General features: G+C 43.4%; 61 protein-coding genes, 2 tRNA genes and 1 other annotated feature (1 of these 64 running past the window's edge). Of the genes, 61 read left to right on the top strand and 2 right to left on the bottom strand.

The features are described from left to right. From infC to HMPREF3182_RS00290, 14 genes are all read left to right on the top strand, one after another. Positions 1–49, top strand: partial view of a translation initiation factor IF-3 gene (gene infC, locus HMPREF3182_RS00355; RefSeq protein ID WP_062484859.1) — the end only. The gene continues 470 nt to the left of window position 1, outside the view; only the last 49 of its 519 coding nucleotides appear in the window; its start codon lies off the left edge, out of view; it ends in the stop codon at positions 47–49. 15 nt (positions 50–64) lie between these two features. Further along, on the top strand, positions 65–262 hold the full coding sequence (gene rpmI / locus HMPREF3182_RS00350; protein ID WP_007392914.1) for a 50S ribosomal protein L35: 198 nt from the start codon (positions 65–67) through the stop codon (positions 260–262). A 40-nt stretch (positions 263–302) separates the two neighbouring features. Continuing rightward, positions 303–653 (top strand): 50S ribosomal protein L20, encoded by a 351-nt coding sequence (gene rplT, locus HMPREF3182_RS00345; RefSeq protein WP_007392826.1) that lies wholly within the window; start codon positions 303–305, stop codon positions 651–653. Positions 654–798: 145 nt separating this feature from the next. After that, positions 799–883: transfer RNA gene (locus HMPREF3182_RS00340), tRNA-Leu, on the top strand. Between the two features lie 112 nt (positions 884–995). After that, on the top strand, positions 996–1493 hold the full coding sequence (locus tag HMPREF3182_RS00335) for a nitroreductase family protein (protein ID WP_007392841.1): 498 nt from the start codon (positions 996–998) through the stop codon (positions 1491–1493). 50 nt (positions 1494–1543) lie between these two features. After that, complete coding sequence (locus HMPREF3182_RS00330) at positions 1544–1792, top strand: Sec-independent protein translocase subunit TatA/TatB (protein ID WP_062484857.1); 249 nt, start codon at positions 1544–1546, stop codon at positions 1790–1792. Then, positions 1758–2489 carry a twin-arginine translocase subunit TatC gene (tatC, locus tag HMPREF3182_RS00325; protein ID WP_007392837.1) on the top strand — a complete coding sequence of 244 codons (732 nt, stop codon included), beginning with the start codon at positions 1758–1760 and terminating at the stop codon, positions 2487–2489. The genes HMPREF3182_RS00330 and tatC overlap by 35 nt, the downstream gene beginning before the upstream one ends. Positions 2490–2675: 186 nt before the next feature. Beyond that, a complete protein-coding gene (locus HMPREF3182_RS00320; protein ID WP_062484855.1) occupies positions 2676–6110 on the top strand; it encodes a pyruvate carboxylase in 3435 nt (1144 codons plus the stop codon). A 429-nt stretch (positions 6111–6539) separates the two neighbouring features. Continuing rightward, positions 6540–7877 (top strand): H2O-forming NADH oxidase, encoded by a 1338-nt coding sequence (nox, locus tag HMPREF3182_RS00315; protein ID WP_007392886.1) that lies wholly within the window; start codon positions 6540–6542, stop codon positions 7875–7877. A gap of 101 nt (positions 7878–7978) precedes the next feature. Beyond that, positions 7979–8181, top strand: a binding site (T-box leader). Between the two features lie 39 nt (positions 8182–8220). Beyond that, positions 8221–10881: a valine--tRNA ligase gene (locus tag HMPREF3182_RS00310; protein WP_062484853.1), complete on the top strand. Its 2661-nt coding sequence runs from the start codon at positions 8221–8223 to the stop codon at positions 10879–10881. 12 nt (positions 10882–10893) lie between these two features. Then, positions 10894–12198, top strand: coding sequence for a bifunctional folylpolyglutamate synthase/dihydrofolate synthase (locus HMPREF3182_RS00305; RefSeq protein WP_062484851.1), 1305 nt, complete (start codon positions 10894–10896; stop codon positions 12196–12198). Between the two features lie 193 nt (positions 12199–12391). Then, positions 12392–12670 (top strand): hypothetical protein, encoded by a 279-nt coding sequence (locus tag HMPREF3182_RS00300; RefSeq protein WP_062484849.1) that lies wholly within the window; start codon positions 12392–12394, stop codon positions 12668–12670. Between the two features lie 159 nt (positions 12671–12829). Further along, positions 12830–14068, top strand: a complete 1239-nt coding sequence (locus HMPREF3182_RS00295) for an O-antigen ligase family protein (RefSeq protein ID WP_062484847.1) — start codon at positions 12830–12832, stop codon at positions 14066–14068. Between the two features lie 92 nt (positions 14069–14160). After that, positions 14161–14811 (top strand): redox-sensing transcriptional repressor Rex, encoded by a 651-nt coding sequence (locus HMPREF3182_RS00290; protein WP_007392845.1) that lies wholly within the window; start codon positions 14161–14163, stop codon positions 14809–14811. A 68-nt stretch (positions 14812–14879) separates the two neighbouring features. On the opposite strand, the gene HMPREF3182_RS00285 is transcribed toward HMPREF3182_RS00290, so the two are convergent. Then, positions 14880–16283: an FAD-binding oxidoreductase gene (locus tag HMPREF3182_RS00285; protein ID WP_062484845.1), complete on the bottom strand. Its 1404-nt coding sequence runs from the start codon at positions 16281–16283 to the stop codon at positions 14880–14882. A gap of 183 nt (positions 16284–16466) precedes the next feature. Between HMPREF3182_RS00285 and HMPREF3182_RS00280 the strand changes: the two genes are divergently transcribed. The 43 genes from HMPREF3182_RS00280 to HMPREF3182_RS00065 all read left to right on the top strand — a co-directional run bounded on the left by HMPREF3182_RS00280 (position 16467) and on the right by HMPREF3182_RS00065 (position 52343). Beyond that, the gene (locus tag HMPREF3182_RS00280; protein WP_007392869.1) at positions 16467–16787 is read left to right on the top strand and encodes an FtsB family cell division protein; all 321 of its coding nucleotides are present in this window, start codon (positions 16467–16469) and stop codon (positions 16785–16787) included. Between the two features lie 107 nt (positions 16788–16894). Then, positions 16895–17320 carry a S1 domain-containing RNA-binding protein gene (locus tag HMPREF3182_RS00275; RefSeq protein WP_062484843.1) on the top strand — a complete coding sequence of 142 codons (426 nt, stop codon included), beginning with the start codon at positions 16895–16897 and terminating at the stop codon, positions 17318–17320. Between the two features lie 174 nt (positions 17321–17494). Next, the gene (locus HMPREF3182_RS00270; RefSeq protein WP_062484841.1) at positions 17495–18421 is read left to right on the top strand and encodes a Ppx/GppA phosphatase family protein; all 927 of its coding nucleotides are present in this window, start codon (positions 17495–17497) and stop codon (positions 18419–18421) included. Further along, complete coding sequence (tilS, locus tag HMPREF3182_RS00265; protein ID WP_082718164.1) at positions 18421–19794, top strand: tRNA lysidine(34) synthetase TilS; 1374 nt, start codon at positions 18421–18423, stop codon at positions 19792–19794. Before HMPREF3182_RS00270 ends, tilS begins: the two co-directional genes overlap by 1 nt. Further along, positions 19778–20317, top strand: a complete 540-nt coding sequence (gene hpt / locus HMPREF3182_RS00260; RefSeq protein WP_062484837.1) for a hypoxanthine phosphoribosyltransferase — start codon at positions 19778–19780, stop codon at positions 20315–20317. The genes tilS and hpt overlap by 17 nt, the downstream gene beginning before the upstream one ends. Positions 20318–20449: 132 nt before the next feature. Continuing rightward, a complete protein-coding gene (ftsH, locus tag HMPREF3182_RS00255) occupies positions 20450–22369 on the top strand; it encodes an ATP-dependent zinc metalloprotease FtsH (RefSeq protein WP_206445526.1) in 1920 nt (639 codons plus the stop codon). A gap of 181 nt (positions 22370–22550) precedes the next feature. Beyond that, the gene (locus HMPREF3182_RS00250) at positions 22551–23522 is read left to right on the top strand and encodes a biotin--[acetyl-CoA-carboxylase] ligase (protein ID WP_062484833.1); all 972 of its coding nucleotides are present in this window, start codon (positions 22551–22553) and stop codon (positions 23520–23522) included. Between the two features lie 147 nt (positions 23523–23669). After that, positions 23670–24434 carry a type III pantothenate kinase gene (locus HMPREF3182_RS00245; protein WP_062484831.1) on the top strand — a complete coding sequence of 255 codons (765 nt, stop codon included), beginning with the start codon at positions 23670–23672 and terminating at the stop codon, positions 24432–24434. Beyond that, on the top strand, positions 24418–25422 hold the full coding sequence (gene dusB, locus HMPREF3182_RS00240) for a tRNA dihydrouridine synthase DusB (protein WP_062484829.1): 1005 nt from the start codon (positions 24418–24420) through the stop codon (positions 25420–25422). Before HMPREF3182_RS00245 ends, dusB begins: the two co-directional genes overlap by 17 nt. 77 nt (positions 25423–25499) lie before the next feature. Further along, positions 25500–25985, top strand: coding sequence for a transcription elongation factor GreA (gene greA / locus HMPREF3182_RS00235; RefSeq protein WP_007392916.1), 486 nt, complete (start codon positions 25500–25502; stop codon positions 25983–25985). Positions 25986–26001: 16 nt separating this feature from the next. Beyond that, complete coding sequence (lysS, locus tag HMPREF3182_RS00230) at positions 26002–27510, top strand: lysine--tRNA ligase (protein ID WP_062484827.1); 1509 nt, start codon at positions 26002–26004, stop codon at positions 27508–27510. A 115-nt stretch (positions 27511–27625) separates the two neighbouring features. Continuing rightward, positions 27626–27702, top strand: a tRNA-Arg gene (locus tag HMPREF3182_RS00225). 559 nt (positions 27703–28261) lie between these two features. Continuing rightward, positions 28262–29143 carry a phage replisome organizer N-terminal domain-containing protein gene (locus HMPREF3182_RS00220; protein ID WP_062484825.1) on the top strand — a complete coding sequence of 294 codons (882 nt, stop codon included), beginning with the start codon at positions 28262–28264 and terminating at the stop codon, positions 29141–29143. Then, the gene (locus HMPREF3182_RS00215) at positions 29140–29373 is read left to right on the top strand and encodes a hypothetical protein (RefSeq protein WP_036257680.1); all 234 of its coding nucleotides are present in this window, start codon (positions 29140–29142) and stop codon (positions 29371–29373) included. Before HMPREF3182_RS00220 ends, HMPREF3182_RS00215 begins: the two co-directional genes overlap by 4 nt. After that, positions 29357–29896 carry an N-acetylmuramoyl-L-alanine amidase family protein gene (locus tag HMPREF3182_RS00210; RefSeq protein ID WP_062484823.1) on the top strand — a complete coding sequence of 180 codons (540 nt, stop codon included), beginning with the start codon at positions 29357–29359 and terminating at the stop codon, positions 29894–29896. Before HMPREF3182_RS00215 ends, HMPREF3182_RS00210 begins: the two co-directional genes overlap by 17 nt. A 14-nt stretch (positions 29897–29910) precedes the next feature. Further along, positions 29911–30111 (top strand): DUF1659 domain-containing protein, encoded by a 201-nt coding sequence (locus tag HMPREF3182_RS00205; protein WP_007392814.1) that lies wholly within the window; start codon positions 29911–29913, stop codon positions 30109–30111. 49 nt (positions 30112–30160) lie between these two features. Next, positions 30161–30382, top strand: a complete 222-nt coding sequence (locus tag HMPREF3182_RS00200) for a DUF2922 domain-containing protein (RefSeq protein WP_007392835.1) — start codon at positions 30161–30163, stop codon at positions 30380–30382. Between the two features lie 63 nt (positions 30383–30445). Continuing rightward, the gene (locus HMPREF3182_RS00195; protein ID WP_007392883.1) at positions 30446–30982 is read left to right on the top strand and encodes a sigma-70 RNA polymerase sigma factor region 4 domain-containing protein; all 537 of its coding nucleotides are present in this window, start codon (positions 30446–30448) and stop codon (positions 30980–30982) included. 291 nt (positions 30983–31273) lie between these two features. After that, the gene (locus HMPREF3182_RS00190; RefSeq protein ID WP_007392816.1) at positions 31274–32080 is read left to right on the top strand and encodes a pyridoxamine 5'-phosphate oxidase family protein; all 807 of its coding nucleotides are present in this window, start codon (positions 31274–31276) and stop codon (positions 32078–32080) included. A gap of 51 nt (positions 32081–32131) precedes the next feature. Beyond that, positions 32132–33103 carry a helix-turn-helix domain-containing protein gene (locus HMPREF3182_RS00185; protein ID WP_007392819.1) on the top strand — a complete coding sequence of 324 codons (972 nt, stop codon included), beginning with the start codon at positions 32132–32134 and terminating at the stop codon, positions 33101–33103. Positions 33104–33737: 634 nt separating this feature from the next. Then, on the top strand, positions 33738–35129 hold the full coding sequence (locus HMPREF3182_RS00175) for an S-layer homology domain-containing protein (RefSeq protein ID WP_062484907.1): 1392 nt from the start codon (positions 33738–33740) through the stop codon (positions 35127–35129). A gap of 363 nt (positions 35130–35492) precedes the next feature. Next, a complete protein-coding gene (locus HMPREF3182_RS00170; protein ID WP_007392926.1) occupies positions 35493–35981 on the top strand; it encodes a MogA/MoaB family molybdenum cofactor biosynthesis protein in 489 nt (162 codons plus the stop codon). A gap of 74 nt (positions 35982–36055) precedes the next feature. Further along, the gene (gene cobU, locus HMPREF3182_RS00165) at positions 36056–36619 is read left to right on the top strand and encodes a bifunctional adenosylcobinamide kinase/adenosylcobinamide-phosphate guanylyltransferase (RefSeq protein WP_062484821.1); all 564 of its coding nucleotides are present in this window, start codon (positions 36056–36058) and stop codon (positions 36617–36619) included. Next, the gene (gene cobS / locus HMPREF3182_RS00160) at positions 36616–37362 is read left to right on the top strand and encodes an adenosylcobinamide-GDP ribazoletransferase (RefSeq protein ID WP_007392907.1); all 747 of its coding nucleotides are present in this window, start codon (positions 36616–36618) and stop codon (positions 37360–37362) included. The genes cobU and cobS overlap by 4 nt, the downstream gene beginning before the upstream one ends. Positions 37363–37386: 24 nt before the next feature. Then, the gene (cobC, locus tag HMPREF3182_RS00155; RefSeq protein ID WP_007392866.1) at positions 37387–38040 is read left to right on the top strand and encodes an alpha-ribazole phosphatase; all 654 of its coding nucleotides are present in this window, start codon (positions 37387–37389) and stop codon (positions 38038–38040) included. 8 nt (positions 38041–38048) lie between these two features. Further along, entirely contained in the window at positions 38049–38765 is a 717-nt protein-coding gene (locus tag HMPREF3182_RS00150) for a pseudouridine synthase (RefSeq protein ID WP_062484819.1), read from the top strand. A gap of 63 nt (positions 38766–38828) precedes the next feature. Then, positions 38829–39896, top strand: coding sequence for a M24 family metallopeptidase (locus tag HMPREF3182_RS00145; protein WP_062484817.1), 1068 nt, complete (start codon positions 38829–38831; stop codon positions 39894–39896). Positions 39897–39910: 14 nt separating this feature from the next. Next, positions 39911–40468: an elongation factor P gene (gene efp, locus HMPREF3182_RS00140; RefSeq protein WP_007392844.1), complete on the top strand. Its 558-nt coding sequence runs from the start codon at positions 39911–39913 to the stop codon at positions 40466–40468. A 62-nt stretch (positions 40469–40530) separates the two neighbouring features. Next, positions 40531–40920 carry an Asp23/Gls24 family envelope stress response protein gene (locus tag HMPREF3182_RS00135; RefSeq protein ID WP_062484815.1) on the top strand — a complete coding sequence of 130 codons (390 nt, stop codon included), beginning with the start codon at positions 40531–40533 and terminating at the stop codon, positions 40918–40920. Between the two features lie 8 nt (positions 40921–40928). Next, a complete protein-coding gene (nusB, locus tag HMPREF3182_RS00130; protein WP_007392917.1) occupies positions 40929–41354 on the top strand; it encodes a transcription antitermination factor NusB in 426 nt (141 codons plus the stop codon). Beyond that, positions 41351–42298 (top strand): tRNA (adenosine(37)-N6)-threonylcarbamoyltransferase complex transferase subunit TsaD, encoded by a 948-nt coding sequence (locus HMPREF3182_RS00125; protein ID WP_062484813.1) that lies wholly within the window; start codon positions 41351–41353, stop codon positions 42296–42298. Before nusB ends, HMPREF3182_RS00125 begins: the two co-directional genes overlap by 4 nt. A gap of 1 nt (position 42299) precedes the next feature. Beyond that, positions 42300–43508 (top strand): exodeoxyribonuclease VII large subunit, encoded by a 1209-nt coding sequence (gene xseA / locus HMPREF3182_RS00120; RefSeq protein ID WP_007392891.1) that lies wholly within the window; start codon positions 42300–42302, stop codon positions 43506–43508. Beyond that, positions 43492–43731 (top strand): exodeoxyribonuclease VII small subunit, encoded by a 240-nt coding sequence (gene xseB, locus HMPREF3182_RS00115; RefSeq protein WP_007392903.1) that lies wholly within the window; start codon positions 43492–43494, stop codon positions 43729–43731. Before xseA ends, xseB begins: the two co-directional genes overlap by 17 nt. Then, complete coding sequence (locus HMPREF3182_RS00110) at positions 43718–44605, top strand: polyprenyl synthetase family protein (RefSeq protein ID WP_007392929.1); 888 nt, start codon at positions 43718–43720, stop codon at positions 44603–44605. Before xseB ends, HMPREF3182_RS00110 begins: the two co-directional genes overlap by 14 nt. Before the next feature lie 15 nt (positions 44606–44620). After that, complete coding sequence (locus tag HMPREF3182_RS00105; RefSeq protein WP_007392877.1) at positions 44621–45424, top strand: TlyA family RNA methyltransferase; 804 nt, start codon at positions 44621–44623, stop codon at positions 45422–45424. Between the two features lie 9 nt (positions 45425–45433). Next, the gene (locus tag HMPREF3182_RS00100; RefSeq protein WP_062484811.1) at positions 45434–46306 is read left to right on the top strand and encodes an NAD(+)/NADH kinase; all 873 of its coding nucleotides are present in this window, start codon (positions 45434–45436) and stop codon (positions 46304–46306) included. Positions 46307–46311: 5 nt separating this feature from the next. Further along, positions 46312–46893, top strand: a complete 582-nt coding sequence (locus HMPREF3182_RS00095; RefSeq protein ID WP_007392884.1) for a tRNA 5-(aminomethyl)-2-thiouridylate-methyltransferase MnmM — start codon at positions 46312–46314, stop codon at positions 46891–46893. Between the two features lie 30 nt (positions 46894–46923). Then, positions 46924–47379 (top strand): arginine repressor, encoded by a 456-nt coding sequence (gene argR / locus HMPREF3182_RS00090; protein WP_062484808.1) that lies wholly within the window; start codon positions 46924–46926, stop codon positions 47377–47379. A gap of 7 nt (positions 47380–47386) precedes the next feature. Next, the gene (recN, locus tag HMPREF3182_RS00085; protein WP_062484806.1) at positions 47387–49093 is read left to right on the top strand and encodes a DNA repair protein RecN; all 1707 of its coding nucleotides are present in this window, start codon (positions 47387–47389) and stop codon (positions 49091–49093) included. A gap of 59 nt (positions 49094–49152) precedes the next feature. Beyond that, on the top strand, positions 49153–49950 hold the full coding sequence (dapB, locus tag HMPREF3182_RS00080; protein ID WP_007392862.1) for a 4-hydroxy-tetrahydrodipicolinate reductase: 798 nt from the start codon (positions 49153–49155) through the stop codon (positions 49948–49950). 23 nt (positions 49951–49973) lie between these two features. Then, positions 49974–51008, top strand: a complete 1035-nt coding sequence (locus HMPREF3182_RS00075; protein ID WP_062484804.1) for an aspartate-semialdehyde dehydrogenase — start codon at positions 49974–49976, stop codon at positions 51006–51008. 14 nt (positions 51009–51022) lie between these two features. Further along, positions 51023–51916 (top strand): 4-hydroxy-tetrahydrodipicolinate synthase, encoded by an 894-nt coding sequence (gene dapA / locus HMPREF3182_RS00070; RefSeq protein ID WP_062484802.1) that lies wholly within the window; start codon positions 51023–51025, stop codon positions 51914–51916. 175 nt (positions 51917–52091) lie between these two features. Then, positions 52092–52343: a heavy-metal-associated domain-containing protein gene (locus tag HMPREF3182_RS00065; protein WP_007392901.1), complete on the top strand. Its 252-nt coding sequence runs from the start codon at positions 52092–52094 to the stop codon at positions 52341–52343. 42 nt (positions 52344–52385) lie between these two features. Here the strand turns inward: HMPREF3182_RS00065 and HMPREF3182_RS00060 are convergent, their stop codons facing one another. Then, complete coding sequence (locus HMPREF3182_RS00060; protein ID WP_062484800.1) at positions 52386–53240, bottom strand: LysR family transcriptional regulator; 855 nt, start codon at positions 53238–53240, stop codon at positions 52386–52388. A gap of 148 nt (positions 53241–53388) precedes the next feature. On the opposite strand from HMPREF3182_RS00060, the gene HMPREF3182_RS00055 reads away from it, so the two are divergent. From HMPREF3182_RS00055 to HMPREF3182_RS00040, 4 genes are all read left to right on the top strand, one after another. Continuing rightward, a complete protein-coding gene (locus tag HMPREF3182_RS00055; RefSeq protein WP_007392906.1) occupies positions 53389–54642 on the top strand; it encodes a diaminopimelate decarboxylase family protein in 1254 nt (417 codons plus the stop codon). Positions 54643–54981: 339 nt separating this feature from the next. Then, complete coding sequence (locus tag HMPREF3182_RS00050; protein ID WP_206445525.1) at positions 54982–55230, top strand: hypothetical protein; 249 nt, start codon at positions 54982–54984, stop codon at positions 55228–55230. Positions 55231–55474: 244 nt separating this feature from the next. Next, complete coding sequence (locus HMPREF3182_RS00045) at positions 55475–55990, top strand: transcription repressor NadR (protein WP_007392875.1); 516 nt, start codon at positions 55475–55477, stop codon at positions 55988–55990. A 102-nt stretch (positions 55991–56092) separates the two neighbouring features. Next, the gene (locus tag HMPREF3182_RS00040) at positions 56093–57406 is read left to right on the top strand and encodes an MFS transporter (protein ID WP_062484797.1); all 1314 of its coding nucleotides are present in this window, start codon (positions 56093–56095) and stop codon (positions 57404–57406) included. Positions 57407–57671: the final 265 nt, after the last annotated feature.

Genomic DNA, 57671 nt, shown 5'->3' with positions numbered 1-57671 from the left:
AGGCAGAAACATGACGATGGTCATGTCTGCGATTAAAGGAAAGCAATAGGAGGAAGTCGTTATTATGCCGAAATTAAAAACTCGCCGTGCTGCGGCAAAACGTTTTAAAGCAACAGGTACGGGAAAAATAAAACGTATGAAACCGTATAAGAGCCATTTATTGGAATCCAAATCACCAAAACGGAAACGCAATTTACGAAAAGCAGCACTCGTTTCTAAGACGATGACAGAAGCTGTGCGTAATATGTGCCCCTACATGTAAGAAAATAGAATTTAAATAGAGTAGTTGGAGGAATAAAATCATGGCTAGAATTAAAGTGGGTGTGACCGCACACGCTCGTCATAAAAAAATTGTAAAAATGGCAAAAGGATACCGTGGTACACGGAGCCGTTTATTTAAAAAAGCAAATGAAAGTGTAATGAAAGCCTTGTTCTATGCACGTCGTGACAGAAGAGCGAAAAAACGGGAATTCCGTAAATTATGGATTGCTCGTATCAACGCTGCTACTCGTGCACAAGGACTTAGCTATAGCCGTTTTATTTACGGTTTGCAAAAAGCAGGTGTTATGGTCAATCGGAAAATGCTTGCTGATTTAGCTGTTCATGATGCAGCTGCTTTTACGAAGTTAGTAGAATTAGCGAAAGCACAATAAGTAAGGAAAATACAAAACCGAAGTATTCGGTTTTGTATTTTTTTTGCTTGTAAAAAAGCATGTACAAAGGCGATAAAAAAAGCTTGACGAAATAAGATTATATGATATAATAGTTTTTGTCTTTAAAAGTATTTTCCATAGACATGCCGGAGTGGCGGAATTGGCAGACGCACCTGACTCAAAATCAGGCGGGTAACACCGTGGGGGTTCAAGTCCCTTCTCCGGCACCATCAAAACATCCTACGGGATGTTTTTTTTATGCCTCCATATAGGGCGATACCGTTTTCATCCTATGGTGCCTGTGGTATAATAAAGTATATTAAAAAACTGAGGGGGAAAATCATGGAAGCGATTTTTTCAAGACACAGTGTACGAAAATTTTTACCTAAGCCCGTAGAGAAAGAAAAATTAGAACGATTGCTACAAGCTGCCATGGCCGCACCTTCCGCAGGCAATCAACATCCATGGGAATTTTACGTGGTACAAGAGCCGGACGTATTGCAACGCCTTGCCACATGTAGTCCGTATGCAGGTTGCTGTGCTCAAGCACCGGCGGCGATTGTTGTCTGTAAGCGGGATAAACTAGTTCGTTTTCCCGGCTTTGCCAATCTGGATTTGAGTGCGTGTACCGAAAATATATTGATTGAAGCATCTTATTTAGGGCTGGGTGGCGTATGGTTAGCCTTAGCACCGTACAAAGCCCGTATGAAAGCGACCGCTCGTACCTTGCAGACGGCGGCAGATTCCATTCCTTTTGCCATAGTCCCTATTGGGTATGAGGCCGAACCAAAGGCAACGGTTGAATCCAGATATGACGAAACACGCATTCATTGGTTGTAAAAAAAGCAGGGACTCGTTAAGAGTCCCTTTTTTATAAGGGAGATGGTTATATGGGGTTTAGTGAAATGCTACTCGTGATGGTAGTTGCTTTTATTATACTAGGTCCACAAAAATTACTGGAAATAAGCCGTTCCTTAGGAAAGGCTGTGCGTGAATATAAAAAAGCGATGAACGAGATCGATGAAGATGTAGTAGAGGTAGAAATCACGCCGTCTTATAAGAAAGCGAAAACGACGCCTGCGGACAACCCGGAAGGGAGAGGGCATGAACACGGTACGGACACCCCAACATCCATATGATGAAAAAATAATGCCCGTAGAAGGGCATGTACAGGAACTACGAAAGCGAATTATTCGTGCTGTTCTTTGGTGGGGCATTGCATCAGGAGGAGCTTATTACTACATTGAAGACATCGTAAGATGGCTTACCAAGCCGGCGGGCAAAGTGTATTTTTTAACGCCGACAGAAGTTTTTTTTGCCTATCTCAAACTATCCCTTTGGCTTGGCTTTTTGATCGCCTTACCCGTTTTGGTCTATGAAGGGTGGGCATTTTTTGCCCCTGCCTTTGAACCGAATTTACGGAAAATAGGGCGGCGTTTAGTCCCGGGCGGTGTTGCACTCTTTTATATAGGCCTTGCCTTTGGCTATATCCTAGTGCTACCAACGGCGATGACCTTCTTTTTGAGCTTTTCTACGCCCCAATTAGCACCGTTATTTTCGTTTGGTGCGTATTTATCCTTTCTTATTATGTTTTTATTACCGTTTGGCATTGTTTTTGAATTGCCCCTTATCTTTTTTTTCTTATCTTGTTTAGGTATTGTTTCTGCGTCTACTTTACGCCATAAACGGAAATATTTTATCGTCTTTTCCTTTATTTTTGCTGGAATTATTTCGCCGACGACGGATATTTTTACGCAGACGATGATTGCTATTCCCATGCTCATCTTATATGAAGTTAGTATATGGTTATTAGCGTGGCAAAACAAGAAAACATAAGCAGATTACCAACGATGGAGAGAATATAAATGTGTATAAATATTTTTTGTATACAGTATATATTCGCTTATTATGCGTTCTATGCTTGTAATGTACGGACAGTTTGATATAATAAAAAGCATAGTGTACGATGCCATATTAGGCGTACCATTAATTGATTACATGACTTATCAGGAGGTTTTTTTCATGAAAAAAATTCGTTCGGTTTTAGTTGCAAACCGAGGTGAAATTGCAATTCGCGTATTTAGAGCCTGTAACGAAATGGGCATTCGGACGATTGCAATCTATTCTAAAGAAGATTCATTGTCATTACATCGCTTTAGAGCAGATGAATCTTATTTAGTAGGAAAAGGGAAAAAACCGGTTGATGCTTATTTAGATATTGAAGATATTGTTCGCATTGCTCATGAACATGATGTTGATGCGATCCATCCCGGCTATGGATTTTTATCGGAAAATGCTGATTTAGCAAAACGATGTGAAGAAGAGGGCATCATTTTTATCGGTCCACGCGTAGAACATTTAATCATGTTTGGCGATAAAATCAATGCTCGTATTCAAGCGAAAAAAGCGGGTATTCAGTATATCCCCGGCAGCGATGGTCCCGTGATGAACTATGCAGAAGTAGAACGCTTTGCTAAAGAAGTTGGGTTGCCAATTATGCTTAAAGCCGTAAATGGCGGTGGCGGTCGCGGGATGCGTATGGTTAATAACATGGTTGACTTGCGTGATGCGTATGATCGGGCAAAATCGGAAGCCCAATTGGCTTTTGGCAACGATGAAATTTATTTAGAAAAATGCATCATCAACCCAAAACACATAGAAGTACAAATTATGGGCGATGAACATGGTAATGTCATTCATTTATACGAACGGGACTGTTCCGTGCAACGGCGGCATCAAAAAGTCGTGGAAGTGGCACCGGCTTTTTCCCTGCCGGTTGAATTGCGGCAACGCATTTGTGCAGCTGCCATTAAACTAATGAAAAACGTGAATTATGTCAATGCAGGGACCGTAGAATTTCTCGTCACAGCCGATGGCAATTTCTATTTCATCGAAGTCAATCCGCGTGTGCAAGTAGAACATACGATTACTGAAATGATTACGGGAATTGACATCGTGCAGACGCAAATCAAGGTTGCCGAAGGATATGCCTTAGATAGCGACACCATCGGTATTCACAGTCAAGATGACATACGGTGCTTGGGTAATGCCATCCAATGTCGTATTACAACAGAAGACCCGATGAATAATTTTATGCCTGATTCGGGTAAAATTATGGTTTATCGTAGCGGTGGTGGCTTCGGCATTCGCTTGGATAGCGGTAACGCTTATACGGGAGCTATTATTACCCCTTATTATGACTCCTTGTTAGTAAAAACGGTTTCCTATGCCCTTACTCATGCTGGTGCTGTACAGAAAATGCTCCGTGCATTAAAAGAATTTCGTATTCGTGGCGTTAAGACAAATATCGGTTTTCTTATTAATGTACTAAGAGAACAATCCTTTGTCGATGGCTCGTACGATGTTAATTTTATTGACGACCATCCTGAATTATTTAACCTGCCGGTAGTACAGGATCGGGGAACAAAACTCTTAAAATATATTGGTGAAACGACCATCAATGGCTATGGTGGTGCTGGTCATACGGAAAAACCTGTGTTTGAACCATTACAACTGCCGACCGTTCCTGAAGGACCTTATCCGGACGGGACAAAGCAACGCTTTGACAGTCTTGGTGCAGAAGGCTTTTGCAAATGGGTATACGATCAAGAGCAAATATTCTTGATGGATACCACTATGCGTGATGCCCATCAATCGCTACTTGCCACGCGGGTTCGCTCCATTGATATGCTGCGTGTACTTGAAGCATCTTCCAAAAAATTATCGCAACTATTTTCTTATGAATGCTGGGGCGGTGCTACCTTTGACGTAGCCTATCGCTTTTTACAGGAAGACCCGTGGGAACGGTTGCGAGAAATGCGTGCAAAATCGCCGAATATCCTTTTACAAATGTTGATTCGCGGGGCCAATGGTGTTGGCTATACAAGCTATCCCGACAATGTGGTAAAACAGTTTGTCCAATTGGCTGCTAAAAATGGGGTTGACGTATTTCGTATCTTTGATTGCTTGAACAGTTTGGATAACATGTATGAAACCATTCAAGCCGTCCGTGAAACGGGGAAAATTGCTGAAGTCGCCCTTTGCTATACGGGTGATATACTCGATCCATCCCGTTCTAAATACGATCTGGCATACTATGTGAACATGGCCAAAGAAGTAGCCAAAGCAGGTGCTAACATTGTCGCTATAAAAGATATGGCCGGGTTACTTAAACCGGAAGCATCATATCGCTTGATTTCAGCGTTAAAAGACGTCCTTACCGTACCGGTACACTTGCATACCCATGATGGTGCAGGTAATGCGGTAGGTACGCTCTGCCGTGCCGTAGATGCAGGCGTAGACATTGTCGATGGCACGTTCTCTGCCTTTGCCGGTGGTACAAGTCAACCGAGCATGAGTACTTTTTATCATGCTATTCAAGGCAAAGCACGGAAACTTAACTTGGACGTTCAGGCGATGGAAGAAATGTCACGTTACTGGGCATCCGTTCGCCCCTACTATAAAGGCGTAGATAAAGCGGAAGCCTATCCGAGTACATCCGTTTACTTCCATGAAATGCCGGGTGGGCAATACTCGAATTTACATCAGCAAGCAAAATCCGTAGGCCTAGGCGAGCGGTGGCAAGAAATTCAAGCGATGTATCACCAAGTGAGCATGATGTTTGGTGACATCATCAAAGTTACGCCATCTTCTAAGGTTGTCGGCGATATGGCACTCTTTATGGTGCAAAATAATTTGACGGAACAAGCTATTTACGAAAAAGGCGATATTCTTGACTACCCCCAATCGGTCGTAGAATTTTTTGAAGGTCGCTTAGGTGTACCTTATGGCGGTTTTCCGGAAAAGTTGCAAAAAATTATACTCAAAGGTCAAAAGCCGTTAAGCGAACGTCCAGGGAAAATGTTAGTTCCCGTAGATTTTGAAGGTGTCCGCAAAAAATTAGCCGATGCAGGCTATAAACATGACGATGAAGACGTTAACGCTTTTTGCCAATACGACAAAGTATTCCGCGACTATAATGAAAAACTCAAAATATATGGCGATGTGAGCGTTCTTGATACCCCCACTTTTTTCTTTGGCATGAATAAAAACGAAGAAATACATGTCGAAATTGAAAAAGGGAAAGACCTCATTATCACCCTCATCAACATTAGCGATCCCGATGATAGCGGTACTCGTACGATTACGTTCCTCTTTAACGGGGTGGAACGGGAAATCCAAGTTGTCGATAAGAGTATCGACTTACAAACCGTATCAAAACGAAAAGCCGATCCAACCGTACCGGGCGACATCGGTGCTACCTTATCGGGATCTGTCGTGAAAATACTCGTCACGAAGGGACAAAAAGTGAAAAAAGGTGAACCTTTAGTCGTCACGGAAGCGATGAAGATGGAAACAACCATTACCGCACCCCTTAGCGGTACGGTCGGTGAAATTTATGCCACCAAGGGGCAACCTATCATTAGTGGTGATTGCCTTCTTGAGATTATTGAATAATATAAAGTTGGCCAGAAAACACATATTCTACATTCGTAGGATATGTGTTTTTTTTGTAGACGCATAAAACGGGAAAAGTAACAGGCGATCTCATATGCGTAAACACGTATAAGGAAGCGACCGGTCGTATATAAAGACATAAGCCATGCCGGTGCTTTCGGGAGAGGTGAACAAAGAAAGGACGTACCCAACATGATATGCTGCATACATGGAGGGGAGTAATGCGACCTGGCTCCGCCGTAGTTTATATAATGTAAGCCGCTGCTGGGGACGCTTGCATTTAGCTATGTTTTTTAGTCATATCATGTGTTAGCAATTCCGATATCTATTATTGACAAGCAAGGGGTGAAAGTTTATACTTGAGTAAAATAGTAGAAATAAAAACGTAAGGTTTTTATTTTGAGTGAAGCATATAAGGAGGAAGGTATTATGGCAAAAATTATTGTAGTAGGGTCAAACCACGCAGGGACAGCAGCAATTAACACGATTTTGGACAATTATAAGGGAAATGAAGTCGTCGTATACGATAAGAATACGAATATTAGCTTTTTAGGCTGTGGGATGGCTTTATGGATTGGACAACAAATTCATTCAGGCGATGGTCTCTTTTATGCATCACCCGAAGGCTTAGCAGCAAAAGGTGCTAAGATTCATATGAATGCGGAAGTAACGGCTATTAATCCAACAAAGAAAACGATTACCGTTACCGTTGATGGCGTAGAAAAAGAAGATTCTTATGATAAATTGATTTTAGCAACCGGTTCTAATCCCGTAGTGCTTCCTGTTCCGGGACATGATTTGGAAAATATCCAATTGGTAAAATTGTATCAAAACGCTAAAGAAGTTATTGAAAAATTACAAGCACAACCGGACATTAAAGATGTAGTTGTTATGGGTGCCGGTTATATTGGCGTAGAATTGGCGGAAGCCTTTGAACGCTTGGGCAAACATGTGGTTATGTTAGATATGGCTGATCGCATTATGCCACGTAATTTTGATGTGAAATTCACGGATATGATGATGGAAAACATGAAAGCACACAACATTGAAATTCGTTTGGGCGAAGGTGTGCAAAAATTTGAAGGTAAAGATGGTAAGGTTTGCGCTGTTGTTACGGATAAAGGCACGTATAAAGCAGATATGGTTATTTCCGCTGTTGGCTTTAAACCGAACTCCGCATTAGGTGGCGATTTGTTTGCTCGTTTTGCTAATAATGCCTACTTGACGAATAATAAATTTGAAACGAGTCAAAAAGATATTTATGCTATTGGCGATTGCACGACCGAATTTGATAATTCAACGGGAAAAGAATCATACATTGCTTTGGCTACGAATGCTGTACGTAGTGGCGTGGTGGCTGCTCATAACGCATGCGGTACGGCAATTGAATCCCTGGGAGTACAAGGAGCCAGCGGGATTTGCATTTATAACTTGAAAATGGTTACTGTCGGCTTGACGGTTGCCGCTGCTGCAAAAGCAGGCATTGAAGTAAGTTATACCGATTTTGAAGATACGCAAAAACCGGCGTTTATGGAAGTTGAAAATCCAAAGGTTTCTATCCGCATCGTGTATCGTAAAAACGACCGTGTTGTCGTAGGTGCCCAATTGGCTTCAACGTATGATATGTCTGCACAGATCAATATGTTCTCCTTAGCTATTCAAGAAAAAGTTACAATTGATCGTATTGCCTTGTTAGACTTGTTCTTTATGCCTCACTTCAATCAACCTTATAATTATGTGACAATGGCAGCTTTAACGGCTAAATAACAGGAAATTTATGCCTGATAAAAAAAGGATTATCGTTTGCATGCGATAATCCTTTTTTTGCATTGACAAAAAAAAATAAACTTGTTAAAATGATATACAATAAAAAAGCAATGAGCGGAAGAAAATAGTGCGTAGCGGTCAGAGAGGCAACGGTAGCTGAGAGGTTGCTCCGGTATAGCTATTGTGTCACCCGTGAGCTGACAAGAGGAAAGGCTTGTTCGGATACAGCCGTTATCTGTATTAAGTGGTCGCAAGGCGACAATATAGGTGGTACCGCGGAAGGCAGCATACTTTCGTCCTAGGGGATGAAGGTGTGCTTTTTTAATTGTAAGGAGGCGTTTAGATGAAGTGGAATAAAGAAAAGTTAGGAAGTTATACACCTGGTGAAATAGAAACATCGTGGTATGATCACTGGGAAAAAGCAGGTTATTTTCATCAAGAACCGGAAGCAGGGAAGGAAGCTTTCAGCATTGTTATGCCTCCGCCGAATGTTACTGGCCAGTTGCATATGGGGCATGCGTTGGATAATACGTTGCAGGACATTTTAATTCGTTTTAAGCGAATGCAAGGGTATAATACGAATTGGATTCCCGGTACGGATCATGCTGGTATTGCTACGCAGGTAAAGGTCGAAGAAGAGCTGGCAAAGGAAGGGAAAACACGCTATGACATTGGTAGAGATGCTTTTTTAGAACGCGTGTGGGACTGGAAAAACAAGTATGGTGAACGCATTGAAAAGCAAATTCGCCGCTTAGGGTCGTCTTGCGACTGGAGTCGGAAACGCTTTACTATGGATGAGCAATGTGCTCGGGCGGTGCGAGAAGTCTTTGTTTCGCTTTATGAAAAGGGACTTATTTACCAAGGCACGCGTATTACGAATTGGTGTCCGCAATGTCATACGGCTCTTAGTGATATTGAAGTGGATCATGTGGATGAACAAGGGCATTTATGGTACATTAAGTATCCCCTTGTCGGCGAAGATGCATATATTACGGTCGCTACGACGCGACCCGAAACCTTGATGGGTGATACCGCTGTGGCGGTTCATCCGGAAGATGAAAAACTACGTCAGTTTATCGGTAAAAAAGTGCGTATTCCCCTGGTTAATCGAGAAGTAGAGGTTATTGGGGATACGTACGTAGAACGAGAATTTGGTACAGGTGCGGTAAAGATTACCCCGGCACATGATCCGAACGATTTTGAAATGGGCGTACGCCATAACTTGCCTTCTATTATGGTGATGAATTTAGATGGCACGATGAATAGTGAAGCCGGGAGTGCCTATGAAGGGATGACCCGTGAAGCCTGCCGTAAAGCAGTCGTAGCAGATTTACAGAAGCTTGGTTTATTAGATCACCAAGAAGACTTATCTCATGCGGTAGGCCATTGTTCCCGTTGTCATACGACGATTGAACCGTTTGCGACAAAGCAATGGTTCGTTTCGATGAAACCGTTGACAACGGCGGCGTTAGAAGCGGTTTCCGCGGGGAAGACATCCTTCATTCCCGAACGGTTTGTGAAAACCTATAATCACTGGTTAGAAGACGTGCATGATTGGTGTATTTCTCGTCAATTGTGGTGGGGCCATCAAATCCCGGCCTGGTATTGTGAGGATTGTGGTAAAACCTCCGTCGCACGTGAAGATATTACCCATTGTATGCATTGCCAAAGCACCAACATACAGCGTGATCCGGATGTGTTAGATACATGGTTTAGCTCGGCCTTATGGCCGTTTTCCACGCAAGGTTGGCCGGATAAAACAGCAGATATCGAACAATTTTTCCCAACGAGCGTATTGGTTACGGGATATGATATCATCTTTTTCTGGGTAGCGCGGATGATGTTCATGACGTGTGAATTTATGAAAGACATTCCCTTTGAACACGTCTTTATTCATGGTTTGGTACGAGATAGTCAAGGGCGGAAGATGAGTAAATCTCTCGGTAATGGAGTAGACCCCTTAGGCGTATGTGAAGAATATGGAGCTGATGCCTTGCGGTTTACCTTGGTGACAGGCAATACGCCGGGTAATGATATGCGGTTTTATATGGAACGGGTGGAAGCCAATCGGAATTTTGCCAATAAAATTTGGAATGCCGCAAAATTTGTTATGATGAATGTGGAAGATTACGATCCGGCCTATGTTCCGCAACGTGATGCGTTGACGCTCGCCGATCGCTGGATTATGACGACTTTCCATGAACGGGTAGTACAGGTGACAGCTGATTTAGATCGCTTTGAATTAGGGGCTGCTGCCGATAAGGTGTATGATTTTATCTGGAATTATTTCTGCGATTGGTATATCGAATTGGCCAAACCACGTTTATATACATCCGATGATGCCGTTGATCGTCGTACCGTTCAATACGTATTGGTCTATGTATTGACGCATACGCTCGAATTATTGCATCCCTTTATGCCCTTTGTGACGGAACACATTTGGCAACATGTACCGCATGAAGGCGAAAGCATTATGCTTGCACCATGGCCAACGGCACAGGCAGAATGGCTATTTACAGAAGATGCCAAACAAATGCAAGTGCTCATGGAAGCGGTGAAAGGCATTCGTAATTTGCGGGCCGAATCACATGTGCCGATGGGGAAAAAAGCACCGGTCATCTTTGTACCGGCTAATGAAACAGCGGCGACATTGTTACAACAACATGAACAATATTTCCGTATTTTAGCTTTTGCCGATAAGGTAACGATTTTATCACCGCAAGCGGATAAACCGACGAATGCTGTCGTGGCAGTAGCCCCGGGCATGGAAATGTACGTGCAAGTGAAAGATTTGATTGATGTAGATAAAGAAATGGCACGTGTACTCAAAGAACAGGGAAAAGTACAAAAAGAAATTGAACGGCTTGAACACAAGCTGAACAATGCGGGCTTTTTAGCGAAGGCCCCTGCGGATGTAGTAGACAAAGAAAAGGAAAAATTAGGGTCTTATCAAGATAAATTAGAGATGCTCACACATCGCTTAGCAGAATTAAAGCAATTGTAAGAGGTGACAGGTATGACCTATGAAGAAGCGGTACAGTATATTGAACAGGCGAGTTCCTTTGGTATCCAACTGGGACTTTCGCGGATTACCGCCTTATTGGATATGTTGGGAAATCCCCAACGGCAGTATCAAACGATACACGTGACGGGGACGAATGGAAAAGGTTCCGTAACGGCGATGGTAACAGCGGCATTAGAAGCGGCCGGCTATCGGGTAGGTCGCTATACATCGCCCCATTTGGAAACGTATCGAGAACGAATTTATGTACATGGTCAACTCATTTCGGCACCTGATTTTGCCGATGCTATCGCTACGGTACAAGAAGGGGTCAACCAATTGACGGCATCCGGACAGGAAGCACCCACAACGTTTGAAATGCTTACAGCTGCCGCTTTTTGGTATTTTGCAGAAAAAAAGGTAGACTACGCCGTCATTGAAGTTGGCTTAGGGGGATTATTGGATTCAACGAATGTGATCACACCGGTTGTATCCATTATTACGAATGTCGATTTTGATCATATGAAATATTGTGGGCATACGATTGGCGAGATAGCTACGCAAAAAGCAGGGATTATTAAAGCGGGTGTACCCGTGGTGACAACGGCTACGGGCGAGGCCTTACAGGTCATAGCCAAAAGGGCGTATGCGAAACAAAGTCGCCTGTACGCATTGCATCATGGTTTTGACGTCATGCCGTTACCGCCGGGGGAAGATAAGACGACCCAAGCGATACGGGTGACGACAACCGCAGGCAAAACCATTGACGTGACCTTGCCTTTATTAGGACAGCATCAGCAGCAGAACGGTGCCGCCGCAGTGATGGCACTACTGGAACTGGCACGTACACGCAAGGCATTGACACGTACCGCTATTTGCCAAGGACTTGCCCACGTGCGTTGGCCCGGTCGTTTCCAAGTACTGACGGTACAAGGCAAGCAAGTGGTCATTGATGGTGCACATAACCCCGCAGGGATTACCTCCTTTTGTCAGACCTATGAACAGGTATTTGCACGTAGACCGCGGATATTCGTCTTTTCCGTACTAGCCGATAAGGATTACACGCACATGATACAAGAACTGTTTCGTTCAGATGATGAGGTCTATGTAGCTCCCGTACCCAATCCGCGTACGGCCGATCCAAAGGTGTTATGTCCGCAATTGCCTTGTCACGCTACGCCGTGTCAATCTTTGGAAGAGGCGGTTGATCGGGCGTTTACACACGCAACGGCTGAAGATGTTATTTGCCTTGTTGGTTCCCTTTATATGCAAGGTGTTGTACGAGCCTATCTGCGTGAACACTATCAGGCAAGTCTATGAGTAAGAACGTGTATACATTAATTTTGTTGTTAAATTGTAGTGCTTTTGTCATGAAAATGTGTTAAAAAAAGTTTACAAAAAACAAAAAAATGAGTATAATAAAAACATAATATTTAAGTATATACGGAATTTGTGCAAGGATGTATATTTTCGTGTATAAATATTGTGTAATATGAATGGGTGATGAATAAGGATGAACAAGCAGAGTGAAGCAGTAGAAATGGAACCGGTTCAACGAAAGACGAAGAAAAAAAATGACACGATCAAGTTAGAACGAAAACGCAAATTTATTAAAATGTGGAAAAATTGGTTGTTTGATATCAATAAGTCAGAAGTAGATATTGCTAGAGAAATAGGCTTATCACAGCAAGCCTTTAATGCTAAGATGCGTAATGCGACAATTCGCTATACCGAATTAGCCGATATTGTTGAACAGCATGGATACACGATTGAAATAACAAAAAAACACTAACGTTAATGTACAAATTACCAAAAACACCTATCCTACATTTGTAGGATAGGTGTTTTTGGTAGACCCGGAAAATAGAAAAAAATGGCGGCTTTCCGTCATTTTTTTTAGCTAGTCAGAAAGCGTCCGGTTTAGTATAATAACACGAGGAGGAAACGGACAATGGGTATTTTTACATCTCATGTACAAGACCAAAAAGAAAAAGCACGGCAGCATATTTTGTACGCGTTGGCAGGAACCATCTTCTTTATGCCCTTGCAGCTGATAGCGATGGAAGTGTGTTTTATCCTTACGTTGGGTTTAGCCATTTATTATATGGCACGGTATGGAAGACCACGGCAGAGCAGCCAACCCTTAAACTTACCGGCCATATGCTTTGGTATCGTTGCCCTACTATCCCTACATGCAACGGCGACACCCTTACGTAGCACGGCTTTTTACATTTATACGCTAGGGCAATATTTGGCACTATATTATGTGGTACAAACCTTTGTCCGTGGAGCCGGGGAACGAAAGCAACTGTGTTATGTTTTTTTACTTGCCGCTGCGGCGGTTACGGTTTGCGGCTTTGGGCAATACATCCTTTCGCCTGTCGAAACGAATATATGGGTGGATAAAGACGCCTTTCCCCTCTTGTCGCGGCGGATGTATGCACCCTTATATAACCCGAACTTATTGGCACAATTTTTAGTCATTGCCCTTTGCGTCAGTATTAGTGTGCCTTGCAAGCATCCCTATCTGGTATGGGGCAAACGCATCCTTACGTTGGCGTTGGTCGGTGCGGTGATCTTAACCTACTCTCGCGGTGCCTGGCTCGCCTTGGCCGCCTTGTGCTTGTATTTGGGATGGGTAGAAAATAAACGCTGGTGGCTGTGGTTTTTGTGTGTCCCCCTTCTCTTTGGTTGGTACCATGACACCCTCTATGCACGGTGGATATCTCTTTTTTCCGTGAGCCAAGAAGACACCTCCCTTGCTATGAGGTGGTCCATGTGGAAAGCAGCCCTTACCATGGCCGGCACGCATCCCATTTTGGGTATTGGCTGGGGCGAATTTAAAACGATTTATCCCCAGTACAATTGGTTCATTAAGCATGCCGGCATTTGCATCTATCATGCACATAACATGTTTTTAAATATCCTCGCCGAAACGGGCATGACCGGCTTTTTTTTCTTCCTGTGGTTTTATGGAGGAAACTGGTATTACGCACGGTGTTACGACATTCATAACCATCAAGAAAGCTACATCCCCTTACTCATGGGGGGCATTATCATCGGTACGACCGTTTGTGGCATAGGTGATTTTGACCTGTTTGCAACGCAACTATCCATGACCTTTTGGCTGTGGTGCGGTATATTTGCCAATTGGTTTAGCGAAAATAATTTGCGAAATAATTCACACTAATATATAATAATATCATAGAATAGAATAGGATGTACTATCGTATGTATACTCATAATATAGGGGGAATACGCTAGTTGGAGGAATGATACGTGATGAGACATAAAAAAGGAATATCGGATGCCGTAATTGAACGATTACCATTATACTATCGAGATTTATTGTTATTGCGAGATGCGGGTATTGATATTATTTCCTCAGAAAGATTGGGGGAACGGTTAGGCATTACACCTGAACAAATTCGGAAAGACTTAACCTGTTTTGGCGCGTTTGGCAAAAAAGGGGTAGGATATTATGTTAGTGAGCTGTGTCAACAAATTGTCGAAATTATCGGTTTGCAACAACATTGGAAAATAGGCATTGCGGGTATTGGCCATTTAGGTTGGGCCCTTGCTAACTATAAGACCTTTGAACGCTTAGGCTTTCGCACGATGGGGTTATTTGACGTGGATCATCGGATTATCGGACAAAACGTCGGTGGCATTACCGTAACATCAAGTGTTGATATGGGGAAGATTATTCGGGAACAACAAATTCAAATCGGCATTATTACGACTCCTGCATCGGTAGCCCAACAAGTGGCCGATGACATGGTCGCCGCTGGAATCAAGGGGATATTGACCTTTGCCCCGTTACGATTAAATGTACCTAATAACATTTTTGTCTTTCGGGAAGACCTCTCTATCGGGTTGAGTCGAATTTCTTATTACTTGACAAATTATTCAGATAAAACAGATACTTTTTAATAATACAGGTACAAGCATAACGTCAAAAAAAAAACCTTTTTCATATAGAAAAAGGTTTTTTTTTTGACCTATTTTGATATATCAAAGATTTTGCCCGGATTCAGTACATATTGTGGATCTAAGGCTTTTTTTATCGTTTTCATCAGTGCTAACGTGGCAGGATCGGTAAACCGCTCCATTAAATCACGCCGTTTGGCACCGATGCCGTGTTCGCCGGATAAACGCCCGCCTAGTTGATATAAGGCCGTGTACAGTGCCGTTTGATTTTCGGTGACTCGTTTTTGCCAGGTAAGATATGATTCTTCCGCTGGTTTTAAAATATTAAGATGAATATTGCCATCGCCAATATGACCGGCAATGCGCGTGATAAGGTTATACTTATGTGCCAGGTCGTTAATGATGTGGAAAAACTCGCCTTGCCTTTCTATGGGAACGACTACATCCTCTTTACTGACGAGTAAACTTTCTGCCCGTACGGCTTCAGCAAAGGCCTTACGGGCACGCCAAATCTTTTTATAATCGGCAACGAGAATATCCGTTGCTCCTTGGCGCTGACAAATCGTGTCGATGCTTTCCAGGGCCGGCTCCATTTCCTCTTCCGTACCGTCCATTTCGATGATGACATAATTGCGTTTGTCCTTTCCCGGTAAAGGTTCATGCAAATAGGCCTCAATAGAACGTAAGGTCGGTTCATCCATAAACTCTATACATGTCGGCAACAAGCCCGCTTGTAACAAACAAGCCGCCGTGTCGATCGCCTTCGTTGGCGTGGGAAAAATGGCGAGAATATCGACAATCTGTTTAGGCCTTGGCAAAAGCTTGAGCGTTGCTTGCGTGATGATACCCAGCGTGCCTTCCGAACCGGCTATGAGCTGTTCTAAACAATAGCCGGTCGATTGTTTTTTTAAGCGTGCTCCCGTCTGTATGATATCTCCTGTGGGTGTCACAACCGTAAGTGCATAAATCTGATGACGGGTTGTTCCGTATTTGACGGCTCGATTACCGCCCGCATTGGTCGCAATATTACCACCAATACAGCAAGAATCACTACTACATGGATCACCGGCATAAAATAATCCCTTAGCTGCGGCTGCGGCTTGTAAATCTGCCGTGCGTACACCCGGTTCGACAATGGCATATAGTCCCGCAGGATCAAGCGCGAGAATGCGATCCATTCGTTCCGTACTTAGGACGACACCACCATACAGGGGAACGGCACCACAGGCTAACCCCGTACCACCGCCCCGGGGTACTACGGGAAAATGGGCGACATTTGCCAATTTCATGATAGCGGCAATCTCTTCGGTCGATTGGGGAAAGACGACTGCCTCAGGTAAATGATGGTACGTCGTATCACTGACTTCATCATGGCTATACGTTTGCAACACGTCCGGCTGCGTACGGACAAACTCCTCGCCAACGATAGAGGCAAGCTTTTTTAAGGTTTTTTCTGTTAATTTTTGATACGTCATTCCGATCCCTCTTTAATTAGTTATTTTACTTCTATTATATAGAATTTTGCTAAATAAGATAGTCTTTTTAATGAACAAATCGAATTGAGCCAAAGCGAGAAATAGACTATTTTTCAGAATATGTGGTATACTAACTACATATATTGGAATTATCCTAGGCAAATTAAAGGAAGGGAATATGTCGTGGCACAAGAAAATAGACGCCGTCCCATACGGGCTATAAGACGAAGAAAAAGAGAAAAAGATAAAGTGGCCTACCTATATCATAAAATACTTCTTCTTATTATCATTATCGGCTGTCTTTTCTTAGGATATCGCTTTTTTTCACTGTGGCAGATTCATGAGAATATGCAAGTAACGGTACAACAAAAACAAGTTTTGCAAAAAGAAAATCAAAAACTTAAACAACGAAAAGAACAACTCAATGATACACAGGAAATTGAAAAAGAAGCAAGAGAACGATTTGGCCTTGCTAAACCGGGGGAAATTCCTTATAAGAAATAAATTAGAAGTTAGTATATTTTTTATTGAAATCTTTTAGCTTTTTGAGTATAATAACGATATACGCTTTAGCAATAATGCTGAGCATACAAGGAGGAATATAAATCAGCATGACAATCGAAGTGGGTAAGGTGTTTGAAGGAATCGTTACAGGCATTACAAAATTTGGCGCATTTGTAGAATTACCTGATAAAAAGGTAGGCTTAGTACATATTTCTGAAGTGGCCAATGAATATGTAAAAGATGTTCATGATTTCTTAAAAGTGCAAGACAAGGTACAAGTAAAAGTTTTAGCGATAGATGAAAAAGGAAAAATTGGATTATCTATCAAGCAGGCACAGTCAGCTCCGGAAAGAAAAGCAGTTCGTCCGCATCGTGAGTTTCACACCAATGGTGAGCATCGACATGTTTCTACCTCTTCATCTTTTGAAGATCGGTTGAGCAAATTCTTAAAAGAAAGCGATGAACGCCTTATGGATTTGAAACGAAATACGGAATCGAAACGAGGTGGCCGTGGCGCACGGCATGCTGATTAATTTCGAATGAGGAATTTAGGGGCAAAAGAGCATTCCTGCTTGGAATGCTCTTTTTGGTTTCTCGTTATCTCTTTGTTCTTGTTATTTCTTTGTTCTTGTTATCTCTTTGTGGTTTCTCATTATCTCTTTGAGGTTTTTCTTTTATTTTAATTATTATAGACTGGAGTGGTAATTATGAACGTGCAAGAGTATGCAGTAATTGATATGGGGTCTAATTCTATTCGCCTTATGATCGGTGTAAAGGCAGACGATGCTAAACCTTGGCGATTTACACCTAAGGATGTCATCATGACTCGGTTAGGTGAAGGCGTCGACAAAGGAGGGGCTCTTTCCGCAGAGAGTATGGAACGCACGTTTGAGGCCTTAGCCACATGGCGGAGTCGCTTGTTGTATGTTCCCGTCTGTGTCGTGGCAACGAGTGCCGTGCGAGACGCTAGCAATGGGAATGCTTTTTTAGCTGAAGTGCGTGCACGTTTTGGCTGGCATTGTCGTATTATTACGGGCAGCGAGGAAGCTTTATTGGGATTTTACGGTGCAACTGCCAACATGGACCCGAAGGCCTGTATATTGACCCTTGATATAGGCAGTGGTAGCACGGAAGTCGCTGTCGGTACAAGGAACAATGTCCATTGGTCACATAGTTATGACATGGGGGCAGTACGATTAAAAGAACGGTGGGAAACCGAATTGCAATCTTTTGAAAAGGCAGTCGCACATTGCAATGAAACTTGGGTGCCAATGGATGTGAAGCCCACGCATATCGTGGGGATAGGCGGCACCATTACCACCGCGGCGGCGATGGTACAAAAACTTGACGTCTACGATCCCCAAAAAATTAATAACTATTCTTTAGCACTTAAGGATGTAATTGAACTCATTCCGCGGCTTTCTGCCCTTTCGCAAGAAGAGCGTCTAGCCATACGGGGCTTACCGCCACAACGACGCGATATCATTATACCGGGGTTGCTTATTCTTTGGTCCTTTATGAGTCACTATAAGTATATGAATATTATCGTCAGTGACTGTGATTTGATGGAAGGTGTGTTTTATCGTCACGCCTTCCATGATGCAGCGTGGCGGAATGGACCTAACACGAAGTAATGATGAAAGAACGAATACTCGCTTATTGCCGGCAATTTCATTTACTTGAGCAGGGAGAGCGACTTATTGTCGCTTGTTCAGGTGGCCCCGATTCACTGGTGTTACTGGACATATTGGCCCAACTACGTGAAATATATGCATTGCAGTTGATGGTGGTTTATATCCATCATCATCTGCGTGCTGCGGCGGATGAAGAAGTGCGTTTTGTACAAGCAGAAGCAGCCAAACGGCAATGCCCTTTTATGACGTTAGGCGTGGATGTGCCGGCCTTGGTAAAAGCACGTAAACAATCGGTAGAAACGGTGGCACGGCAAGAACGGTATCGTCTCTTGCGAGAAGCTAAAGATAGGCAAGGTGCTACGGCCATTGCCGTAGCACATCATCAACACGATCAAGCGGAAACGGTGCTACACCATCTCTTGCGTGGTAGCGGCTTGACCGGCTTATGTGGCATGGCACCACGGACAGGCGACATCATTCGCCCCCTGCTTGGTGTATCTCGTACGGAAATTATGCAGTATGTACAAGAACAAGGCTTACAGCCACGGGAAGATGAAACGAATCGGGACACGACCTATTTACGCAATCGCTTACGGTGGGACGTGCTTCCCTTATTACAGCAGATCAATCCTGCATGCGTGACCGACATCAGTCACATGACAACCATACTTCAAGCGGAAGAAACGTGGATCCAAACGATGGTCCAAACGTCCGCTCGTCATATCGTACAACGTCAAGGCGAGGATATATACATTAAGCAACCCCCTTTTCTTGCATGCCCGGTAGCGTTACAACGGCGTCTTCTTCGGTACGCCTGTGAAACCCTTTGCGGTGAGCGACAAGGTCTTTCCTTTACACACGTTGAAACCTTGCGTGCTTTATTTCAGAAAGAAACGGGGAAACAATTTTTTACCCGTCAATGGCGAGCTGTACGCACGTACGATGCAGTCATCTTGACGAGGCAAAGCAACACGCCCTTACGTGACGATACAGCCAGCGTGCCTATTGACGGTGCGGGCGATTATGACTTAGGCATGGTAAGGATACACCTGGATATTGACCGCCTGTATGGCAACGCATGTACGGATGGGCAAATCGATTACGCACGGATACCGGACGGTGCGGTTTTTCGCTATCGTAAACCGGGGGATTACCTGTGTTATCACGGGTATACAAAAACGCTAAAAAAATGGTTACAAGAAAAAAAAATACCCGCTGCAAGACGGGGACAGTTGCCCCTTTTATGCAACGGTTCACAAGTACTATGGATATACGGCTTTCCGCCGTTTCCGGCAATAGCCATACAACATGACACGACACACATTGGCAGAATCACATTAGTAGGAGGCACGGTAGATGCATCAAGACATTAAAGAAATACTATTTACAGCAGAACAAATTCAAGCACGGGTAGATCAATTAGGTGCGGAAATTTCACGAGATTACGCTAATAGAGAAATTCTCTTATGCGGTATTTTAAAGGGGGCCGTTACCTTTTTTGTCGACTTGGCAAGACGGATTGACGGTGCTGTCCAATTTGACTTTATGAGCTGTTCCAGCTATGGCGATGGGGTTACCTCAACGGGAAATATTGTGATTCGCAAAGACTTGGACACAGACGTTGCGGGCAAAGACATTTTAATCGTTGAAGACATCATTGACACGGGTATTACCTTACATCATCTTGTCAAACACCTGCAAGAACGCGGCGCTCATTCGGTGAAATTGGCAACGCTGCTCAGTAAACCATCACGGCGGCAAGTAGACGTGCACGTTGACTATAATGGCTTTGACATTCCCGATGCCTTTGTCGTGGGGTATGGCCTCGATTACGCCGGCAATTATCGCAACTTACCGTATATTGGCATTCTAAAAGAAGCGGTTTATACAAAATGAAATATATATGAATGTTCCCGGATAAATGGGGATGTTTTATAAAATAGTTGTTGCTTCTTATGAATTGTGGTAAGATAAAACCATATAATTTGAATGGCGCGTATATAAATACGATGCGAAAGGAGCAGTATTTTGAGTAAATTTGCACGTAATGTACTTTTGAACTTATTAATTATTGTAGCAGCCGTTACTATTATTAACGCATTAATGGGGCGTCATGTTGATAAGACAGAAATATCGTACACTGATTTTTTAAATCAAATACAACAGAAAAAAGTGGATGCCGTACAAATTACGGCGGATCACCAAATTGAGGGGCAATTAAAAGACGGCACGGCTTTTACATCGTATGCACCAACGGATGCTGCCTTGCTACCGGCATTGCATGAAGCAAATGTGAACATTGTCGCTAAACCGCCAAAACAACCATCATGGTGGATGAGCTTACTCAGTTCGGCCTTGCCGATTATTATCCTCATCGGGGTATGGTTCTTCATTATGCAACAAACCCAAGGTGGGGGCGGCCGTATCATGAACTTTGGCAAAAGTCATGCTAAGCTGCATGGTGAAGGAAAAATTAAAGTATCCTTTGCGGACGTAGCCGGTGCGGATGAAGCGAAAGAAGAACTGGCTGAAATTGTAGGCTTTTTGCGAAATCCTAAAAAATATAATGACATTGGAGCGAAGATACCCAAAGGGGTTCTCTTATTTGGGCCTCCCGGGACAGGGAAAACTCTCTTGGCTCGTGCCGTTGCCGGCGAAGCTGGCGTGCCATTTTTTAGCATTAGCGGTTCCGATTTTGTGGAAATGTTTGTGGGTGTCGGGGCTTCACGTGTGCGTGACCTCTTTTCACAAGCCAAGAAAAATGCACCTTGTATTGTCTTTATTGATGAAATTGATGCGGTTGGACGGCAACGTGGTGCCGGTCTTGGCGGTGGGCATGATGAACGGGAACAAACGCTCAATCAATTACTCGTTGAAATGGATGGCTTTGGTGCGAACGAAGGTATTATCACCATTGCGGCCACGAACCGTCCGGACATCTTAGATCCGGCCTTGTTGCGTCCGGGTAGATTTGACCGTCAAATCACGGTCGATCGTCCTGACTTACGGGGACGGCAAGCTATTTTGGAAGTACATGCCAAGGGTAAACCCCTGGGTTCTGACGTAGATTTGCGGACGATTGCGAAAAAGACACCCGGTTTTACGGGTGCCGACTTGAGCAACCTGCTAAACGAAGCTGCCTTGCTGGCAGCTCGTGCCAACAAACGAATTATCAACATGCCGGAAATGGAAGAAGCAAGTGAAAAAGTTTGCTTTGGGCCTGAACGGCGGAGTCATATTATCAGTGAAAAAGAAAAACGGCTAACGGCTGTACACGAATCAGGCCACGCCTTAATTGCTTACTTACTGCCGGAAGCCGATCCGGTACATAAAGTAACGATTATTCCACGAGGACGTGCGGGTGGCTACACAATGATGTTACCTGAAGAAGAACGTTCATACGAAACAAAATCGTACTATCTTGCCCAAATTCGCGTTGCCTTGGGTGGCCGTGCGGCTGAAGAAGTATACTTCAACGAAATCAGTAGTGGTGCTTCCGGCGATTTACAAAACGTAACCAACATCGTTCGACAAATGATTACTCGCTTAGGCATGAGCGAAAAATTAGGACCTATGATTTTTGGAGAACAACAAGAACAAGTTTTCCTGGGCAAAAACTTAGGTCACGAACGAAATTACGGAGAAGGCGTAGCAGAACTTATCGACCAGGAAATGCATGACATTGTCAGCACCGAATATAAAGACGTATTACAAATGCTGCGTGACCATCGTGACACGCTGCAACGTATGTCGGATGCTTTGATCGAAGAAGAAACGATTAACAGTAAAGAAGTAGATAACTTAGTTCGCTATGGAACGTTGACGGAACCGACGGCTAAAACGGAAGAACCCGTTGCTCAAACAACAAGCGGTGCCGACGGTGAAGAAGAACCTTCCGATCGGAGTAAAGAAGTCGGCTTCGATAATCAAGACACTGCAGATAATTAAGAAATCATACATTCTCCTTACAGAGGCGTGAGGAGAATGTTTTTTTTGTAACATAATCGTCCCCTTTTGTAACAATGTTGACATAATTAATATCTATGCTAGAATTATGATAGGTTATTAACAACATGAACATAAATTGCGATAATAGAACGGATCTGCATGCACGAGTTGAGGTGAAACGATGAGACAAGATATCTTAGATTACTTATTAGCCCATCAAGGGGAATTTATATCAGGACAACATATTTCTGAAGCATTAGGTATATCGCGGACCGCCGTTTGGAAACATATACGGGTGTTGAAAGCACGTGGTTATAGCATTGAATCGTATACCAAACGCGGTTATTGTTTACGAGAAGCACCGGAATTAATCGTTCCGAAAGAAATCATGGAACAACCTGGTACGGCCGTCTTTGGTAAACGGGTTGAATACGTAGAACGGATCGATTCAACGAATAACTACGCTAAAAAATTGGCTGATGCAGGTGCTCCGGAAGGAACACTCGTTATCGCCGAAGAACAAACGGGAGGACGCGGTCGTCTAAACCGTTCCTTTTTATCCCCCTATGCCCAAGGGCTATGGTTTTCTCTCATTTTGCGACCGCACGTATCGCCGCTGGAAGTATCCAAACTGACGTTGCTTGCGGCCGTGGCAGTCACTCAAGTATTGCGTAAAGCCGGCCTTATTGATTGCGGTATCAAATGGCCGAATGATGTGTTAGTAAACGGTAAAAAAGTCGTGGGCATTTTAACCGAACTCAACGCATCGGTGGAACAGATTAATTACGTTGTCATGGGCATTGGCATCAATACGGGCATTCAGAAGAAAAAAATACCGCGTGACCTCAAAAAAATTGTCACCAGTTTTGCCATTGAAAATGTGGACGTCAAACGGAATGAACTCTTAAAAGAGATACTTGTTGCCTTTGAACGCCTTTATTTCACCGTTGCCGAACAAGGATTTACATCCGTTCTCGAAGAATGGAAACGCCTTTCTTGCATGCTCGGAAAAGAGGTAGAAGTATCCTCCATCGACCGCGTATTTAAGGGTAAAGCGGTTGATTTAGATGAATGTGGCAACCTTTTAGTCGAAACATCAGCGGGAATGGAACGCGTGTTAGCCGGCGATATTCACGTTCGCTCTGTCGAATAATCTAATTGTAAGCGTGACATAGACTTATTTTCTACGATAAATAAGTCTATGTTTTTTATTGTGAAATAATACACAAAAGCTATTCAAGAACAGAAAACTTTGTTATTATAGTAGACGTAGTTATTTTAGTATAGGGGAGTTTTCCATATGTTATTAGTTATAGATGTAGGTAACACCAATATCGTATTAGGTGTTTTTCAAGGTGAAGAATTATTAGATCATTGGCGTCTTTCGACAGAACGGTTGCGGACGACTGATGAATATGGTGTTTTGATACGCAATTTATTTTACTTAAACGGGGTCAATGCTGATGCGATTGATGCGATTATCATCTCTTCGGTGGTACCGCCGGTGATGCCCACGTTAGAACGGATGTGCCAACGGTATTTTGGACTGGTGCCACTTGTTATCGGGCCGGGAGTTAAAACGGGTATGGATATTAAATACGATAATCCGCGTGAAGTCGGTGCCGATCGCATTGTGAATGCTGTCGGTGCTTATCATAAATACGGTGGACCGGTGATCATCATTGACTTTGGCACGGCTACAACCTTCTGTGCTGTCGACAAAAAAGGCAATTACCTCGGTGGTGCCATTTGCCCCGGCATCGGCATATCTACCGAAGCCCTCGTGCAGCGTACGGCTAAATTGCCACGTATTGAAATAAAACGCACACCGCGCGTCATTTGCCGGAACACCGTAGAGAGCATGCAAGCAGGCGTCTTCTATGGCTTTGTCGGTCAAGTGGATGGGTTGATTTCGCGGATACGGGAAGAACTCGGTGCTAAGGCAAAAGTCGTTGCCACGGGCGGTCTTGCCGTTGTTATTGCCCCGGCAACCAAATCGATTGACGTTGTCGAACCGTTGCTTACCTTGGAAGGATTGAGAGTTATTTATGAACGAAATCGCTAAGCCCTTGCAGATTGGTGATGTTTGTCTTGATGCACGGGTGATCTTAGCCCCGATGGCAGGGGTATGCGATATACCATATCGCCTTATTGCACGTGCACATGGTGCGGCTCTTGTTTGTACCGAAATGGTGAGCGATAAGGGCCTTTTATATCACAATGAACGCACGCAGGAGATGCTCGCCCTCGATGCGGACGAACATCCTGTGTCCCTGCAAATCTTCGGCTCCGATCCCACGTCTATGGCCCATGCGGCCGAAGCGGTTGAGCGAGCCGGTGCGGACATTGTTGACATCAATATGGGGTGTCCGGTGAAAAAAGTAGTCAAAAACGGTAGTGGTGCTGCACTGCTACTTGACCTGCCACGGGCAGAAGCCATCATTAAAGCCGTTGTTGGGGCTGTACATATTCCCGTCACCGTCAAAATGCGTACCGGTTGGGATGACCGGCATATTGTCGCCCCCGAACTTGCCAAACGAGCAGAAGCCGCCGGTGCGGCTGCTGTGGCCGTCCATGGTCGCACGCGGGAAGCCTTATACAGCGGTACCGCCGATTGGTCGGTCATCAAAGATGTCGTTGCGGCAGTGACCATTCCCGTCATCGGGAATGGCGACATTCGTAGTGGCCCCACGGCTGTATCCTGCTTGGAGCAGACCGGCTGTGCCGCCGTTATGATTGCCCGTGCCGCTCAGGGAAATCCGTGGATTTTTTCCCAAGTAAATCACTATATCTCTACGGGCAAGGAAGAACCACCACCCACACCCGTAGAAAAATACAAGCAAATGCTTGCTCACTTTGAGGCGTTACTCGCCTATAAAGGTGAATATATCGGTATCCGTGAAATGCGTACCCATGCCTCTTGGTATACTCGTGGTCTACACGGAGCCGCGGCCTTACGCGAACGCATTAATCGCACTCGTTCGGCGGCAGCCTTTCGTTCCGTCGTCCAAGAAATGCTCGAAGAGGCAGAAAAGTTTGACATAGATACGTGATTTGCCTATAATTAAATTTACGATAAAAATATTATAGATAAGATAGCAAGGAATATATTGAATAAAGGAGTACCGTCATGAATTACGAAACATTGATTACGCAAGAAGGCTTACAAAAATTAAAAGATGAATTGAACGAATTAAAATCGGTTCGCCGTATTGCCGTATCCAAACGCATCCAAGAAGCGATTGCCTTAGGCGATCTTAGCGAAAACTCAGAATACGATGATGCGAAAAACGAACAAGCCTTCATTGAAGGGCGTATTGCCGAACTGGAAGGAAAAATTCGTACGGCGAAAATCATTCAAGAATCAAACGACAGCACTGCAAAAGTACGACTAGGTTCACGCCTCATCTTAGAAGACGTGGAAACGGGTGAACGCTTTGAGTACACTGTCGTAGGTACAGCCGAAGCCGACCCCTTTAACAATAAAATTTCCAACGAATCGCCCGTAGGCAAAGCCATTTTAGGTAAAGTTATCGATCGGGAACAACCTACCGTTGTGAGTGTAAAAGCACCAGCCGGCGAATTGTGCTATCGGATACTACCACCGGAAGAATAAGGGGAGAAGGAATACTATGGCAGATACAAAGCAGACAGAACAGACAACACAAGACATAGAAAAAGTAAATGACCAAATGCAAGTACGGCGGGATAAGATGCAACAATTTATTGACGCGGGTATGTATCCATTTGGTGAAAAATATGAATGGGATCACCATACACAAGACGTAAAACAAGCCGCGGAAGCACTCGAAAAAGAAGAAACGCCCGTACGCGTAGCGGGTCGCTTGATGGCTTTACGCCGTCACGGGAAAACAGCCTTTTGCGTACTGCGTGATATCAGCGGAGAAATACAACTCTATTTCCGTAAAGATATATTAGGCGAAGCATCGTATGATCTCTTTAAACTGCTGGACATTGGTGATATCATCGGCGTAGAAGGGACGGTCTTTACAACCCATACGGGGGAAACGACCATTCGTGTCTTAGGGTGGAACCTTTTGTCGAAAGCCTTACGTCCTTTGCCGGAAAAATTTCATGGCCTGACGGACAAAGAAACACGGTATCGCCAACGCTATGTCGACTTAATCGTCAATCCTGAAGTGAAAGACACCTTTATCAAACGGGCTAAGATTATCAAAGGCATACGCCATTACCTGGAAGAAAAACAATTTTTAGAAGTGGAAACGCCCATGCTCCATACCATTGCCGGTGGTGCGGCGGCCCGTCCCTTTAAAACCTATCATAACGCCTTAGACATGGAAATGTATTTGCGAATTGCTCCGGAACTCCACTTAAAACGCTTGATCGTGGGTGGCTTGGAACGGGTATACGAACTTAATCGTTGTTTCCGTAACGAAGGCATTGATACTCGTCACAATCCTGAATTTACGACGGTCGAACTATACCAAGCGTACGGCGATCTGGAAGACGTCATTGCCATTACGGAAAACCTCGTAGCTGAATTGGCACGCTCTCTTTATGGCACTACGAAGATCACCTACATGGACACCGAAATTGATTTGACTCCGTCATGGAATCGCATGACCATGGTCGAAGCGATTGCCCATTATACGGGTGAAGACTTTACGGGGATTACGGATGTCACTACGGCACGGGCAATCGCCGATAAATTACATGTACCCTATACGGACTTTGATGGCGTGGGTAAAATAATTAACGCTTGCTTTGAAGAATATGTAGAAGAAAAACTTATTCAACCGACAATCATTACGGGGCATCCCCTGGAAATTTCACCACTTACGAAACAACAACGGGATAATCCTTTGTTTACGTATCGCTTTGAAGCCTTTGTCTACGGTCGGGAATTGGCTAACGGCTTTTCCGAATTAAATGATCCCTTAGATCAACGGAATCGTTTTCTTGCACAGATGGAAGAACGCGAACGCGGCGATGATGAAGCCCATCAAATGGATGAAGACTATTGTCGTGCGTTAGAATACGGCTTGCCGCCTACGGGTGGGTTAGGCATCGGCATCGACCGACTGGTTATGCTCTTAACTAATAGTGCTTCCATCCGGGACGTCTTATTATTCCCCACCATGAAGCCAACGGAAAGATAAGAAACAAGGAACATCATTATATATCCATACAACAAAAGAGGCCTCTAGCCGGGGTCTTTTTTTGTTCCTTGACAAGGTATAATGATTTATGTATAATAAATAAGTCACTAAACGTGACTCGGTAGCTCAGCTGGATAGAGTGACTGACTACGAATCAGTAGGTCTAGGGTTCGAATCCCTACCGGGTCACCAGAGAAAAAGATGTTACAACCATTGGTTGTAACATCTTTTTTTTTATCTTTTTTTTTGCATATATAGTCATCTAAAACAAGGGGAGAACACGCCTTGTCCACATGTATATCTTATGTCCGCAGCGTGTTATGTGTGTGTCAGCGTCCCACAGTATGCTTGTTTGCTTAGGCATAAATCCCCTAGGTAAGCCATTTCTTTTTTTTATCTCTTATATAAGAAGAGATAAGAAGAGATAAGAAAAGAAGAAGAAAAGAGAAAAAGAAAAAATAAAATAAATTAATAAAAATTTGATCTTTTCAACCAATAAATTAAATTAACTAAGCATGATAAAAAAATACCCCTAAAGAAAGTAGAAACATAAAGCAGAAGGATAATATCTTTTGTTCTATGATAAATTATCATATAAAAATTAATATTTTATAGAAAATACCGTATAAAATTAAAGAGAAAAAGAAAATTTATGTAATTTCAAAAAAGTGTCCCTTTTTCCTCGCTCGATGGTAATAAATAGTAGAAGGGTAAATTTCCCAACCACGTAAACCCAAAGGAGCGAGCGAAAATGCAACGACTGCAATGGTTAAAAATCGATATCGGGATCATGGATGATCCACGCATGATGTATATGTTAGAACAAAAACGAGGTGCCGAGTTATTTACTTTTTGGATCTACTTACGGGCTCTCGCAGGTAAAGTAAATGATCACGGTAGAATCAGCGTGACGGGTAGTGTACCCGTAGCGATGAAAACCTTTGCCATGCGATTGCGTAAAAAAACGGCTTTTATCATGGAAGCATTAGCACTGTTTGAGTCGCTGGAATTGATTAGTCGTGATGAAAATGGGGTTATCACGTTGTTGGTTTGGGACGAAATTCAAGGCGTAACCGTGAGCAAACGGGATGTGTCGCGGTCACGTGCTGTGGGCAGTCCGCAGGCGACACCACCCGCAGCAGCGAAAACGTCGGTGACACCACCCGCAGCAGCTGCTACCAAAGCGGTAACCGGGGCTACTGCTGCTACCAAAGCGGCAGCACCGACAAAGACGGCCCTACGCAAGATGTCGCCGCGTGATACCTATCCCTTTACGCAAGCGAAAGGGGAAGTAAAAACGATGTTGGCGGCTTGTCGTCAAACCTTGGCAGAGAACTTTACCCTCGTACCGGAATCCATACCGACGCCGCAGCGTACGTCACCAAAACCGCGTATATACATGCCCTTTACGGAAGCAGATTACATCAAACGCTGTGTGGATGATATTACGGAGGAAGAGCGAAGTACGTATGGCATTGAAATTCATCATGCGTATCAAGCATACTGTAAGGAAGTGCAGAAAAAAAGCCGTTGGTTTACACGGATGCGGCGAGGTGACGAACGGTTAGAAACGTTTATTAGTGCTACCCCTTTATGGGCGGCATCAACGATAAAAAGAAAGGAGACAGGATGAACAAAATAATTCAATTCTTAAGGAGTCCCGTAGGAGAGATCATGGTGTATGTTATACGCTTTATCTTTGACCGCTATGCTATTTCTCCGCAGGCTCGACGGCAGACCGGCGAGGGAGATACATCCCTCGTAGGTATTGCCCTTGGTGGGCAAGAGGCAGCCGTACAAATGTCCGTCCAGCAAGACGGAACAACTACGCGAAAGGAGCAAAACGATGAAAGTATTTCTTAATCCGGGACACGATCGCAAGCTTGATTCAGGGGCCATCAATCGTACGCTTAAATTACGGGAATGCGATTGGGCATACGACTTGGGTACTCGTGTCAAACGCTATCTGGAAGAGCAACAAGTGACAGTCGAAATGGAACAACAAGACAATCTTTATGAGGTTTGTGAACACGCCAACAAAAGCGGGGCAGATCTCTTTGTATCCTTGCATTTTAATGCATTTAATACGCGTTCCAGTGGGACAGAGGTATTCGTGAGCAATACACCGCCGAGTGTACTTTTAGGTCATATCATTCTTTCCCATATACACGCTGTATTGCCCTTGCCTAATCGGGGGATTAAGGAACGAATGGAGCTGTTCGTTCTCCGACAAACGATCATGCCGGCCGTCTTAGTTGAACCGTGTTTTATTGATAATAATGCTGATGTGCGTATGTATACAGGGAAAGAAGATGCCTGTGCCAAAGCTATTGCCACAGGGATCATGCAATATCCGACCCTAACGAATCACGCACAAAAGGGCTAAAGGAGGTGAAATATATGTCAGAACAAAAAAGCGTAACTGCAAAAATGAAAGTGTGCATGGTAGCTAATGGTAAAAACCATTCGTTTACGATGGCGAAGCTGAAAAGCGATGCTAATCCACAGCAAATTTATGCCGTAGGCAAGGCTGTGGGTGCATGGCAAGAAGGTGATGTGACAGAAGTGCATGAAATCGTGGACACGAAAATTGAAGGCTAAGCTAATAACGTGTCAGCAGGTGGTGTCATGAAGAAAGGAGGTGGAGTAGATGAATAAAATTACTAGTACCCTACAAATTGCGTTGGCAACGGAAACAGGCAAATGCGTACGCTATTCGTTAAAAAAACCGAAAAATGATTTAACGAAACAAGCCGTAGAAGAAGGCGTAAAAACGCTGTTAGAAGCGAAGATTTTTGCCGTAGACGGGCATGACTTAATGACCTTAAAAGAGGCGATCATGGTACGTCGTACAGTAGAACCGATAGCCTAATAAAAGAATATGGCGGTGCCGTTATATCCTGGCGGCACCCCTCATTTTAAGGAGGTTAGATCAATGGACACAATAAGGCACTATATACGAGAAATGCAACAAGGTGATATGCGCAACGTGGGTACATTAATTGAGATGTTTCAACCTTTCATGTGGAAGCTAACCAGGCAACATCGTGATATTTTGGAACAAGATGAGATCCAAAGTATTTGTACTATCGCTGTTTTTGAGGGGGCGAAAGAATACGATTTAGCCAGTGACGTGAAAGCTGTTTATTATTTCTTTAGTAAAATGAGTAATGCCGTTCGCCGAGAGATACGGCGTACCCTCCTTATGCGGATGCAATTACGTAAAGGAGAGCAACAAGAAGTGCAATATTTCGTTTGTCCGGTTGATGATATTGCGTATGCTCAATTAGTATACTTTATTGAAGAAGTGATCAAAGATAAAACTCCTATGGAAAAAGACATTATTCGTGATTATCTACATAGATCTTATACATTTCGAGATTTAGGGAAAAAATATAACATCACTGCCAAAAAAGCTAGCCGTATTGTTCATCGGTTGCTGGAGGAACTGCGTAGGGAATGGAAAAAATAACACGTAGCGTTAAACTTGTCAATCTACGTTTCCCGGTGATGTGTGTATAAGGAAAAACGGTAGTATAAGAGGCCTCCTTTTTTAGGCGCGAGGAGGTCTTTTATGATGAAGCGGGGATCATGCTTTTGCACAAGGCCGCATAATGGGAAAGGGGGAGGTAGTTGTTTTGTCCGGGGGAAGGGAATGAGGGAAATATGTTTCGTGCTGATGTTTTTTTATTGACAATTTCTATCGATGTCTTCATAATAAATATGATACGTTTTATTATGTAACTAACATGGGGGCGATAATATGGCAAATTCATTATTTTTGTATAAAGGAGAAGATGCTAAGCGGGTGGCATGTATGATGAGCAGTATTGTATGCATGGGACGGTATGCACCCTTAGCAGCTACGGTGAATATGAAGTCGTACGGACGGTTGGTATTCGTGCTGGAAGAAAATGAAGTGGCTGCGTTAGCAACCTATGCGATGCCGGAAGATCATCCAAAATGGTTGGGTTTGGTAGTAGTAGGAAGTCATGCTGAATATATGATGAATATTCCTAATTTAGGCGATTTTTCCTTTACGGCCTTTGTTGATAAAACGGTGTTGGAACAGGAAGCGATTGTTGCTGCTGAAGGGATGACGAGAGCGATTAAGCTGCCGCATAAAAATGATCCCGATGTATTACAGGCAATGGAAACGTTTTTACAGGCCCATAATACGTGTGCGTTAGCGACGGGCTGGGGTGAAAATGTACATTCTACGCCTATTGAATATATTTATCATCAGGGTAAGTTGTATATGTTTAGTGAAGGCGGTAGAAAGTTTGCGTATTTGTATCGCAATCGTTATGCGAGTGTGTCCATATTTGATCCGTTTACGGATTTTCAAACGATTGGTGGTTTGCAAATAGACGGCACAGCACGGTTCATCGAACCGGATGATGAGGAATATGCCGGTATTGCGGCGGCACGTGGGCTTACGTTGGAAAAATTAAACAAGATGGCCGTCATGTTGCATGTTATTGAAATTACACCGCATAAAGCACGCTTTTTGTGGGGCGGCTTTATGAAAGAACATAAAGCACCTAGTCAGATATATGTGTTTGCTTAGTAGCAAGAGGAAAGAAGGTAGTAGCGGTAAAACCTAACGGGAGGGGCCAATATGACAGATTGCGAAAAAAAAATGCATGTAAATGGTATGGGGGACATGAAAGTTATTGAATCGACTAAGGAACGAACGATTGTTTCTTTTAAAAATAAGGAAGGCGAAGTGACGCTTACGCGTTGTCCCGTATTTCCCGGGGTAGATGTGATGTATATTGACGCACATATTGAGTCGTTTTCGTTTGGGGGACCGCCATTACCCAATGTTTTTGCTATTAATCATTGCGAGGACGGGCGGGTCGAGTGCCAATTCAATAATGGCGAGTATTTGTATATGAGTCGTGGGGATATGTCGATTAGTTGGCGTGATCATGGCGAGTATTGCCATACATCGTATTTTCCCTCTTCTTTTTATCGCGGGTTATCGTTAAAGATAGATGTGGGAAAAGCAGAAGCGACGATTCGTCAATTATTGGATGATCCCGCGTTGGAGTTGAGCGCGTTGTGCAATCGCTTTTGTGGGCATTCATCGTTTGGCCTGTTGTTGGACGAAAATCCGAATATGAAACACTTGTTTTATGAATTGTATCATGTGCCTGAGTCGATTCGCTTTCGCTATACGCGGTTAAAGGTGCTAGAAATCTTGCTCTTTTTGGGTACGCTTAAACCGGAACAGGAAACACAACGCACGTATTTGACAAAACGTCAGGTTGATGTAGTAAAAGCCGTGCATGAGGAATTAACTTCGCGGATGAAAGAACGCGTGACGATTGAACGGTTATCGGAAAAATATGGTATTGCACCTACAACGCTAAAACGGTGTTTTAAAAGTGTGTATGGTAGTACGATTGGGCAATATATTAAGGATTTTCGTATTGCCGTAGCCAAGCGGAAGTTACAATTAAGTGATGAGAGCATTTTGGCTATTGCCAATCATGTGGGATATGAAAATAGCAGTAAATTTGCTGTGGCCTTTAAAAAAGGAACGGGCATGTTGCCGAAAGAGTATAGAAAAAAATTTCAGGAATAAGACAAAAGAAATAAAATAAAAATAAATGTCTAAATGGATTATTTTGTGACTGTTTGGAGTAGAATTGGTAATAGGGATGGGATATACTATATCTGTAATTATCATTATCCCCGTAATGATAATAGTGTTTCGTAATGATGAAATGGCACTACCCCATAGGACCCCTCTCCTTTACCATTTCGATTGCGAAACCTACAAAAAGAGCACAGCAGGCAATCTTTTGTCGGCTGTGCTTTTTTTGTGTAAAGAAAATGATAAAAGGGCTATTTATAATAAAAGTATAGTATTTATACAGCATGTTTGGGAATTACTAACGAGCAATAGGGTAATATAAATGAATTTTTTTTCTATTTTGTAAGACCTTTTTTTAGGAAGGGATACGAGAAAGCAGTGATTTACCGTAACCTAAACGTAATGAGAAAACAGAAAAGGACGCATATTAATGAAAATAACATTCAAAAAGTTTGACAATATAGTAAAGTGTGTTATAATGACTGTATCACTAAAGTGATACAGTATGATGTTGTCGGTAGACCATGAATAGTAAAAGAGAGGAAACAAGGAATACTCGCCAATGAACTTCATGGGAAAGCAAGGACAACATCAACTATTTTATGAAAAGAGGTTGATTGTCATGAAGAAAAACAAAGTATTAGCTGCGTTAGTAGCTACGATGGCTGTTGGTGCTACATGTGCTTTTGCAGCTAACCCGTTTGTTGATGTTCCTGCTGATAGCTGGGCTTATCAGTCTGTTGTTTCTATTGCTAACTCCGGTATTATCCAGGGTGTAGATGGCAAACATTTTGAAGGTAATCGTAACATTACTCGTTATGAAGCAGCTGAAATCACGGCTAAAGCGTTGGCACATGCGAATCGTGCAAATGCACAACAACGTGCTGTTATCAATCGTTTAGCACAAGAATTTGCAAGCGAATTGAATAATTTGGGCGTACGTGTTTCCGATTTGGAATCTCGTGTAGGCACGGTAAAACTTTCGGGTGATGCACGGGTTCGTTTCCGTCATCAAGCCGGAGAAGAAAGTGTAGCACAGAAATGGAAAGCGGGAGAAAAGGCTAACGAATTTGTTGCTGATGGTGCTGCTACCAAGACAAAAAAAGACGCTCAAATATCTGGTGATGCAGCGTGGGATTACAATGTACATTTAAATGCAGATGCCGTAGTCAATGATAAAACAACCGTGCATTTCGGTGTATTTACGGATGATCAGGGATTTGCCAGCGATGCTAAAGCAGATGAATTGCATGCCTTTGTTAACAATGCAAATATCGAATATGCACCTACGGATAGCTTGAATTTACAAATTGGTCGTATTGATGGATACACCATGGGTAATGCTTATGGCTATCAATATGGTGACGTTTTAGACGGTGCTATCGTTAAACAGCAAAATGATCAGTTCGCTATTACGGCAGGTTATGGTAAATTAGTTACTTCGAACCCGAAAGTAAAAACTGGTTTTGGTGAAGTAGAAGGATTCTTCGGTGATGGTGCCGCAGCCGGCGTATATTATAATAGCTTCAATAAACTTGATGACTTAAAAGCCGAATCTTTATGGGGTGCTTATGCTACAGCTAAAGTAGGCGGCAATGTAAGTGCTATGGTTAATTACGAACAGGTTAACCAGACCAAAACGGCTAAAGATGCAGCTAAAAAAGCTGGTCAAAAAGAATCCCCGGCTGTATGGGTTGGTCAACTCAAATTTAATGATGTAGATCAAGAAAAAGCTGGTAGCTGGGATGCATGGGTAGAATATCTCCACGCTGAAGATGGTGCAATGGTAGGAAACTCTTCCGCATCATGGCGTGCAGATACGGAAAATGTTAAATCTTGGGGCATTGGGGTAGATTACACCCTTTCTAAGAATGTTGTTTTAAAAGCAGCTCAAACATTAGGCTCGAAGTACATCAATAAAAAGGTTTCGGGCGAAAAGAAAGATGGCGGTACAACGACGACGGTTGAATCACCGGCAGAATATACGACAGTTTCGTTGAACTTCTCGTTCTAATAAGGACTGGAAAGCACATTTGTAAGTGCTTTTATATAGGAATATAATTTCACCCGATATACGGCGTAATTAGTAATGATACTGATTACGCCGTATTTTTTATGGCTTATCCCTTGTGTATTTTATATGGCTTATCCCTTGCATGGAGGACATAGGGTTACCCTTTTTTTCGGTTCAGGTACATGCATACCGTAAGAATATAGCGTAGGGACCATGCTTTTGTGGGGGTATTGTGCAGGAATAAGGACGGGGATATTTTTTTGATAAATGTATCTTGCCATAAAAAAGACATTTTCTTTACGCCGTATCAATGGTATAATAAAAAAAGACACTTAGTTGCAACGGAATAAAGGAGGGAGTGAATTGCTGGAACGGAAGGGAGAACGACCGTTACGTACGGCCATATTGACGATTAGTAATAGTCGTACGTTTTCTGATGATACCAATGGTTTAATGATTCAGTCAGCCCTTACGAATTATGGGCATCATGTCGTGGATTATGCTATTGTTAAGGATGATCGTGATGCCATTACACGACATATTCATGAATGGGTATGCAGTGTAGATATGGTTATTACTAGTGGTGGAACAGGCTTAGCTGAACGGGATGTGACCTTGGAAACGCTTACGCCGATGATGGAAAAGACGATTCCCGGCTTTGCAGAGATGTTGCTTTTCTTTGCGTATCGCCGCTCGTGCGGAGTGGAGGCCTTAGCGTATCGTTCGGTAGCAGGGTTAATTCATCAATGTTTGGTATTTGCCTTACCGGGGTTGCCCAGTTTAATTAAAATAGGCATGGAACAGATTATTTTACCGGAAGCCAATCATTTGTATGGAGAAATAAAGAAATAAGTGGTATGTAAGCGTTTCCTCTTTTTTATCGAAGAGGAAACGTTTTTTGACGGTAGAAGAGAGAAAGGAGTCGTATGAAATCATCTTTTTTTTTATGTACGGGCGGTACGAGGAGCGGTAAAAGCGAGTTTGCCGAACGCTTGGCGATGACCCTGCCAGGCAGGCATGTATATGTAGCAACGGCACGCGTAGATGATGAGGAAATGCAACAACGAGTGGCCTTGCATGTTAAGCGGCGATCGGCTGCCTGGCAGACCGTGGAGACGACATCGTGGTTAGCACCGACGGTACGGCTATTATGGCAAACGGCTGATGTCGTGTTGGTGGATTGTATTACCTTGTATTTGGCAAATGTTTGGGGGACGCATCCTGATGATGAGCTTGAAACGTATATTTTAGCAGATATAAAACAGTTGCTAGCTGATTTTTTTTCGTATGATTATAAGTCGCTGATTATGGTGACCAATGAATTAGGGAGCGGGATTGTACCGGCTGATGCGATGACGCGGTTATATCGAGATATAGCCGGGAAGGTAAATCAGTATTTGGCACAGCAGGCACAGTCGGTGTACTTTTCGGTTAGTGGTATTACCATGGAAATTAAGCAGCAGCAAGTGGTTCTTAAGGAGTCTTTATGATAGCATTTTTAGTAGCATTGCAATTTTTAACGCGGATTCCCGTTACGAAGGGCGTCATATGGACGAATGAACGCTTTGGGCGTTGTCTTGTCTTTTTTCCGCTTGTCGGGATGGTTCTCGGCTTGCTGTTGTGGGGCTGGTATGCCGTATGGATACAGTGGCTGGATTCGTTTTACGTAGCTATTATCGTGACGGGAACGTGGCTTTTTCTTACGGGGGGCATTCATGCGGATGGCTATATGGATACGGCGGACGGCATCTTCTCAGGACGGGATAGGCAGACGATGCTTGCTATTTTAAAAGATAGTCATGTCGGGGCAAATAGCGTGATGGCCTTTGTTTTTCTCGTATTGTTGAAGGTGTGCTTTTTGGCGAATGTGTCACCGCGGCTTATGAGTAGCGTCTTGGTGGGGGTTCCCGCAGCCGCACGGCTGGCCACGGTTACGGGCGTTTCTTGTTTTCCCTATGCACGTAAAACGGGGTTGGGGCAGATTTTTAAAACCTATGCACCGGCATATACGTTAGGGGGGGCTATTGTGTTGGCACTTCTTCCCTGTGTGGTGGGGGGCATGTTTTATTTGGTTTTACTTGGGTTTTCTATATGTATTTCCTTAGTGGTGAATCGATATATTACGTCGCTCTTAGGTGGCCTTACGGGCGATACGTATGGTGCCGTGGTGGAGTTAATAGAAATGCTTTTGTTGGGGTTGGCTGTAGTCTTACCACAAGTAGGCATAGGGTAATCATATATATGGGAGGAATGTAGGATGATTAGGTTATATTTAGTTCGTCATGGTGAGACGGATGGCAATGTGAATAGATGGTATCAAGGAACAACGGATATCCCCTTAAATGAGCGAGGGCGAGCACAAGCAAAGGCCTTGAGTCATTATTTTGCGTCGATTCCCTTTACGGCGATTTATAGTAGTACCCTTTCGCGGGCCAAAGAAACGGCGGAGATTGTTGCGGCACCGCATGGTCTTAAGGTACAACCGTATGCGGAATTAAGCGAAATTAATTTTGGTGCATGGGAAGGGCATACATACGAAGAAATTCAGCAGTTGTGGCCCGGTGAAATTGATGCCTTTTATCGCTCTCATGGTACGCAGCGTGCCACGGGCGGCGAATCTTTTTGTGATGTCAAGGAACGGACGGTAGCGAAAATTCATGAGCTTATGCAGCAACATCATGATGGCGATCAGGTGATGATTGCTTCGCATGGAGCTTCTATTCGGTGTATGTTGTTTGGCTTACTTGATTTGGAAATGTCACGTATTTGGCGGTTTCAACAGTATAATACGGCGTATAATATCATTGAGTATTATGGTCAGCGGAATGTGGCGACATTGATTAATGGTATTGCTCATTTAGAAGGCACTACGGGGTGTCAAACGAATTGGACGAATACGAATAGATTATAGGTGGGAAGATGAAAAAATCAATGCGGTTAGATAAGATATTAAGTCATAGTGGATATGGTAGTCGCAAAGACATAAAGGCGTTTTGTAAACAGGGGAATGTAACGGTGGATGGCGTGGTTTGCAGGGATAGTAGCTTGCTCGTGCAGCCCGAAGCGGTTGATATTCGCGTGCAGGGGAAAGTACTTTCGTATGAAGCCCATTATTATCTCCTGTTGCATAAGCCGAAGGACGTTATATCGGCTAGGCGTGATGAAAAGGAAAAAACCGTCGTGGATTTATTGCCCCCGCTATATGCTCATGCCGGTGTGTTTCCTGTCGGCCGCTTGGATAAGGATACGACCGGCTTGTTGCTATTAACGAATGATGGGACGTGGGCCCATCGTATTATGTCGCCTAAAAAACATACGGCGAAAAAGTATGAAGCCGTTGTTGCAGGCCAGATCCCTGCGGATATCCAAACGTGCTTTGCCGCTGGCTTGGTGTTGCGTGATGGCACGGTTTGTCAGCCCGCACAGGTGCAGATACAGGAAGCGAATGTCTTAGACATCACCATTTATGAGGGGCAGTATCATCAGATAAAACGGATGTGTGCAGCCGTAGGGCTTAGGGTGTGTCACTTGCATCGCCGTGCTATTGGGGGATTAGTACTAGATGATACCTTGCCTATGGGTGCATGGAGAAAATTAACAGCAGAAGAAAGAGAGTTACCTTTTGTATGTAAATAATTCTATTCAAAATAGTTTCAATATGGTATGATAAGATGTACAGTAGATGTAGGAGAATCATAAATGGTACAAGAAAATGTAACGCGATTACGAGCGTATATGCAGTCCATTCAAGCTACGGCTGTGTTGTTGTTGCAACCAGAAAATATCCTTTATTTTAGTGGGTTTACGGGTGGCGAAGGTGCACTTGTCGTTACGGCAACACGAGCGGAATTATGGACGGATGCACGCTATTTAGAGCAAGCGGCCCAACAAGCCGGCTTGTTATATGAAATTAAAAATCATCAAGGAAAATTGGCATCTTGTATTGCCCGGACGTTGACGGTTGAACAGGTGGCGACCGTGGCATATGAACCACAGGGGCTTACGTATTTTATGTATGAAGCCTTAGCACAAGAAACGACAAGTTCCTTTGTTCCTGCTGATGTGGTGTCCTTGCGAGCCGTTAAACAACGGGCTGAAATCGCCTATACACGCCGTGCGTGTGCTATTGCCGATAAGGCGTTTGCCCAAACGGTAGCGGAACTTCACGCAGGTATGACGGAGCGTGAAGTGGCAACGATGTTAGAAAGTAAGATGCTTTTGTTGGGGTCAGAAGAAAAATCGTTTACGACAATTGTGGCATCAGGTACCCGTTCGGCTATGCCTCATGGTACAGCTACGGATAAAGTGATTGAAGTGGGCGATTTTGTGACGTTCGATTTCGGTGCCGTGTGCCATGGCTATCATTCTGATATGACGCGTACGCTTGTTATGGGGCGTGCTTCAACGGAACAAAAGGAATGGTATGCGTTGGTACAGGAAGGGCAACGCCTGGGCGTGTCGTTACTTCATGTGGGGGCCTCTTGTCGGGATATAGATGCACAAGTACGAGCGTTTTTTGCACAACATGGGGTAGAAAGGTATTTTACGCATTCGTTAGGACATGGAACAGGGTTAGAAATTCATGAAGCACCGGTATTATCCCCGCGGTCTACGGAAACATTAAAAGAAAATATGATAGTTACGGTAGAACCGGGATTATACATAGAAGGCAAATATGGTGTCCGTATTGAGGATTCCCTTGCCATTACAGCGACAGGCTGTGAATTATTAACACAGACATCAAAAGAATTGATGGAACTGGTTTAGGAGGAATTTTAAGGATGATTACAAGTAATGATTTTCGACCAGGCGTTACGATTGAAATTGATGGTCAAGTATGGCAGGTTGTTGAATTTCAACACGTAAAACCGGGCAAGGGAGCAGCCTTTGTTCGGGCGAAAATTAAAAATTTGGAAACGGGCGCCGTTGTAGAAAGAACTTGGAATGCCGGTGAAAAAGTGCAAGATGGACATGTTGATCGTAGACAAATGCAGTATTTATATGAAAATGACGGCATGTACTGTTTCATGGACAATGAAACGTATGATCAAATTGAATTGAATAAGGAAAATCTTGGTACGGCAATTAATTTTCTAAAAGAAGATATGACTGTATCCGTGATGATGTTCAAAGGGAAGGTTATTGGCATCGATTTACCGGCTGCTGTGGCTTTAAAGGTTATTGAAACGGATCCGGGCGTACGCGGTGATACGGCAACAGGTGGCAGTAAGCCGGCGAAGTTAGAAACAGGGTATGTGGTTAAAGTGCCGCTCTTTATTAATGAAGGGGAAGTACTTCAAATTGATACGCGTACGGGCGAATATATGGGTAGAGCATAATACAGCGGTTTTAAAAAGCGATGAGTGTATCATCGCTTTTTGTGAATTTAAGGGAGATAGGTATGGATAAGGAAATAACGGCTAAGTGGGGAGATGTTCATATTTCGCAGCGAGCGATTTCCTTGCTGGCGGCTAAGGCGGCACGAACCATTACGGGGGTAGCTGATTTAGAGGCAACGTTTGCGGAAACGGCAGCCCTTAAAATGGGACGCCATAAGCCCGCGTATGGTGTAGAGATAATGATACATGAGCAGGAAGTGGAGATTACGTTACGGCTGGTTATTTGTTATGGTTTTCGTATACCTGATGTGGCTTTAGCAGTACAACAAAAGGTGAAACACGAGGTGGAACAGATGACGGCGTATCAGGTAAGCGCGGTGCATATTGATGTACAGGGCATTGATTTTGACCATCCGGTGACAAGCGGTGATGGCGACGGTGAAAGGGGATAATAGGTAGCGTGAGTAGACATAAAGAGCGACAGGAAGCGTTAAAAATTTTATATTCGCGGGAATTTCACTTGCCGGGAGATGTGCAGTTTGCAGAGCGAGAAATATTGGATGATGTTGTCGCAGAGGGGAGTGAGCAAACAGCGCCGCTCGCATCCTATGTTACGCAGTTAGTGCAGACGGTGACTGACCATAAAGCGGAATTAGATGCGATTATTTCTGAATTGGCTATCGATTGGGATATTACGCGATTTAATTATACGGAAAAAAATATCATGCGGTTAGCCTTAGCGGAATTGGTGTATAATACAGAAGAAATCCCTGCAGCGGTCATCTTGAATGAAGCGGTTATGCTGGCAAAAGAGTTTTGCGGTGAAAAAGCGGCTCGGTTTATTAATGGGATGTTAGGAACGTTTTACAGGAAGAGAACACGATGAAAGCATTTATAGGAATTGATACGAGTTGTTATACGACTTCCCTTTGTCTGGTAGATGCGAAGTTTCGGGTGTTAGCAGATGTCCGTAAAGTGTTGCAAGTGCCGGTCGGTAAGCGTGGTTTGTCACAATCGAATATGGTTTATCAACATACGCGTAATCTGCCTGAATTATTTGAACGATTGCGTCCGTTGTTTAAACAATATGCGGTTGCGGGCATAGGCGTGACGAATCAGCCGAGGCGTAATGAACATTCGTATATGCCGGCTTTTTTAGCCGGATTGGGCTATGGCCGTTCTTTATCTGCTTTATTGGGGATACCCTTATATACGATTAGTCACCAAGAAAATCATGTGTTAGCAGCTATGCGTTCGTTAGGGGCGGTATGGGAAGAGCCGTTTTTTGCGTTGCACGTATCGGGAGGAACGACCGAGTTAATTCGCTTCTTACGGCAGTCTGCGGTGTGGCAGGCAACTTGTATCGGCGGTACGAGTGATGTGAGTGCGGGCCAATTTATTGATCGCATCGGCGTAGCCTTAGGCTTTTCCTTTCCTGCGGGTGTGCATGTGGAGCAAGAGGCACTAGCTGAACGAGAAGCAGTAAAAGGGGATGTCGTGTTTTTTAAGGATGGGTATATTAGTTTTTCCGGACCGGAATCGCAGGTGCAAAGAGAGATAAAAAAAGGAAGGCATCCGCATGCATATTATTGTAAGTGGACGCTGGTGACGGTATGGAATGGGCTTGTTCGCTTATTAGAAACGGCACTTGCACAGGGGATGACGCGTTTAGTTGCCGTAGGAGGGGTCATGTCGAATAGGTATATTCGCAGCCAGATGGAAGCCTTTTGTCAACAAAGAGGCATTCAACTTGTCTTAGCACCTCCCGGATATAGTTCTGATAATAGTGCGGGTGCCGCTTTTTGGGCGGCCTGGCAAGAAAGAGGCTAATATGGAGTGTGAATCCGTTACGGCGGTAGTTCGCCGTTTAAAGCATAATGTAGAAGGTGATTATACGTTGCGAAATATTGCGATGGTAGGCAATATTTTAGGCTTGCAACGAGCTTCGGCCGGACATTATTACATGTCTTTACATGATGAACAATGTTCCATACGGGCCATTTTTTTTAGAGGTCGTGTAGGAGCTATGATGGATGCCGTCAAAGAGGGCGATCAAGTAGTTGTTGTAGGATCGTTAAATGTATATGAAAAAGGAGGTTCTGTATCGTTTATTATTGAACGACTTTTTTCCCAGGGCATAGGCACGCTACAACAGCAATTGGAAGCACGTAAAAAAGCACTTGCCGCAGAAGGGCTTTTTGATGAAGCACATAAAAAAATGCTACCCCGTTTTCCGTGGCGTGTAGGGGTATTAACGTCAAAAACAGGGGCGGTGTTACATGATATTCATAAGATTGCGGCAGAGCGAAATCCGTATATTGACATTTGTTTGTATCCTATTCCGGTGCAAGGCGAGGCGGCTATTCCGGAAATTGTGCAGGCCTTACATGAAGCAGGTAATAATGAACGGTTGGATATATTGATTTTAGCTCGTGGCGGCGGTTCGTTAGAAGATTTATGGTGCTTTAATGATGAACAGGTCGTGCGTGCCGTATTTCAGACAAAGGTACCTATTATTACGGCGATTGGGCATGAAACGGATACTACGTTAGTGGATTATGCGGCGGATGTACGGGCGGCGACACCTACGCATGCCGCCGAGTTGGCTTTTCCGTCCATTACGGATATAGAAATGACGATTGCTCAAATGATGGATGTGGCAACGAAGCGTATACAGGTGTATATAGATGATTATATGCATAAGGTAGAACGGACGCTGCTGTCCGTGCGTCCTGAACAATATAAGACCGTATTGTCGTTACGTCAGGAACAGGTAGAGGCACAGTTGCGTCTGATGACACAGCGGTTAGCCTACATTTATGAACAGAAACAAGGGCAATTGGAAACACTTATGGCACGGCTTAATGGAGATAATCCGGCACGGTTAGCTGCCAAGGGGTATGGCCAAGTGTGTTGCAGGCGGCAACGGGTAAAACGAATAGCGGAGGTATCCGTTGGCGATTTGTTAGACATTCAACTGGTTGATGGGCAAATTCAAACAGTAGTAAAAGGAGTGAAACCGTATGATAAGGGGCAGTAAACAATTAACCGATTTTGAAGCGAATTATGAAGCGTTAGAATCCTTAGTCAAAACCTTGGAAAGCAAAGATTTGACGTTGATGGAATCGTTAGAAGTATATGAAAAAGCAATGAAAATGGGTGCTGCTTGCTCCCAGGCATTGGAACATGCACGCCAACGCGTACAGGCATTGGCCGAGGTGCAAGGGATTTCGGCACAGGAGTCAAGCGATGACGACATGTGAGGCGTATCTAAAAAAGCAAAAACAGTTGGTGGAAGCACGGTTACAAACCTTGTTACATACGGAGGATAAAGGGTTTGCATCGTTATATGAAGCGATGAATTATAGTTTACTCGCCGGGGGCAAACGGGTGCGACCAACGTTGTTACTGGCTACGGTAGAAGCGTTGGGTAAAACAGCGGCACCGTATCTGGATGTGGCTTGTGCGTTAGAATGCATACATACGTATTCGCTGATTCATGATGATTTGCCGGCGATGGATGATGATGCGTTACGGCGGGGGAAACCAACGAATCATGTGATGTTTGGTGAAGGTATGGCTATTTTGGCTGGCGATGGGTTGCTTACGTTTGCGTTTGAATTATTAGCCGCACAGCAGCAGATTGAGGCGGCGAAAAGGTGCCAATGCATGGCCGTTATTGCTCGTGCTGCCGGCCCCGCCGGGATGGTAGGCGGACAGGCCTATGATTTAAATGCTGAAGGTAATATGCATATTGGCGTAGAGGGATTACAATTTATGCATTACCATAAAACAGGAATTATATTTGAAGCGGCGATTGAAATAGCGGCTATTTTGGCGGACGCAACACCGGCTATTCGAGATTGTTTGCGGACATATGCCTATCAGTTAGGGTTGACATTTCAAATTACAGATGATATATTAGATTATTCCGGCGATGCAGCTATGTTAGGAAAACCGGTCGGTAGTGATGCCAAAAATCATAAGGCGACATATGTGACGTTATTTTCCTTAGCAGAAGCACGGTCGATGGCTCAAGAAGCGGCGACAAATGCGATTATGGCGGTGTCTGCATTGGGTGAAGAGGCGTGGTTTTTACGTCAGCTGGCAACGTATCTGCTGCAACGTGTGAGGTAAAAGAAGAGGGTATCTATGCAACAAAAAGAGCGACTGGATGTACTTTTAGTAGAAAAAGGGCTTTGTGAAAGCAGGGAAAAGGCGAAAGCTACCATTATGGCCGGGCTGGTGTATGTCGATAATAAGCGCGTGGATAAAGCGGGGACGAAAGTACTCGTGTCGGCACCCGTTACGGTAAAGGGAAAGGTCATGCCGTATGTCGGGAGAGGCGGCTTAAAATTGGAAAAGGCGATTGCTTCTTTTTCGCTTTCTTTAGAGGCTAAAACGATGCTGGATATCGGTGCTTCAACGGGTGGTTTTACAGATTGTGCCTTGCAACATGGTGCGGCTAAAGTATTTGCCCTGGATGTGGGATATGGGCAATTGGCGTGGTCGTTGCGTACGGATGCACGGGTCGTCAATATGGAACGTACGAATATACGGTATGTCACCTGTGAGGATATAGGAGAACCGGTTGATTTTATTTCTATTGACGTTTCCTTTATTTCGATTTTAAAAATTATGCCGGCGGTGGTTCCCTTATTACGGTGGGGCGGACAAATGGTCACCTTAATTAAACCGCAATTTGAAGCTGGTAGAGAATGCGTTGGCAAAGGCGGTATTGTGCGTAATGAAGCCGTTCATCGTGAGGTGTTGTTGCGTGTTATTGCGGGCATTCATGCACAGGGCATATCCCCCTTAGCGTTGACGTTTTCGCCGATTAAAGGTGCTGATGGTAATATTGAATATTTGTTGTTTTCTTGTAAAGAGGAAACACCGCGACTGCTTGTTACGCCGACGATGATCGATGCGGTCGTTAAGCAGTCTCATGAATTGTAGGTGAGCAGGTTGCGTATTGGAATTTTTCCGAATTTAACTAAACCCGAATGCGGGTTGTGGATCCCTTCGTTTATACAAGTATGCGAGAAACATGGGGTGGATGTGGTATTACCTTCTTATGTTTTAGAAAGTACACAAGCCATATATCGATCCATTGATGCTGCGTATTATCAGCCATGTGATGAACTGATGCCAACGATTGACATAGCCTTCATTTTAGGGGGCGATGGAACGGTACTGAAAATGGCCCGTTCATTTGCCCTGGCACAGGTGCCGGTGTGTGCGGTTAATTTTGGGTCTTTAGGATTTTTATTTGAAGTAGAACCGACGGAAGTAGAATATTGGTTGCCCCGCATATTGGCAGGGGATTATCATATAGAAGAACGCATGATGCTGAGTGCTGCCTTATGTGAGGGCGAGAACGTAAGCAAGGTCTTGCCCCTGGCGTTAAATGAAATTGTTATCGCCCATGGTAATGTCGGGAAAATGGTGCGGATCGATGTGTATATTGATGGTCATTTTGTTCAGCAATATCCCGGTGACGGTATTATCGTTTCTACGCCTACGGGGAGTACGGGATATAGCTTTTCCGGGGGAGGTTCGATTGTCGCCCCACAAGTAAAATGCCTGATGGTTACGCCGATTTGTCCCCATTTACTCTTAAAGACGCCGTTTATATTGGACGAACAAGCGGTGCTTACATTTTCTTCTGCCCCGAGTCGGAATAGTGTTCGCATTTCCATTGACGGGATGACGGATCAAGAACTTCCGCGTACGGTATCCTTGCGGGTAAGTCGGTCTGACTATGCATTGAAAATGATTAGATTTACAGAAAAGTATTTTTATACTAATTTATTTACGAAGTTGGCAGGAAAGAGTTAAGCGTAATGGAAATGTTACATCATGCCGTATCCCTTTGTCATATGCTCTTACGTCCCTATCTGCAACAGGCACATGTCGTGGTGGATATGACTTGCGGTAATGGCAAGGATACGGTGTTTTTAAAGCGATACATGCAAGATGGCGCACGCTTGTATGCCTTTGATATACAGCCGGTGGCCATAGCACGAACAAAAGAGCGATTGCTTCAGGCGAAGGTGTGGGATCCGTCGATTTGTTTGCGGTGTGGCTCGCATGAACAATTGGTCTTGGCAATAGAAGAAAATATTGATATTTGCGTGTTTAATTTAGGTTATTTGCCAAAAGGCAATCATGACATTCAAACTACATGTGCCACTACCATAAAAGCTATTAAATTTTGCTTGCATAAACTTTCTGAAAATGGGATAATTATGGTAGCTGCATATCCAGGTACACCCATAGGTAAAGAGGAAGCATTGGGGCTTGCTTCTTTTTTACAAAAACTACCGCAGTCGATGTTTCATGTATCTTTATGGAACCCGTTAAATCAAATACATGAACCGCCCATTTTATATATTATTCAAAAAAGAAAAACAAAAGGACGATAGGCTTACCGGAAAAAAGGAGAGGTTTAAAACATGAAGAGATTTCGATATTCAAAAATAAAGGAAATTGTACAGTCCAGACCTATTGAAACACAGGATGAATTAGCTAAGGCCCTGGAAGAAGAAGGCATTGATGTGACACAAGCTACGGTTTCAAGAGATATAAAAGAATTAATGCTTATTAAAGTACCGACTAGTGATGGTCATTATCGATATGCTCTTTCGCCTGAACAGAATTTATTGATGTCTAAAAATCGTATGGTACGGTTATTTCAAGATTCGGTTGTACGGGTAGATTCTGCGTTAAATCAAGTGGTTATTCATACCTTGCCGGGTTCGGCTAATCCTGTTGCGGCAGCAATTGATCATGCCCGTTGGGAACATGTCTTAGGTACCTTGGCTGGGGATGATACTATTTTGATTATTATGCGTAGCGAAGAAGCAGTCAAACCATTGGTAAAACTTCTGTTTTCGTTAATGAATGAATGAGGTTTTTATGCTACAGTATCTTCATATTAAGCATTTTGCGTTGATTGAAGATGTACACATTCACTTTGGCGATGGATTGACGATTTTTACCGGTGAAACGGGTGCAGGTAAATCGATTCTTCTTGATGCTATTGGAATGTTAGCCGGAAAGCGTGCTTCAGCTTCCTTCGTGCGACAAGGCACGGAGTCATTTTGGGTTGAAGGCGCTTTTTTTCTATCTACACCAGATGAAGCATTACAACGCATTTTGTTAGAAAATCATATTGAAATGGAAGATGGCCAATTGGTCATTGCAAGAAAATGGCAGCGCAATGGACGAGGAACGGTGTTGGTTAATGGGACACTGGTACCGCTTGTGGTGGCAAAACAAATCGGCGATTATCTTTTAGATATTCATGGGCAATACGATAATCGCTTGATTTTTGATCCCTTGTATCATGTCGATTTATTGGACGGCTTAACACCGGAGGTACAGGCGGCACGTGCTGCTTATGATGAGGTGTATCGCACATGGCAAACCCTTGCCCATGAGGTAAAAAAATTAAGTCATGATGAAAGTGAAAAAGCACGTCTGTTATCGGTGTTGGATTTTCAGATAAAAGAAATTGAAAAGCATAACTTAAAAATAGGCGAAGATGAAGCATTAGAGAAAAAAGTTCGACTAGCATCAAAGGGCGAACATATCAAAAATAATATGCGTGAGTTGGTATATACGTTTGACGGTAGTGATAGGCAAGCCGGGGTCTTAGAACAAGCGGAAACGGTGCAACGCCTGTTAGGAAAGATGGGGACGTATGAACCCTTGTTTCAACAAGTCGAAGCACGCTGGGAAACGCTGGTGTATGAGCTGAAAGATGTCTATGAGAGCCTCGTGACATATGCTGATGACGTTGAGTTTGATGAACAGGCCCTTGATGCAATGCAAGAACGACTTGCGAAAATGGAAAAGTTAAAACGAAAATATGGGCCTTCCATTGAGGATATTTTAGCGTTTTTACAACACGCAAAGCAAGAATATCAGAAATTAGAAGATGTGGATAATCAGCTGGCACGGGTAAAAAAGAAATTGGTCGCCGCACAGCAGCAGGCAAAAGAAAAAGCACAAGCATTATATGACGTGCGTCTTCACGTAGCCAAGCAGTTTCAACAGTCGATGACAGAAACGCTGGGAAAATTAGGCATGCCGCATAGTCAAATCAGGTTTCACATCGAACCGATGGAAACGGTAACGGCGATAGGGGCGAAGGTAGTCGAATTGTATTTTTCCGCCAATAAAGGGGAAGCGGTTCAACCATTAGCGAAAATTGCTTCGGGCGGGGAAGTTTCGCGTATTGCCCTGGCTTTAAAATCCATCGGGGAGCGGAAGCAATCCGATAAAACAAGGATTTTTGATGAAATTGATGTCGGTATTAGCGGTCAAACGGGGGTACAAGTGGCGAAGCACATGCATCAATTATGTCAGCAGGAACAGGTTTTTTGTATAACGCATTTGCCGCAAACGGCAGCTGCGGCAGATAAGCATTATGTTATTTATAAAAAAGAAGAAAAGGGACGGACGATTTCACAAGTTAAATTGCTTTCACCACAAGAACATGTGCAAGAGATTGCACGTATGTTTACGGGCGATGATGTGCGAGAAGAAGGGATAGAGGCGGCACGAACGTTAATTCGCCAAAGTAAAGATGCAGATGAAAAGGGAAATTCCTTGACGTAAATTGAATAAAGGGTATATAGTAGGATTACCTTTTTTATGAATATAAGGATGGTGATAGTATGATTAGTGTACTTGTCAATGGTGCAGATGGACGAATGGGAAGTGAAGTTGTCAAAGCCGTAATAGCTGATCCGGAATTAAGGTTAGTCGGTGGGGTTAGTTTATCTCATGTCGGTGAAGATATAGGTACGGTCATTGGTATTCCCTACACAGGCCTGTGTATAGTGGATGATCTTAAAAAGGCGTTACAACTATATCAACCACAGGTTGTCGTTGATTTTACAACGCCTGCCGCCATTTATAAAAATGCGGAAATTTGTTTACAGCAGGGTGTTAATATGGTTGTCGGTACGACCGGGCTGACGGCAGCACAGCGTGAACAGTTAGGCAAATTAGCCACAGCGAAAGAGGTAAGTATTTTTATTGCACCTAATTTTTCCATTGGGGCAGTACTTATGATGCGATTTGCTAAAGAAGCGGCACCTTATTTGCCGGATGTAGAAATTATTGAATTGCATCATAATAATAAATTAGATGCACCTTCAGGAACGTCGATTATGACCGCCAATTATATTGCGGAAGCACGGCAAGCCGCTAAGGTGGAAGCCGCCGTTGATCGGACGCAAGAAAGCTTGGCTGGGGCTAGAGGGGCGACAGTAGCCGGTATTCCTGTCCACAGTGTACGGTTGCCCGGGTATGTTGCTCATCAGCAAGTGCTGTTTGGTGGCTATGGAGAATTATTGACGATTCGACATGATTCACTAGATCGTAAATCGTTTATGCCCGGTGTGATCTTAGCGATAAAAAAAGTTCAGACAAAGATAGGATTGACATTTGGGTTAGAGCATTATTTATAAACAAGAGAGGAAGTTGAAAGACCATGAAAAAGCCTGTTGTAGCTATTTTGGGTGCCACCGGGGCAGTAGGACAAGAATTTATTCGCTTAATTGAGGAACGCCAATTCCCTTATAGTAAGTTGATTTTGTTGGCATCATCGCGTTCGGCCGGAAAAAAAATGAGTGTTAATGGCCACGTATATACCGTAGAAGAAGCCACGCCGGAGTCATTTACGGGTGTCGATATAGGGCTGTTTGCGGGCGGCGCTATTAGTAAGACCTTAGCACCTGAAGCAGCGAAACGGGGCTGTGTTGTCATTGATAATTCAAGTGCCTTTCGTATGGATAAAACGGTACCATTGGTTATCCCTGAAATCAATGCGGCAGATATTGCCATGCATCAAGGCATTATCGCCAATCCAAATTGTTCGACCATTATTATGCTCATGGCGTTAAAGCCGATTTATGACCTGTCGCCCATTACGAAAATCATCGTTAGCACGTATCAAGCCGTATCCGGAGCAGGTAAAGAAGGCATTGAAGAATTGGAAACGGAAGTGAAAGACTTTTTACAGGGCAAAGAAATGCAAGCACATATCTTGCCTACGAAAAGTTTAGATACGCATTATCCGATTGCCTTTAATCTTATTCCCCATATAGATGTGTTCTTAGATAACGATTATTCTAAGGAAGAAATGAAGATGGTACATGAAACGCATAAAATTTTACATCAGGATACGATTGCCATTACGGCAACGACGGTACGAGTTCCCGTATTTCGCAGTCATGCCGAATCGATATATGTGGAAACGGAAGAACCCGTTAGCGTAGAGGCCGTTCGGCAGGCACTTGATGCGTTTCCGGGCGTGCAAGTAGAAGATGATCCGGTACATATGAAGTATCCTATGCCGTTATATACATCAGAAAAATATGATTGTTATGTCGGTAGAATTCGTAAGGATTTATATAATGAAAAAGCTGTTAATTTGTGGGTTTGCGGGGATCAAATTCGCAAAGGGGCAGCGTTAAATGCCTTGCAAATTGCAGAATATATGTTAGCTCATGATTTACTCTTATAAAGGAGTGATGGTAGATGAATCATTTTGGTAATGTTATTACGGCGATGATTACCCCTTTTCATGCGGATGGATCCGTTGATTATGAAGCGGCGGCTTCCTTGGCAACGTATTTGTGTGAACACGGTTCTGATGGGGTATTAGTTGCAGGTACTACGGGTGAAGGTGCTACGTTGACAGAACAGGAAAAGTTGACCTTGTTTACAACGATTGTGGATGCCCTAGGGAAAAAGGCCACCGTGATTGCTAACGTAGGAAGTAATAATACGGCTCAAACGATTGCGTTTGCACAAAAAGCGGCAAAAACGGGGGTAGATGCGTTACTGGTTATTACGCCGTATTATAATAAACCAAATCAAGCCGGTTGTTATGCCCATTTTGCAGCGGTTGCTCAAGCGGTTTCCTTACCCATCATTCTGTATAATGTTCCCGGTCGTACGGGGGGAAAAGTGGAAGCACAAACGGTGGTGCGTTTGGCCCGTGATTTTACGAATATTGTGGGCATAAAAGAAGCGAGTGGCGATTTGGTAGCCGCTACGATGATTGCTAGAGATACGCCGGACGATTTTATGCTATATAGTGGGGAAGATAATTTGACGTTACCCTTATTAGCGGTCGGCGGCTGCGGTATCATTAGTGTGGCTTCCCATCTTATTGGCCAGGCGTTGCAAGAAATGATAGTTGCATATAAACAACAAGATGTAACAAAGGCGTGCCGGTTGCATCAGCAACTGTTGGATGTATGTAACGGTGTTTTTTGTACGGTTAATCCGATACCCGTTAAAACATGTTGTCATATGCTTGGCTTAGCCGAAGAAGTATTTCGGTTGCCCATGGTGAAAGCGTCAGCCGCAGAGAAAGCATTTTTACGTACCATGTTAGAGAAGGCACAGATTATATCCCCTTCGTAAGGTAAACATAAAACAGCAGTTGATATATATCAACTGCTGTTTTTATATCGTTATGGGTACACCTATACGGATATTCATAGCCATTGTAACCAGGGTGTACCGCGGACAACTTGCATTCTTTATGGGTATTGCTTATAATAAAATATAATTTATGTATTCAACTAGGGGTGATTTTATGGGATTTATTAGTTCACTTTTTAAGCATGAACCAACAGGTATAAAAAAACAAATTTCTATTACGGGGATGACTTGTCAACATTGTGTGAAGCATGTTAAAGAGGCCTTGCAACAAATACAGGGCGTAAAGAAAGTAGATGTATCTTTAGCGGCGGGACAAGCAAGTGTGATTATCGCCGATGACGTGACGGACGACATGATGAAACAAGCCGTTGAAGAGGCAGGCTATCAAGTTACATCTATTCATTAAATATAGCGTAAAAAAAGTATTCACCGCGTGAATACTTTTTTTTTACCGTAAATGGCGAATGAGTTCCTCCGGTACAGGCGAAGGATTATGCGTGATATAGTAGCTATCCACCTTGGGCGGAGCGAAATCTAACAAGGGAATAATACGCAGATGACCCTGCCTTATATCATCTTCAATTAAGCTTCTGGGTAAAAACGTATAACCCAAGCCATCGAGGATATATTGGGGCAGTTTGGTGCTATTATCTATTTCCATAGAAAAACGATGATGCTTGGGAAATAAATCTTGAATATATATACCTACTCCTTGTAAGGCAAAATTGCAAAATAAATAATCAATATGGGGCAAATCATTTTTAGAAATACCTTCGGCATAATCGGTTATTTTTTTATGGCACACTAACACCAACGGATCCGTACGATAAGGCCGAGAAATATAGCCATCGCGAAATAAAGGACTAAAAGAAAAGACCGCATCCAACATATTTTCTTGCAACTGCAAGAGCATATCCGGCGTATGACTGATCGTGATAGCTAAGGAAATATTCGGCTTTGTGGCCAAAAAGGAACGGATCTTTTTTTGTAAGTGACATTCGTAAATCGTATTTGTCGTGCCTAGATGGATGTGCTGTGCATACGTAGGAGATTGTGTCACTTCTTGTAAGGCTGTCGTTTCCAGGCGAATAAAATGTTGTGCATAAGGAAGAAATTTTTGACCGGCGGTGGTTAAGGTTACTTGTTTGTGATTGCGAGCAAACAGCGATACCCCTAATTCCGCTTCTAAATCTTGCATGCGGTTGGTAATCGTAGATTGGGCTACATAAAGTTGGCGAGCCGTTTTGGTGAAATTTTTGATTTGTGCTAGAGCGAGAAACGTGCGTAAGGTGGTCGTATCCATATATCCTCCAATAATCATAAAAACGAATTGTAGTAATTAGAATAATCTATTTTACACATTGCATATGGATATTATATAATAAAAAATAATGGTAGACAATTCTTGTGGTACTTTTTTATTTAATTTTTATATAAAAAGAGGGATAGGTATGAATAAGAAAATAGTTCCTTTTACAGAAAAGCAAATTCGCGACATGATTAAGCAATATCCAACGCCGTTCCATATTTATGATGAAAAGGCCATTGTTCAGAATGTACGAAAACTGATAAAGGCCTTTGCGTGGGCACCGTCATTTAAAGAATACTTTGCCGTGAAAGCCACGCCTAATCCGTACATTATGCGTGTATTGCAAAACGAAGGAGTAGGTGCGGATTGCAGTTCCCTGGCAGAATTAATATTGTGTGAAAAAGTGGGCATTACGGGAAAAGATATTGTTTTTTCCTCTAACGATACACCCAAGATCGAGTATCAAAAGGCCATGGAAATGGGAGCACTCATCAATTTGGATGATATCTCCATGATTGCTTATTTAGAAGAAATGGGACCCTTGCCCGATGCTATTTGTGTACGGTATAATCCGGGCCCGTTGTTACAAGAAGGAAACGCCATTATTGGTAAACCGGAAGAAGCAAAATACGGATTAACAAGAGAGCAAATTTTTGCAGCCTTTCAGGAATTGCAACAAAAAGGAGTTTCACATTTTGGCTTACATACGATGGTTGTTTCCAACGAATTGAATGTGTCAGGTCTTATTCATACAGCTAAAATGATGTTTGAATTAGCTGTGGAAGTAAAAGAAAAACTGAGCATTGCCGTAGACTTCATTGACTTTGGCGGCGGCATAGGCTTGCCGTATCGCCCGGAAGAATCATTTGTTGACTATGATGAACTTAGTGCAGGCATCAAGCGATATTTTGAAGAAATAATGCGTCCGCACGGGTTAGATAAAGTGAAATTGGCATTTGAATGCGGCCGTGCTATTACAGGCCCTTACGGCTATTTGGTGACGACAGCCATTCATCATAAACATATTTGGAAAGAATATATTGGCGTAGATGCTTGTATGGCTAATTTGATGCGTCCGGGGATGTATGGTGCGTATCATCATATTACCGTATTGGGCAAGGAAACACAGCCCCTCGATCATGTATATGATGTGACCGGATCCCTTTGCGAAAATTGCGATAAATTTGCCATTGATAGAGCATTACCGAAAATAGATGAAGGGGATATCTTAGTCATTCATGATACGGGTGCACACGGACATTCGATGGGCTTTAACTATAATGGAAAATTACGTTCAGCTGAGTTACTTTGGCATGAAGATGGCACGGTTACTTGCATTCGCCGTGCAGAAACAGTAGATGATTTATTTGCGACCTTAGATTTTTCGCAGCTATAAAATATACAGTTGCTTCTATCTCTTAAGCAGCTACATGTAGCTAATTTCTTTTTTTGAATTAGCGGCGTACTCCGTAGTCATACAGCGTACGCCGCTTTTTTGTATGCTGCGGCTGCATAACCGCATCTATACAGAGCTTATGCGATTTACGCAAATAGCGAAACCGGGAATCCGTTACCCCTTTTAACAACGGGATACAAAAAAACGTATGCATTTATCTATGCACGCTCAGCAGAACAACTCTTTTAGCGTTGATATACGCACAAAATCATGATAACATGAATTAAACATAGGAAAACAACAATGGCTGTTCACTGGAAAACGTGTGTGCAGGGTATAATGGAGAGCGTATTTTCTTCGGCTAAGTTTGATAGTTTGCCCGAACTTTTATTAGCACGAGTGTTAGAAAAAGATGCCGATGTGATTGCCAAAGAAAAACAAGCCGTCAAATATTGTGAGGATGTAAGCGACTGGTCTTATAAGAGGCACAAAAAAGAATGGCGCTATGTATTTATTCCTTCTACGAAAGTACAAATAAACTCCTCCTTTAATACGCTTGCCAAGCGTTTTATGGTGACCAAGAACTGAACTGTACTCGTTCTTATAGAAGCCCGTTGCGACAACACGGGCTGCCCGTCAAACGCCTCCGGTAATGACGACAACAAGCACCGCCTGCTTCGTGCCACATGCACGGGAGGCGGTGCTTGTTTTTATGCGAAGGGGCGTTGCCGGTTGGTTTTTATCCTTTGGAAAAAGGGTTCTCAGGTGGTTGTATTTTTTAGTAGGCTTGCTTTCATGATATAATTAAACCATATGTAAAGGGGAGATTGATATGGATAATGTACAACGGAGAAAACAGATTATAGAGATACTTAATGAAGCCGATGCCCCTGTGAATGGAACGACGTTAGCGAAAATGTGCAAGGTGAGTAGACAAATTATTGTCGGGGATATTGCTATGTTAAGAGCTAAAGGGCGTAATATTATTTCCACGCCGCGGGGATATCAGTTATTGCACGTAGAGCCGGTGGGTTGTCGGCGGTTAATGGTGTGTAAACATGGCGTGGAATTGATGCAGCTGGAATTAGAAACGATGGTGGATAATGGCGGTGTAGTGGAAAATGTGTTGGTGGAACATGAGGTGTATGGTGAATTAGAAGCAAAATTAAATCTTCGCTCACGGCGTGATTTGCAGCAATATATGACGTTGATGCAACAATCGCATGCTGCTTTATTGTCTTCTTTAAGCGGCGGCATTCATATGCATTCTATATTTGCTATGTCCGAAGAGGAGTTAGATGTTATTGAAGAAAAATTAGCTGCTTTAGGTATTTTATATAAAGGATAATGCAGGATAAGGAAAAAGAAAAATCTCCACTTGCTTTTTTGCGTGCTGACGTGTATTATATGTATATACAGCTGTCATGACAATAGAAAAGGTGTGATATACATGATTTTACAACGTTTGGAAGCATTGCCGGTTAGCAAGTTTCATTATAAATTGTTGCTCGTAACTGGCTTAGGATGGATGTTTGATTCTTTTGATACGGGGCTGATTGCATTTGTATTGCCCTTGCTTGCTAAAGAATGGGGCTTAACAACCGCACAAATGGGGGTTGTCGGTAGTATCGGTTTGGCAGGAATGGCGTTAGGTGCAGTCGTCTCAGGTTCTCTTGCTGATCGATGGGGACGAAAAAATGTTTTTTGTGTGACGATTTTGCTATATAGCCTGGCTACGGGGTTATGTGCATGGGCACCGACGTACAATATATTGTTATTGTGCCGTTTTTTGGTAGGATTTGGCTTAGGCGGCGAATTGCCCGTTGCGGTTACGTTAGTTTCTGAATATGTACCTGCTCGTGTGCGGGGACGGTTTATTGTTTTGTTAGAAAGTTTTTGGGCTGTTGGTTGGATTTTAGCGGCTTGCATTGCGTATTTCTTTATTCCTCAGTATGGGTGGCGTATTACCTTTGTGATCGGTGCGTTGCCGGCACTTTATGTATTTTTTGCACGCATTCATATGCCTGAATCTATTCGTTATTTAGTAGATAAAGGCAGGATCAAGGAAGCGGAAGATATTATTCGGTCGTTAGAAAGAAACGTACAGCAGGTGGCAACTTCTGTGACTGCGGAAATTGGTGCGGTTACGGAAAAACCTCATTTTTCTACCTTATGGAATCCGAATTATCGAGTACGGACGTTTTTGTTGTGGCTCGTATGGTTTGGCATCATTTTCAGCTATTATGGTATTTTTATGTGGTTGCCATCGTTAGTGTTTAAGCAGGGATTTGCTATTGTAAAGACCTTTGAATATGTCTTGATTATGACGTTAGCACAGCTCCCCGGATATTTCAGTGCGGCTTTATTAGTTGAATCGTGGGGACGAAAAAATACATTGGCTGTGTATTTGTTAGGAAGTGCTGTGGCAGGGTATTTCTTTGGTAATGCTAGTTCCGTGTCCGTTCTGCTTATATCGGGTGTATGCATGTCTTTCTTCAATTTAGGTGCATGGGGCGTTTTATATACGTATACACCGGAACAATATCCGACCGCTATTCGTGCGATGGGAAGCGGTTGGGCTGCCGGTTTTGGTAGAATTGGCGGCATCGTTGCCCCGCTTTTAGTAGGTCATTTATTGGGGAAAGCTGTGGGTATGCATGTCATATTCTATTTGTTTGCACTTGTCTTTTTCGTTATTGCTGTTGCTATTTTATTTTTGGGACGGGAAGGTAAAAAGCAAGTATTAGAAGAGGCTAGTTTGTAAACGGTCAGATAAGATAGGGTAAAAACAAAAAAGATACGATTTATCGTATCTTTTTTGTTTTTTAGCAAGGGAAGGTGGAGCGTGTTTGGTAGACTACAAAAATATAGGTATAATTTTTGCCGGAAGTATTGACAGGTTTGCGTTTTAGTGATAATCTTTTGTATGTTACATCATAGTTATAGAAAAGAATAAAAATTATTTTATTGCTATTTTGTAAAAATCAAAAAAACGCTTGACAAACGAAAAAGAGTTTGTTAAGATGTAC

It is taken from the genome of Megasphaera hutchinsoni (assembly GCF_001553405.1).
GTDB classification, from domain to species: Bacteria; Bacillota; Negativicutes; order Veillonellales; family Megasphaeraceae; genus Megasphaera; species Megasphaera hutchinsoni.
Note: the sequence above shows the minus strand (reverse complement) of the source record. Positions and strands in the feature narration are given on the sequence as shown.

Coding starts and splice junctions, on each gene's coding strand:
- rpmI (WP_007392914.1), top strand. CDS start 65: ATGCCGAAATTAAAAACTCGCCGTGCTGCGGCAAAACGTTTTAAAGCA.
- rplT (WP_007392826.1), top strand. CDS start 303: ATGGCTAGAATTAAAGTGGGTGTGACCGCACACGCTCGTCATAAAAAA.
- HMPREF3182_RS00335 (WP_007392841.1), top strand. CDS start 996: ATGGAAGCGATTTTTTCAAGACACAGTGTACGAAAATTTTTACCTAAG.
- HMPREF3182_RS00330 (WP_062484857.1), top strand. CDS start 1,544: ATGGGGTTTAGTGAAATGCTACTCGTGATGGTAGTTGCTTTTATTATA.
- tatC (WP_007392837.1), top strand. CDS start 1,758: ATGAACACGGTACGGACACCCCAACATCCATATGATGAAAAAATAATG.
- HMPREF3182_RS00320 (WP_062484855.1), top strand. CDS start 2,676: ATGAAAAAAATTCGTTCGGTTTTAGTTGCAAACCGAGGTGAAATTGCA.
- nox (WP_007392886.1), top strand. CDS start 6,540: ATGGCAAAAATTATTGTAGTAGGGTCAAACCACGCAGGGACAGCAGCA.
- HMPREF3182_RS00310 (WP_062484853.1), top strand. CDS start 8,221: ATGAAGTGGAATAAAGAAAAGTTAGGAAGTTATACACCTGGTGAAATA.
- HMPREF3182_RS00305 (WP_062484851.1), top strand. CDS start 10,894: ATGACCTATGAAGAAGCGGTACAGTATATTGAACAGGCGAGTTCCTTT.
- HMPREF3182_RS00300 (WP_062484849.1), top strand. CDS start 12,392: ATGAACAAGCAGAGTGAAGCAGTAGAAATGGAACCGGTTCAACGAAAG.
- HMPREF3182_RS00295 (WP_062484847.1), top strand. CDS start 12,830: ATGGGTATTTTTACATCTCATGTACAAGACCAAAAAGAAAAAGCACGG.
- HMPREF3182_RS00290 (WP_007392845.1), top strand. CDS start 14,161: ATGAGACATAAAAAAGGAATATCGGATGCCGTAATTGAACGATTACCA.
- HMPREF3182_RS00285 (WP_062484845.1), bottom strand. CDS start 16,283: ATGACGTATCAAAAATTAACAGAAAAAACCTTAAAAAAGCTTGCCTCT.
- HMPREF3182_RS00275 (WP_062484843.1), top strand. CDS start 16,895: ATGACAATCGAAGTGGGTAAGGTGTTTGAAGGAATCGTTACAGGCATT.
- HMPREF3182_RS00270 (WP_062484841.1), top strand. CDS start 17,495: ATGAACGTGCAAGAGTATGCAGTAATTGATATGGGGTCTAATTCTATT.
- tilS (WP_082718164.1), top strand. CDS start 18,421: ATGATGAAAGAACGAATACTCGCTTATTGCCGGCAATTTCATTTACTT.
- hpt (WP_062484837.1), top strand. CDS start 19,778: ATGCATCAAGACATTAAAGAAATACTATTTACAGCAGAACAAATTCAA.
- HMPREF3182_RS00250 (WP_062484833.1), top strand. CDS start 22,551: ATGAGACAAGATATCTTAGATTACTTATTAGCCCATCAAGGGGAATTT.
- HMPREF3182_RS00245 (WP_062484831.1), top strand. CDS start 23,670: ATGTTATTAGTTATAGATGTAGGTAACACCAATATCGTATTAGGTGTT.
- dusB (WP_062484829.1), top strand. CDS start 24,418: ATGAACGAAATCGCTAAGCCCTTGCAGATTGGTGATGTTTGTCTTGAT.
- greA (WP_007392916.1), top strand. CDS start 25,500: ATGAATTACGAAACATTGATTACGCAAGAAGGCTTACAAAAATTAAAA.
- lysS (WP_062484827.1), top strand. CDS start 26,002: ATGGCAGATACAAAGCAGACAGAACAGACAACACAAGACATAGAAAAA.
- HMPREF3182_RS00220 (WP_062484825.1), top strand. CDS start 28,262: ATGCAACGACTGCAATGGTTAAAAATCGATATCGGGATCATGGATGAT.
- HMPREF3182_RS00215 (WP_036257680.1), top strand. CDS start 29,140: ATGAACAAAATAATTCAATTCTTAAGGAGTCCCGTAGGAGAGATCATG.
- HMPREF3182_RS00210 (WP_062484823.1), top strand. CDS start 29,357: ATGAAAGTATTTCTTAATCCGGGACACGATCGCAAGCTTGATTCAGGG.
- HMPREF3182_RS00205 (WP_007392814.1), top strand. CDS start 29,911: ATGTCAGAACAAAAAAGCGTAACTGCAAAAATGAAAGTGTGCATGGTA.
- HMPREF3182_RS00200 (WP_007392835.1), top strand. CDS start 30,161: ATGAATAAAATTACTAGTACCCTACAAATTGCGTTGGCAACGGAAACA.
- HMPREF3182_RS00195 (WP_007392883.1), top strand. CDS start 30,446: ATGGACACAATAAGGCACTATATACGAGAAATGCAACAAGGTGATATG.
- HMPREF3182_RS00190 (WP_007392816.1), top strand. CDS start 31,274: ATGGCAAATTCATTATTTTTGTATAAAGGAGAAGATGCTAAGCGGGTG.
- HMPREF3182_RS00185 (WP_007392819.1), top strand. CDS start 32,132: ATGACAGATTGCGAAAAAAAAATGCATGTAAATGGTATGGGGGACATG.
- HMPREF3182_RS00175 (WP_062484907.1), top strand. CDS start 33,738: ATGAAGAAAAACAAAGTATTAGCTGCGTTAGTAGCTACGATGGCTGTT.
- cobU (WP_062484821.1), top strand. CDS start 36,056: ATGAAATCATCTTTTTTTTTATGTACGGGCGGTACGAGGAGCGGTAAA.
- cobS (WP_007392907.1), top strand. CDS start 36,616: ATGATAGCATTTTTAGTAGCATTGCAATTTTTAACGCGGATTCCCGTT.
- cobC (WP_007392866.1), top strand. CDS start 37,387: ATGATTAGGTTATATTTAGTTCGTCATGGTGAGACGGATGGCAATGTG.
- HMPREF3182_RS00150 (WP_062484819.1), top strand. CDS start 38,049: ATGAAAAAATCAATGCGGTTAGATAAGATATTAAGTCATAGTGGATAT.
- HMPREF3182_RS00145 (WP_062484817.1), top strand. CDS start 38,829: ATGGTACAAGAAAATGTAACGCGATTACGAGCGTATATGCAGTCCATT.
- efp (WP_007392844.1), top strand. CDS start 39,911: ATGATTACAAGTAATGATTTTCGACCAGGCGTTACGATTGAAATTGAT.
- HMPREF3182_RS00135 (WP_062484815.1), top strand. CDS start 40,531: ATGGATAAGGAAATAACGGCTAAGTGGGGAGATGTTCATATTTCGCAG.
- HMPREF3182_RS00125 (WP_062484813.1), top strand. CDS start 41,351: ATGAAAGCATTTATAGGAATTGATACGAGTTGTTATACGACTTCCCTT.
- xseA (WP_007392891.1), top strand. CDS start 42,300: ATGGAGTGTGAATCCGTTACGGCGGTAGTTCGCCGTTTAAAGCATAAT.
- xseB (WP_007392903.1), top strand. CDS start 43,492: ATGATAAGGGGCAGTAAACAATTAACCGATTTTGAAGCGAATTATGAA.
- HMPREF3182_RS00110 (WP_007392929.1), top strand. CDS start 43,718: ATGACGACATGTGAGGCGTATCTAAAAAAGCAAAAACAGTTGGTGGAA.
- HMPREF3182_RS00105 (WP_007392877.1), top strand. CDS start 44,621: ATGCAACAAAAAGAGCGACTGGATGTACTTTTAGTAGAAAAAGGGCTT.
- HMPREF3182_RS00095 (WP_007392884.1), top strand. CDS start 46,312: ATGGAAATGTTACATCATGCCGTATCCCTTTGTCATATGCTCTTACGT.
- argR (WP_062484808.1), top strand. CDS start 46,924: ATGAAGAGATTTCGATATTCAAAAATAAAGGAAATTGTACAGTCCAGA.
- recN (WP_062484806.1), top strand. CDS start 47,387: ATGCTACAGTATCTTCATATTAAGCATTTTGCGTTGATTGAAGATGTA.
- dapB (WP_007392862.1), top strand. CDS start 49,153: ATGATTAGTGTACTTGTCAATGGTGCAGATGGACGAATGGGAAGTGAA.
- HMPREF3182_RS00075 (WP_062484804.1), top strand. CDS start 49,974: ATGAAAAAGCCTGTTGTAGCTATTTTGGGTGCCACCGGGGCAGTAGGA.
- dapA (WP_062484802.1), top strand. CDS start 51,023: ATGAATCATTTTGGTAATGTTATTACGGCGATGATTACCCCTTTTCAT.
- HMPREF3182_RS00065 (WP_007392901.1), top strand. CDS start 52,092: ATGGGATTTATTAGTTCACTTTTTAAGCATGAACCAACAGGTATAAAA.
- HMPREF3182_RS00060 (WP_062484800.1), bottom strand. CDS start 53,240: ATGGATACGACCACCTTACGCACGTTTCTCGCTCTAGCACAAATCAAA.
- HMPREF3182_RS00055 (WP_007392906.1), top strand. CDS start 53,389: ATGAATAAGAAAATAGTTCCTTTTACAGAAAAGCAAATTCGCGACATG.
- HMPREF3182_RS00050 (WP_206445525.1), top strand. CDS start 54,982: ATGGAGAGCGTATTTTCTTCGGCTAAGTTTGATAGTTTGCCCGAACTT.
- HMPREF3182_RS00045 (WP_007392875.1), top strand. CDS start 55,475: ATGGATAATGTACAACGGAGAAAACAGATTATAGAGATACTTAATGAA.
- HMPREF3182_RS00040 (WP_062484797.1), top strand. CDS start 56,093: ATGATTTTACAACGTTTGGAAGCATTGCCGGTTAGCAAGTTTCATTAT.